The sequence below is a fragment of the Zhongshania antarctica genome (assembly GCF_014202945.1).
Classification (GTDB): domain Bacteria; phylum Pseudomonadota; class Gammaproteobacteria; order Pseudomonadales; family Spongiibacteraceae; genus Spongiibacter; species Spongiibacter antarcticus.
Genome location: NZ_JACHHW010000011.1, coordinates 1 through 56649 on the forward strand (window position 1 = coordinate 1; position 56649 = coordinate 56649).

Annotated in this window: 51 protein-coding genes, 1 tRNA gene and 1 other RNA gene; 33 read left to right on the top strand and 20 right to left on the bottom strand. The window is 51.9% G+C overall.

The features are described from left to right. Positions 1-71: 71 nt before the first annotated feature. The 8 genes from HNQ57_RS15820 to ppx form a co-directional block, all read right to left on the bottom strand. Positions 72-449 carry a hypothetical protein gene (locus HNQ57_RS15820; RefSeq protein WP_184464622.1) on the bottom strand — a complete coding sequence of 126 codons (378 nt, stop codon included), beginning with the start codon at positions 447-449 and terminating at the stop codon, positions 72-74. Then, complete coding sequence (locus HNQ57_RS15825) at positions 446-628, bottom strand: hypothetical protein (RefSeq protein WP_184464624.1); 183 nt, start codon at positions 626-628, stop codon at positions 446-448. The genes HNQ57_RS15820 and HNQ57_RS15825 overlap by 4 nt, the downstream gene beginning before the upstream one ends. Beyond that, positions 628-933: a helix-turn-helix domain-containing protein gene (locus HNQ57_RS15830; protein WP_184464626.1), complete on the bottom strand. Its 306-nt coding sequence runs from the start codon at positions 931-933 to the stop codon at positions 628-630. Before HNQ57_RS15830 ends, HNQ57_RS15825 begins: the two co-directional genes overlap by 1 nt. A gap of 11 nt (positions 934-944) precedes the next feature. Beyond that, positions 945-1145 (bottom strand): helix-turn-helix transcriptional regulator, encoded by a 201-nt coding sequence (locus HNQ57_RS15835; RefSeq protein WP_184464628.1) that lies wholly within the window; start codon positions 1143-1145, stop codon positions 945-947. 223 nt (positions 1146-1368) lie between these two features. Continuing rightward, positions 1369-2091 (bottom strand): hypothetical protein, encoded by a 723-nt coding sequence (locus tag HNQ57_RS15840; RefSeq protein WP_184464630.1) that lies wholly within the window; start codon positions 2089-2091, stop codon positions 1369-1371. Between the two features lie 125 nt (positions 2092-2216). Next, positions 2217-3437 (bottom strand): tyrosine-type recombinase/integrase, encoded by a 1221-nt coding sequence (locus tag HNQ57_RS15845; RefSeq protein ID WP_184464632.1) that lies wholly within the window; start codon positions 3435-3437, stop codon positions 2217-2219. Positions 3438-3601: 164 nt separating this feature from the next. Next, positions 3602-3963, bottom strand: a transfer-messenger RNA (tmRNA) gene (gene ssrA, locus HNQ57_RS15850). Between the two features lie 35 nt (positions 3964-3998). Then, a complete protein-coding gene (gene ppx, locus HNQ57_RS15855; RefSeq protein WP_184464634.1) occupies positions 3999-5510 on the bottom strand; it encodes an exopolyphosphatase in 1512 nt (503 codons plus the stop codon). Between the two features lie 158 nt (positions 5511-5668). Between ppx and ppk1 the strand changes: the two genes are divergently transcribed. Further along, positions 5669-7777 carry a polyphosphate kinase 1 gene (gene ppk1 / locus HNQ57_RS15860; RefSeq protein WP_184464636.1) on the top strand — a complete coding sequence of 703 codons (2109 nt, stop codon included), beginning with the start codon at positions 5669-5671 and terminating at the stop codon, positions 7775-7777. Positions 7778-7789: 12 nt separating this feature from the next. Here ppk1 and HNQ57_RS15865 read toward each other — a convergent pair whose 3' ends face one another. The 3 genes from HNQ57_RS15865 to smpB are packed head-to-tail and all read right to left on the bottom strand — an operon-like array spanning position 7790 to position 9447. Further along, a complete protein-coding gene (locus tag HNQ57_RS15865) occupies positions 7790-8413 on the bottom strand; it encodes a class I SAM-dependent methyltransferase (RefSeq protein ID WP_184464638.1) in 624 nt (207 codons plus the stop codon). Between the two features lie 33 nt (positions 8414-8446). After that, positions 8447-8944, bottom strand: a complete 498-nt coding sequence (locus HNQ57_RS15870; protein WP_184464640.1) for a SixA phosphatase family protein — start codon at positions 8942-8944, stop codon at positions 8447-8449. Between the two features lie 23 nt (positions 8945-8967). Continuing rightward, the gene (gene smpB / locus HNQ57_RS15875; RefSeq protein ID WP_008250462.1) at positions 8968-9447 is read right to left on the bottom strand and encodes an SsrA-binding protein SmpB; all 480 of its coding nucleotides are present in this window, start codon (positions 9445-9447) and stop codon (positions 8968-8970) included. A gap of 87 nt (positions 9448-9534) precedes the next feature. Between smpB and HNQ57_RS15880 the strand changes: the two genes are divergently transcribed. Genes HNQ57_RS15880 through HNQ57_RS15890 form a run of 3 tightly spaced genes read left to right on the top strand, consistent with a single transcriptional unit; the run spans position 9535 to position 11661 of the window. After that, complete coding sequence (locus tag HNQ57_RS15880) at positions 9535-10905, top strand: sodium-dependent transporter (protein WP_184464642.1); 1371 nt, start codon at positions 9535-9537, stop codon at positions 10903-10905. A gap of 17 nt (positions 10906-10922) precedes the next feature. Continuing rightward, complete coding sequence (locus HNQ57_RS15885; RefSeq protein ID WP_184464644.1) at positions 10923-11357, top strand: type II toxin-antitoxin system RatA family toxin; 435 nt, start codon at positions 10923-10925, stop codon at positions 11355-11357. Next, positions 11347-11661, top strand: a complete 315-nt coding sequence (locus tag HNQ57_RS15890) for an RnfH family protein (protein WP_184464646.1) — start codon at positions 11347-11349, stop codon at positions 11659-11661. Before HNQ57_RS15885 ends, HNQ57_RS15890 begins: the two co-directional genes overlap by 11 nt. Here the strand turns inward: HNQ57_RS15890 and HNQ57_RS15895 are convergent, their stop codons facing one another. Continuing rightward, a complete protein-coding gene (locus HNQ57_RS15895; protein ID WP_184464648.1) occupies positions 11662-12075 on the bottom strand; it encodes an outer membrane protein assembly factor BamE in 414 nt (137 codons plus the stop codon). A 76-nt stretch (positions 12076-12151) separates the two neighbouring features. Here HNQ57_RS15895 and fur point away from each other — a divergent pair, with 76 nt between their 5' ends. Next, the gene (fur, locus tag HNQ57_RS15900) at positions 12152-12568 is read left to right on the top strand and encodes a ferric iron uptake transcriptional regulator (protein ID WP_184464650.1); all 417 of its coding nucleotides are present in this window, start codon (positions 12152-12154) and stop codon (positions 12566-12568) included. A gap of 247 nt (positions 12569-12815) precedes the next feature. Here fur and recN read toward each other — a convergent pair whose 3' ends face one another. Next, positions 12816-14480 (bottom strand): DNA repair protein RecN, encoded by a 1665-nt coding sequence (recN, locus tag HNQ57_RS15905; protein WP_184464652.1) that lies wholly within the window; start codon positions 14478-14480, stop codon positions 12816-12818. A 192-nt stretch (positions 14481-14672) separates the two neighbouring features. Between recN and grpE the strand changes: the two genes are divergently transcribed. The 8 genes from grpE to greA all read left to right on the top strand — a co-directional run bounded on the left by grpE (position 14673) and on the right by greA (position 26207). Further along, positions 14673-15269, top strand: coding sequence for a nucleotide exchange factor GrpE (gene grpE, locus HNQ57_RS15910; RefSeq protein WP_184464654.1), 597 nt, complete (start codon positions 14673-14675; stop codon positions 15267-15269). Positions 15270-15389: 120 nt separating this feature from the next. Further along, complete coding sequence (gene dnaK, locus HNQ57_RS15915; protein WP_184464656.1) at positions 15390-17315, top strand: molecular chaperone DnaK; 1926 nt, start codon at positions 15390-15392, stop codon at positions 17313-17315. Positions 17316-17496: 181 nt separating this feature from the next. After that, positions 17497-18615 carry a molecular chaperone DnaJ gene (gene dnaJ, locus HNQ57_RS15920; protein WP_184464658.1) on the top strand — a complete coding sequence of 373 codons (1119 nt, stop codon included), beginning with the start codon at positions 17497-17499 and terminating at the stop codon, positions 18613-18615. A gap of 101 nt (positions 18616-18716) precedes the next feature. Beyond that, complete coding sequence (locus HNQ57_RS15925; RefSeq protein WP_184464660.1) at positions 18717-20093, top strand: YihY/virulence factor BrkB family protein; 1377 nt, start codon at positions 18717-18719, stop codon at positions 20091-20093. Between the two features lie 18 nt (positions 20094-20111). Next, positions 20112-20918, top strand: coding sequence for a 4-hydroxy-tetrahydrodipicolinate reductase (gene dapB, locus HNQ57_RS15930; RefSeq protein WP_184464662.1), 807 nt, complete (start codon positions 20112-20114; stop codon positions 20916-20918). 286 nt (positions 20919-21204) lie between these two features. Then, complete coding sequence (gene carA / locus HNQ57_RS15935; protein WP_184464664.1) at positions 21205-22344, top strand: glutamine-hydrolyzing carbamoyl-phosphate synthase small subunit; 1140 nt, start codon at positions 21205-21207, stop codon at positions 22342-22344. Between the two features lie 162 nt (positions 22345-22506). Further along, positions 22507-25728: a carbamoyl-phosphate synthase large subunit gene (gene carB, locus HNQ57_RS15940; RefSeq protein ID WP_184464665.1), complete on the top strand. Its 3222-nt coding sequence runs from the start codon at positions 22507-22509 to the stop codon at positions 25726-25728. Then, the gene (gene greA, locus HNQ57_RS15945; RefSeq protein ID WP_184464666.1) at positions 25725-26207 is read left to right on the top strand and encodes a transcription elongation factor GreA; all 483 of its coding nucleotides are present in this window, start codon (positions 25725-25727) and stop codon (positions 26205-26207) included. The genes carB and greA overlap by 4 nt, the downstream gene beginning before the upstream one ends. Before the next feature lie 8 nt (positions 26208-26215). On the opposite strand, the gene HNQ57_RS15950 is transcribed toward greA, so the two are convergent. Beyond that, on the bottom strand, positions 26216-26524 hold the full coding sequence (locus HNQ57_RS15950) for a YhbY family RNA-binding protein (protein WP_184464667.1): 309 nt from the start codon (positions 26522-26524) through the stop codon (positions 26216-26218). 91 nt (positions 26525-26615) lie between these two features. On the opposite strand from HNQ57_RS15950, the gene rlmE reads away from it, so the two are divergent. The 17 genes from rlmE to HNQ57_RS16035 all read left to right on the top strand — a co-directional run bounded on the left by rlmE (position 26616) and on the right by HNQ57_RS16035 (position 45547). Beyond that, positions 26616-27239, top strand: a complete 624-nt coding sequence (gene rlmE / locus HNQ57_RS15955) for a 23S rRNA (uridine(2552)-2'-O)-methyltransferase RlmE (RefSeq protein ID WP_184464668.1) — start codon at positions 26616-26618, stop codon at positions 27237-27239. A 112-nt stretch (positions 27240-27351) separates the two neighbouring features. Continuing rightward, a complete protein-coding gene (ftsH, locus tag HNQ57_RS15960; RefSeq protein WP_184464731.1) occupies positions 27352-29298 on the top strand; it encodes an ATP-dependent zinc metalloprotease FtsH in 1947 nt (648 codons plus the stop codon). 7 nt (positions 29299-29305) lie between these two features. Next, positions 29306-30181, top strand: a complete 876-nt coding sequence (folP, locus tag HNQ57_RS15965; protein WP_184464669.1) for a dihydropteroate synthase — start codon at positions 29306-29308, stop codon at positions 30179-30181. Continuing rightward, a complete protein-coding gene (gene glmM / locus HNQ57_RS15970) occupies positions 30174-31508 on the top strand; it encodes a phosphoglucosamine mutase (protein WP_184464670.1) in 1335 nt (444 codons plus the stop codon). Before folP ends, glmM begins: the two co-directional genes overlap by 8 nt. Before the next feature lie 71 nt (positions 31509-31579). Continuing rightward, positions 31580-32335 carry a triose-phosphate isomerase gene (tpiA, locus tag HNQ57_RS15975; RefSeq protein WP_184464671.1) on the top strand — a complete coding sequence of 252 codons (756 nt, stop codon included), beginning with the start codon at positions 31580-31582 and terminating at the stop codon, positions 32333-32335. Then, a complete protein-coding gene (gene secG, locus HNQ57_RS15980) occupies positions 32335-32718 on the top strand; it encodes a preprotein translocase subunit SecG (RefSeq protein WP_184464672.1) in 384 nt (127 codons plus the stop codon). Before tpiA ends, secG begins: the two co-directional genes overlap by 1 nt. Before the next feature lie 10 nt (positions 32719-32728). Then, a tRNA-Leu gene (locus tag HNQ57_RS15985) sits at positions 32729-32814 on the top strand. A 418-nt stretch (positions 32815-33232) separates the two neighbouring features. Beyond that, a complete protein-coding gene (rimP, locus tag HNQ57_RS15990; protein WP_184464733.1) occupies positions 33233-33688 on the top strand; it encodes a ribosome maturation factor RimP in 456 nt (151 codons plus the stop codon). A gap of 45 nt (positions 33689-33733) precedes the next feature. Further along, positions 33734-35236 (top strand): transcription termination factor NusA, encoded by a 1503-nt coding sequence (nusA, locus tag HNQ57_RS15995; RefSeq protein WP_184464673.1) that lies wholly within the window; start codon positions 33734-33736, stop codon positions 35234-35236. A 30-nt stretch (positions 35237-35266) separates the two neighbouring features. Then, positions 35267-38143, top strand: coding sequence for a translation initiation factor IF-2 (gene infB / locus HNQ57_RS16000; RefSeq protein ID WP_184464674.1), 2877 nt, complete (start codon positions 35267-35269; stop codon positions 38141-38143). A 28-nt stretch (positions 38144-38171) separates the two neighbouring features. Then, on the top strand, positions 38172-38558 hold the full coding sequence (gene rbfA, locus HNQ57_RS16005; RefSeq protein ID WP_008250518.1) for a 30S ribosome-binding factor RbfA: 387 nt from the start codon (positions 38172-38174) through the stop codon (positions 38556-38558). 2 nt (positions 38559-38560) lie between these two features. Beyond that, positions 38561-39490, top strand: a complete 930-nt coding sequence (gene truB, locus HNQ57_RS16010; RefSeq protein WP_184464675.1) for a tRNA pseudouridine(55) synthase TruB — start codon at positions 38561-38563, stop codon at positions 39488-39490. 152 nt (positions 39491-39642) lie between these two features. Continuing rightward, on the top strand, positions 39643-39912 hold the full coding sequence (gene rpsO, locus HNQ57_RS16015) for a 30S ribosomal protein S15 (protein ID WP_008250520.1): 270 nt from the start codon (positions 39643-39645) through the stop codon (positions 39910-39912). 72 nt (positions 39913-39984) lie between these two features. After that, on the top strand, positions 39985-42111 hold the full coding sequence (gene pnp / locus HNQ57_RS16020; protein ID WP_184464676.1) for a polyribonucleotide nucleotidyltransferase: 2127 nt from the start codon (positions 39985-39987) through the stop codon (positions 42109-42111). A gap of 166 nt (positions 42112-42277) precedes the next feature. Next, on the top strand, positions 42278-42760 hold the full coding sequence (locus tag HNQ57_RS16025) for a DUF3015 domain-containing protein (RefSeq protein ID WP_008250523.1): 483 nt from the start codon (positions 42278-42280) through the stop codon (positions 42758-42760). A gap of 61 nt (positions 42761-42821) precedes the next feature. Further along, the gene (locus HNQ57_RS16030) at positions 42822-44666 is read left to right on the top strand and encodes an Lnb N-terminal periplasmic domain-containing protein (RefSeq protein WP_184464677.1); all 1845 of its coding nucleotides are present in this window, start codon (positions 42822-42824) and stop codon (positions 44664-44666) included. Next, positions 44648-45547, top strand: a complete 900-nt coding sequence (locus tag HNQ57_RS16035) for an alpha/beta hydrolase (protein ID WP_184464678.1) — start codon at positions 44648-44650, stop codon at positions 45545-45547. The genes HNQ57_RS16030 and HNQ57_RS16035 overlap by 19 nt, the downstream gene beginning before the upstream one ends. Before the next feature lie 14 nt (positions 45548-45561). Here HNQ57_RS16035 and HNQ57_RS16040 read toward each other — a convergent pair whose 3' ends face one another. Continuing rightward, positions 45562-46044 carry an FKBP-type peptidyl-prolyl cis-trans isomerase gene (locus HNQ57_RS16040; RefSeq protein ID WP_008250531.1) on the bottom strand — a complete coding sequence of 161 codons (483 nt, stop codon included), beginning with the start codon at positions 46042-46044 and terminating at the stop codon, positions 45562-45564. Between the two features lie 111 nt (positions 46045-46155). Here HNQ57_RS16040 and HNQ57_RS16045 point away from each other — a divergent pair, with 111 nt between their 5' ends. Continuing rightward, positions 46156-46338 carry a hypothetical protein gene (locus HNQ57_RS16045; protein WP_184464679.1) on the top strand — a complete coding sequence of 61 codons (183 nt, stop codon included), beginning with the start codon at positions 46156-46158 and terminating at the stop codon, positions 46336-46338. 5 nt (positions 46339-46343) lie between these two features. Here the strand turns inward: HNQ57_RS16045 and HNQ57_RS16050 are convergent, their stop codons facing one another. Next, positions 46344-46607, bottom strand: coding sequence for a hypothetical protein (locus HNQ57_RS16050; RefSeq protein ID WP_008250535.1), 264 nt, complete (start codon positions 46605-46607; stop codon positions 46344-46346). A gap of 214 nt (positions 46608-46821) precedes the next feature. Here HNQ57_RS16050 and parC point away from each other — a divergent pair, with 214 nt between their 5' ends. Beyond that, complete coding sequence (gene parC, locus HNQ57_RS16055) at positions 46822-49080, top strand: DNA topoisomerase IV subunit A (protein WP_184464680.1); 2259 nt, start codon at positions 46822-46824, stop codon at positions 49078-49080. On the opposite strand, the gene HNQ57_RS16060 is transcribed toward parC, so the two are convergent. Further along, a complete protein-coding gene (locus tag HNQ57_RS16060) occupies positions 49077-50297 on the bottom strand; it encodes a hypothetical protein (RefSeq protein WP_184464681.1) in 1221 nt (406 codons plus the stop codon). The genes parC and HNQ57_RS16060 overlap by 4 nt on opposite strands. Before the next feature lie 119 nt (positions 50298-50416). Here HNQ57_RS16060 and serB point away from each other — a divergent pair, with 119 nt between their 5' ends. Beyond that, positions 50417-51628 (top strand): phosphoserine phosphatase SerB, encoded by a 1212-nt coding sequence (gene serB / locus HNQ57_RS16065; protein ID WP_184464682.1) that lies wholly within the window; start codon positions 50417-50419, stop codon positions 51626-51628. A gap of 36 nt (positions 51629-51664) precedes the next feature. On the opposite strand, the gene HNQ57_RS16070 is transcribed toward serB, so the two are convergent. The 3 genes from HNQ57_RS16070 to epmB all read right to left on the bottom strand — a co-directional run bounded on the left by HNQ57_RS16070 (position 51665) and on the right by epmB (position 56601). Then, positions 51665-53671 carry a sensor domain-containing phosphodiesterase gene (locus HNQ57_RS16070; protein ID WP_184464683.1) on the bottom strand — a complete coding sequence of 669 codons (2007 nt, stop codon included), beginning with the start codon at positions 53669-53671 and terminating at the stop codon, positions 51665-51667. Between the two features lie 39 nt (positions 53672-53710). Beyond that, positions 53711-55513: a hypothetical protein gene (locus tag HNQ57_RS16075; protein WP_184464684.1), complete on the bottom strand. Its 1803-nt coding sequence runs from the start codon at positions 55511-55513 to the stop codon at positions 53711-53713. 74 nt (positions 55514-55587) lie between these two features. Continuing rightward, a complete protein-coding gene (gene epmB / locus HNQ57_RS16080; RefSeq protein WP_184464686.1) occupies positions 55588-56601 on the bottom strand; it encodes an EF-P beta-lysylation protein EpmB in 1014 nt (337 codons plus the stop codon). Between the last annotated feature and the right edge of the window lie 48 nt (positions 56602-56649).

Here is a 56649-nt window from a genome sequence, read left to right on the forward strand (position 1 = left end):
GGAAGCCAGCACTCAATCGATTTATGATTGAATTTGAAGACCGCTTAGCGGATTATATTTAACCTTGGCAGTTACACAGAATTATTTACAGGCTCCTGCTTGGGGAAGTCGTGCACCGGTAGGTCAGTAAATCGATACAAATTGCATATCTTCGACATCCCGCCGATACCACCTTGCCGCGTTTGGGCGATTAAGCCCATACGTTCGAGATTGCGAAGTGACTTCCACAATGTTGCTGACGAGCTCCATCCGCGATGTTTCATTTCTGAAAGCGTGGCATTGATATTGCCGTTATTAGTCGACCGCAACTTAGCGCGTAAATCGGCATACAATGCTTTGTCAGAAAATGCCAAAACTCGCCAAGCTGGGCTATCGAGAACTGCAAGGGGGATGCGAATGTGCGCAACTCCCTTCCAGTGTTCGTCGTATTGGCTAAACTTCCTGCTCATTGCTTGGCTCCAAATTCCTCTAGGAGCCGTGTGGAGGTTATTTGCAGTTCACTTGCGTCTGGGTCGCCAAATTCGCCTAGCCCGTAAACTGCGCGCTTCTGTGCGTCGTCTGCGTTGTCGGCATATACAGTGATGGGGGTGGTGATTTCTTGGCGGACTTCCACAATGTAGCGTCCCATTATGCAGCCCTCCGTACTTTGTCCCATTGGCCAGAAAACAGCACGTAGCGTTTACAGGTATGGCGATTGCCTTGAGCGTTCCTGTCGTGGGCGGGAATGGCCTGAATGTTGTAACCATAATTCCAGCGCAATTCATGAACCCTTGCTGCGGGCATCATAATATCGAGCTGTTCTCTTATTTGGATTGTTGTTAGACCCTCGTTGCCCACTCTACGTAAGGCAATTAAAAGGCGTTGGCGTTGGTCGCTGCTAGCAGTAGAATTGGTGGTGTGTAACTGGCTGCTCTTCGGGGTGGCCTTTTTCATTGCTGCACCCTCTATACTGCGGACTTGCTAGCGGCAATGCGCTCAGCAATCCATTTATCAATACTGCTTGCGGGCCACGCAACTGTGCGACCGACGAGCCTGCATGGTTTCGGAAATTTGCCTTCGGCCATAAGTGCGTAAATTGTGCTGCGGGCTAGCCCAGTACGGGCTTCAATTTGTTTCCGGCGTAATAATGCTTCTTGTGTTTTCATATCTAAGTAAAACCTCTGTGTGCTTGTGACTTCCGAGGTTTCATTAGAATTTATTTCTGTCTGTCTAAATGGAATATTCCGAAATCGGCGTAGAATATTCTATCCTGAGCTCTCAGATAGATACTTTGCTAAAGTTTTGGCAGTAACAGGCTCCTTAATTCCTTTCAAACTGAGGTGCCTAAGAATAGCCTCTGCGTCTTTCATGTGTTTTCCAGTCGCGCCGTCAATAAGGGCTGCGGATAGGGCGTTTATAGTGGCGAGGTATGCGTTTACGGTTTTTTTGTGCGGTAGCTTTTGGCTTATCTAAAGGTTCGCTTAGTGACTGAATAAAGTCCATGAGATTTGGCGGCTTTACTCCCCATACGCAATCCTTCGGTAGGCCGCCGGCAGGGTAAAAGTTTTCGTAGTTTCGATAGTTTTCGTCTACTGGATAGTCAGAATTTTTGTTAAATGGATTGTCGGCGAGATGTTCCTTGAGATTTGCCCATATTTTATCCTCCGGGCGGTAAAGTATGACATCTCCGTCTACATCGAAGAGCGTTAGCTCGGGACCTTTAGTTAATCGTAAATATTCGTACTCGACGTCTAGTCTTTCACATCCGTGCATCGATAAATCCCAGATGCCGTTAATCGACTTAACATTTTTCTCAAATACTACTGCTTCATTTTCAGAGATAAACTTGCCATCAAATATCCTTAATGTGCTTTCTTTGTTGGACATTATTGCAGGGACGATAACGTCTTTGTAGGTAACTTCACTTGGAAGCACGCTATTCCCTAGTACCGCTGTGGCATGATTTACGAGGTTTACTGATAGGGTTAAATGTCCTTCCAGTGCAAATTGCAGTAGATCCGATGTTTTTACCTTCTCTGAAATTATACTCGAAGCATAACTTGCAGCTTCGGTAAGTGTTAGCCAAGGTTTAAGCTTAAGTAGTTTGCTCATGCACGCCTTCTCACATTGTGCTCCTTCGGTGTTGCCGCCCCAGGCTGGTGAAGGTGTCCAGCTTGTCCCCCGTCGGGTAAGGGGCGGCAATTTATACTGAGTCGTTATCTTTGTTTATTTTTCAGCTACCCGCCAAATTTAGCGAGAATTACATTCCCATTTTGGGCTTGAATCTTGAGGCTATCAAGGTAGTCCGCCCAGGCTTGCATCATTTTTTTCCGCTCCGGTAGGTGCGCTGTGCGGTTGTAGGCTCTCCCGTGAACGTCTTTCACCGCATGGGCTAGCTGGTGCTCGATCCAGTCAGGCCGAAAATGCAATTCTTCATCCAGTATTGTTCGCGCCATCGCTCTGAAACCATGCCCACACATTTCGTCTTTACCGATTCCCATGCGGCGCATTGCTGATAAAACGGCGTTGTCACTCATTGGCCGTCTAAGGGTTCTGGCGCTAGGGAATACATACTCGCTGTTACAAGTTAGCGGTTGCAGCTCTCGCAGTATGTCGATTGCTTGTTTACACAGCGGCACAATATGGTCTGACTTGGTTTTGGTGACATAGTAGCGCCACTCAGCCTTGTCTAAATCAATTTCAGCCCATTTAGCCTTCCGTAATTCGCCGGGGCGCACAAAAGTAAGCGGAGCAAGGCGAATGGCTGCGTTTACAACAGCGGTTCCCTGATAGCCATCTAGGGCGTTTAGCAGAGGGCCGACTAACTTAGGGTCAGTGATTGCGGATCGGTGTTTTTTGATTGGGTTGGCCAGCGCACCATTCAGGTCTTGGGCGGGATCGCGTTCACATCGACCTGTAGCCACGCCATAGCGGAATATTTGGCCGGCTATCTGCTTTGTGCGCTTGGCAGACTCAAGAGCGCCACGGCTTTCAATTTTTCGCAATACGGCGAGTAATTCGGGAGGTGTGATCTCATTGAGTGGGCGGGAGCCAAGGAAGGGGAATAAGTCCCGCTCCATCATTCGCTCAACTTTTGACCAATGATTTTCTGCCCAGATCGGTTTTTGTTTACTGAACCATTCTAAGGCGACAAGCTTGAAGCTGTTTGCCGCGGCGGTGGTGTTGGTGAGCTTAGTGATTTGTTTAAGCGCAGAGGGGTCTACGCCATTAGAGAGGTGTTGCCGAGCTTGTTCGCGAAGTTGGCGGGCCTTCTTTAGGGATGTGGCTGGGTAGACGCCAATAGAAAGCCGTTTTTCTTTTCCCCCAAAGCGATATTTCATGCGCCAGTATTTGCCGCCCTTGGGAGAGACTTCCAAGTACATGCCTTCGCCATCAGTTAGGCGATAGGGTTTGTCCTTGGGCTTGGCTAGTTTTACTGCGGGGTCTGTTAGGGGCATCTGGGGGCACCTGTTTGGTGAAATCTGTTTATGCCCCCGATTGTGCCCCCACTTTGTACTGGATTGCAATAGATGCCCCCAGACACCTATGGACGCTACAGACACAAAAAACCCCAGATTTACTGGGGTTTCAGGCCTTCCTTGGTCTCCCTTGGAAGTATTTTTGGTGGAGCCGGCGGGAATTGAACCCGCGTCCGCCAGTCCGCTGCTTATGGCTCTTCACATGCTTGGTTTCCGTCAATTAATTTAGCCGCATACAGCCCGACGGGCAGGACGTAATTAGCGATTCTGATTAAGTGTTTCGCGGCTCGGTCTCAGACATACCTTACTCGCTAGCTTGTTCTATATGACAGTCGCGTCCCATTTACAAGCATCTGGTAGCGACCGCTAACCGGGGTTTAAGCGGCTAGAGCGTAGTTGTCGTCGTTGGCAACTATTAGGTTTACAGCTTTGGATTAACGTGATTGGCTGTCATCACGGCATGCACCAGAAGTTTTGTAACCGGCGTCGAATCCAAATCGGCCCCAGATTGGTGATTGTACTCTTTTGGACTGTGTCCGGCTAGGATTGTTCACTGTGGTTTTGCTGGATGCTGAGTTTGATGTCTAAGCTTTTGTTGAGCAGTTCGGCTTCGTCTTCTAAGTCGGCGGCAATGAGGGGGTTGGCGAGCAGCCAGTCTTCGGGAATGTTTACGCAGAGTTTGTTGGCGTCTTTGCTGCTTAAGGTGATGTTGGCGGGGAGTTGTTTGGCCTGCCTGCGGCGATAAAAAATGCAGGCTAAGCGCAACACGCAAACCAGTGGCCAGTCGGCGGTTACGCCGTAGCTGGGGTTGCCTACTGGTTTGGGTTTGCGGCGGTGGTTGGCCACCAAAAAGCTGAGGCGGGCTTGTTCTTGCCGAGAAAATCCGGGCATGTCGGCGTTGCCGAGTATATAGGCACCGTGTTTGTGGTAGCTGCCGTGGGCAATGGCGAGGCCGAGTTCGTGGAGCTGGGCGGCCCAGCGCAGCAGGGGGCCTGCCTCGGTGTCGGGGGTGGTGATGTGGTCGGCCACGGCGGGTAGCCAGCGCGCGCAGAGTTCGGCAATGCGGTTGCCCTGGGCCTCGTCAATGCTGTATTGGCTAATGAGTTGCTTAATGGTGTCTTCGCGCTTGTCGCGGTGGTGGAGGCGGCCAGCAAGGTCGTGCACAATACCTTCGCGAATGGCATAGGCGGAGACGTGTAAGCCGTCCATGCCGAGTTCTTCGAATAGGGCGTAGAGTACGGCAAAGCCCCCCACAAAGACGTCGCGGCGATCTTCGCTGAGGCCTTTTATATTCAAGTCGCGACTATTAGCTGCGTTAAGTACTTGGTTTTTGAGTTTTTCTAGGCCGTCGGCAGAGATATAGCCCGCTTCGCTGAGTTCTTGCTCGGCGAGAATTTTGCCAATGCTGCGAATGGTGCCAGAGGAGCCGACGGCTTCTTGCCAATGGCCACGAAAGGGTTCTACGTAGGGGCTGATCATTTGTCTGGCGGCATTTACCGCCTTTTTAAAGGATTTCTCGTTGATGTCGCCATTTTTGAAATAGCGCATACTGAAACTGACACAGCCCATGGGTAGGCTTTCGAGTTGGCGGGGGGTGTTATTGCCCACCACCAGTTCGGTTGAGCCGCCGCCGATATCGATAACAAGGCGGTGCTTTTGTTCTGGGGCAAAATCGTTGGCCACGCCTAAATAGACGAGACGGGCCTCTTCGGTACCCGAGATAATATTAATGGGCAGGCCGAGCACGGCTTCGGCTTTGGCCATAAATTCAACAGCGTTGCTGGCGGCGCGCAGTGTGTTAGTACCCACTACGCGTATTTGGCGTCGAGGTACGCCGCGCAGGCGGTCGGCCATTTTGGCGAGGCTGTCGAGGGCGCGGTCTTGGGCTTCGTCGCTGAGGCGGCCGTCGTCGTCGAGACCAGCGGCTAATCTAACCATGTCTTTATGGCGGTCGATGACGCGAATTTTGTTGTCACTGAAGCTGGCAATAAGCAGATGAAAGCTATTAGAGCCGAGGTCGAGTGCCGCGTAAGAGTCGCTGTTTTGAGCCATGGTAGTATGAATTCCCTGTTGGCTGCACAGTGTATCGGCTGGGGGGCTTAAAATCGACTCTAGGCTTTTGTCATAAAAATGACATGAGCGGTGGCTACACTAGCGTGTATTTTTTTTGCTACATTAATTTAAGGGACTAACAGAGGGGTAGGCAGGACGTGGACAGTACGTGGGTTGCCAAAGAATTGAGCTGGTTGTCATTTAATGAGCGGGTATTGCAGGAGGCTGCCGACCCCTCGGTGCCAATTATTCAGCGTATTCGCTATTTGGGTATTTTCTCGAATAATTTAGATGAGTTTTTCCGAGTGCGGGTGGCAGATGTGCGGCGCTTGGCGGTGTTCTCTGCCGCGTCTAAGCAGGATGAGTACAAGGCGTTAATGGAGGAAATTCGTCAGAAGGTGCTGAAGCTGCAGCAGCGCTTTGATGTGGTGTATCGGGAAAATTTAAAAGAGCTGCGCCGTCGTAAAATTTACCTTATTAATGAAAAGCAGTTAGACGAGGCGCAAACAAACTATGTGCGCTCGTATTTTCACTCGCATATTCAGCAAGAACTCATTCCTATTATTCTTGACGATGCCAACCCGATCCCTGAATTGAATGAGTCGTCTATTTATCTTGCTATCCGTTTGGGTTATGAGTCGCAGACTCGCTTTGCACTGTTAGAAATTCCCACCTCGCGGCTAGATCGTTTTATTCGCATTCCTAGTCGCAAGGGTAAACGTGGCAAAGTACTGATTTCGTTAGAAAATATGATTCGGGTGTGTTTGCCGGAGGTGTTTAGGGGGATTTTTCCGCTGGAGACGGCCGATGCCTACACCATTAAGCTAACCCGTGACGCGGAGTTGGAACTGAGTGAAGAGGTTACTCACACCTTTGTAGAAAAAATGACCCAGAGCCTTAAACGCCGAAAAAAAGGCGACCCAGTGCGCTTTGTTTACGATGCGGCGATGCCTAATGATTTGTTAGATTATTTGGTCAAGCGCATGGGCTTGGGTAAATTAGACTCAATGATTCCCGGTGGTCGCTACCACAACTCCAAAGACTTTATGCGTTTTCCGAACTTAGGTCCGGCGTATTTAGATGCAAAGCCTTTGCCGACAATTCCGGTGCCGGTGATCGATCAGGCCGCCAATATTTTGAGTTGTCTGCGCGAGCAGGATATTTTGCTGTACTACCCTTACCACAGCTTTAATTACCTGACCGATTTACTGAAAACCGCCGCGATTGATCCGGCAGTTAAAAGTATTAAAGCAAGCTTATACCGGGTAGCGTCGAATTCTCATGTGGTTGATGCGCTGCTTAATGCGGTGGCAAATCACAAAGAAGTCACCGTGGTAGTTGAGTTGCAGGCGCGTTTCGACGAAGAGGCGAATATCGCCTTGTCGCAGCGTTTAACCGACGGCGGTGTGAACGTTATTCTGGGTGTGCCGGGCTTAAAGGTGCACAGTAAATTGATTTCGATTGTGCGCCAAGAGGGCAGTGTGCAACGGTTTTACACCCATGTCGGCACGGGTAATTTCAATGAAAAGACGGCCACGGTGTACACCGATTTTAGTTTGCTGACCTACGATCAGGCGATTGGCGATGAAGTGGCTAAGGTTTTCGACTTTATTGCTTACAATTATAAGCGCCATGAGTTTAATCACTTAGGGGTGTCGCCACTCAATAGTCGCGAGCGCTTATTGGGCTTGGTTAAAACAGAAATACAAAATGCTAAGAAGGGCGATGAGTGTGGTATCACGCTTAAATGTAATAATCTGGTCGACCGCGAGTTAATTGATTTACTGTACGAGGCCAGTGCGGCGGGTGTGCCGGTGCGTTTAATTGTGCGTGGTATGTGTTCGCTGGTACCGGGTTTGGCGGGTTTGAGTGAAAATATTGAAGCGATTAGCATTGTTGATGGTTTTTTAGAGCACCCCCGAGTGTATATTTTTCGGAATGCTGGCGAGCCGCGCTATTTTATTTCCTCGGCCGATTTAATGACGCGCAATATCGATTTTCGGGTAGAGGTAACCTGCCCTATTTACAGCAAGCCCCTGCAAAAAATGTTGCAGTCGATCATCGACTTGCAGTGGGCCGACAATGTGAAGGCGCGGATTATTGATGCGTCGCAGAGCAATGGTTTTCGGGCACGGAAAAAGAGCGGTGGTAAAGTTCGCTCTCAAGGTTTAACTCACAAATTTCTCAGCACGGGAAAACTGCCGCGCTTGGCGAAGTTGGACTACCGGCCTCGGGTAAGTAAGCCGAAGAAGAAACACAAAAAATAAAGTGGCTAATCGCTATTGCGAAATAATCAGTAGCTCGCCGCTGAGTTTTTTAGGGCTGCGTATTTCGCGGCTAATCAGCTCGGCGCCAAAAGCTTTTTGGCAACGCTTAGCCAGTTTGTGAAAGGGTGGACGACCGGGGTCGGCAATAATAATTTTGCCAACGCCGGCGTCGCGCGCCGCGCTAATGGCAGAAAATAAGGGCTTAACTAGGGCGTCCCAAAAGCAAATGTCGCCGCCTAGCATTAGACCGTGGCCGTGCAGGTCTTCGGTTTTTAGGTGTTCGTAGCGGGCGGTGCGGGTTTTGATTTTGACGTCGTTGAGTAAGGCGTGGGCCTCAAGATACGGAAACACGTGCTCGTCGGCGTCGATGGCGGTGACCTTGGCCTTGAAGTGCTGAGCGCAAGATATACCGAGAATACCCCAGCCACAGCCAATTTCGGTCATCTTGCTGCGCTTTTTAGGCGGGTTTTCGAGCAGGTAGTCCATGATGAGGAAGGAGGAGCCCCACACTTGATAGCCGTGTATCTCTGGCCCGGGCAGGTTGCGCTGCATTTTGCGGATTAGCTTGTGGCGCTTTTTGAGAATTAGAACGTCGTTAACAATACTAATGTCTTTTAAAACCGGGTTATCGGCCATTGCTGAGTCGCATCCTATGCTTGATTGGTCGAGTTAGCGGAATTGTTTTGGGCGAATAATCTCGATGAGTTTGGCGCTGTCGGCACGGAGTTGATCCCAGTACTCAATATTGATTTCCAGCTCCATAAAACTACAGGTGCCAACGTGACTGATTTTACCGTCGTATAAATAATTGGCGAGATCGGCGATCGCGGGGTTATGACCAATAATCACGGCGTGGTTTTGCGCTTGCGGCAGTTCTTTTATCCACGCGAGCAATTTGGGTGCTTCGAAGGTGTATAGCGCTTCGTCGTGGGTGATGGTGGCGTCGTCAAATACGCTGGCGTCAGCTTGAAAACGTTTGAGGGTTTCCTGGGCGCGCTTTGCAGTACTGCAGTAAACGTATTTGAAGAGGTGCTCGCGACGCTGGATTTCACTGGCAATCAGTTGGCAGTCGCGCTTGCCGCGTTTGGTAATGGGTCGCTCAGCATCACTGAGCTGGTCGTCATCCCAACCGGATTTGGCATGACGTAACAGATAAAGAGTTTTCATTGGCGTTGGCTAGCTAGCTCGGGTCAGGTGTTATGGTCGCGCACAATGCGCATTTTTTGACGTTCCCAATCGCGGTTCTTTTCAGTTTCGCGCTTGTCGTGGTCTTGCTTACCCTTGGCCAAAGCAATCTCGGCTTTGATCATGTGCTTTTTCCAATATAAGGCCGTGCATACGCAGGTATAGCCCTTTTGCTGGACAGCCTCTTCCAGTTTGCGCAGTTCTTTGCTGTGAAGCAAGAGCTTGCGGGTACGAATTGGGTCGGTGACGAAATGCGTAGACGCACTGGGCAGTGGCGTTATATTGCCGCCAAGCAGAAATGCCTCGCCATCTTTGAGGATTACGTAGGTATCGACGATCTGAATCTTACCTTGTCGCAGGCTTTTAACTTCCCAACCCTGTAATACCAGGCCAGCTTCAAACTTGTCGGTAAGGGTGTAGTCGTGCCGCGACTTTTTGTTTAAGGCGATCGTACCGCTAGGGCTTTTGCTTTTGTTTTTACTCATGGTGGCGATTATAGAGGGAGTTGCTGGCAAAACCTATTGGGGTCAGGTAAAAAGACCGCTGCTTTGCAAAATTGATGTTGACGGCATATGGCCTTAAAGAAACGAAAAATACAGGGTATCTGGTCTAGCCGCTGGACATTTCTGGCTGCTGCTACCGGTTTGGTGGTCAGTTTAGGCAATTTTTGGCGTACACCGCAAGAGTCAGGGCACAACGGTGGCGGGGCGTTTCTGATTATTTACTTGGCCTGCGTGCTGTTGGTGATGCTGCCGATAGCGGTGGCCGAGGTGCGTATTGCGGTGCGGGCGCGGGGTAACCCAATTCACGCTGTGGATCAGCTGGCGCATTATGCCAAGGCGAGCAAGCATTGGTCTTTGGTGACTCAAATTGCCAGCGTCACGGCGTTGTTGTTGGCGGCCAATGGCGCGGTGGTGTCGGCGTGGTTGTTGGTGTATATCGGCAAAATGGCCACCGGCGTGATGGATGGCGCTAGCTTAGATTTGGTGGCAGGGCAGTTTACCGATTTATTAGCTGCTCCTGACGTAATGCGTTTTTGGCAGCGATTGTTTGTGTTGCTGGCAATAGCGCTGTCGGCGATGAATGTGGTGCGGGGTATGGCTGGGCTCTTGCGGGTGTTGCTACCGGTATTGCTATTAGCGCTATTGAGTATTGTGTATTACAGCTATGCATTGGGTGATTTTGCGTCTGCGGTGAAATGGATGTTCACTCTGCGAATGGATGATTTAAGCTGGCGGGGCGGCTTTTTTGCTTTGCAGCATGCCTTTTATACCTTGAGTATTGGCACTGGGGCGCTGATGGCCTACGGCGCGTATTTTCCCTCTGGACGATCTATTACTCGGCAGCTGTTTGCCTTGGTCATTATCGATGCCGGTGTATTGATTTTGGCAGGTTTGGCAATATTGGCCTTGGTATTTGATCAGCATATTGTGCCGGGAAGCGGCCCTGCGCTGCTCTTTATTAGCTTGCCGTTTAGTTTTGGTAATTTGGTGTTTGGCGATATAGCGGGCACCGCGTTTTTTCTGCTGCTGGGTATTTTGTCGCTGACGACGGTGGTGGCACTAATGGAGCCGACCGTGGCGTATTTGGTTGAGCGCTGGGCCTTTTGGCGACCTCTGGCAGCGCTGACTGCGGGTAGCTTGATTTTAATCTGCGGTGATTTAGCCATATCCTCCTTGGCGCCATTCAGTGAGCTGCGCTGGTTATCGCGCAGTTTCATGGAGTGGGTAGACATCGTGTCGGCCAATGTTTTGCTGCCGCTGGCGGCTTGGTGTTTTGTGCTGTTTGCCGCGTGGCGGGTACCTAAGCTTGTTTACGGTGTGCGAGAAGGCTGGTTTGAAGGGCTGTTTTTTTGGATTTGGCAGGCCCTGTTGCGGTATATTGCGCCCCCTGCAATATTGCTGGTGCTCGTGGTAGGGCTCTATTTGCGAGTGACTGCGTAACATTATTGGAAAGTAGAATGACCGAAATTCGGCGCAGTGCGCTATTGCCTTATTCCTCAGGCATCATTTACCAGCTCATTAACGATGTTGAGGCCTACCCTCAGTATATGGATGGCTGTGTGGGTGCGGAAGTGCTCAGCCGTAGTGAAGACGTTATGGAAGCCCGTTTAGATTTGGCGAAAGCGGGTATAAAATTGAGCTTCATTACACGTAATGAGTTAAAGCATAATCGCAGTGTTAGCTTGAAGTTAGTCGATGGTCCCTTTGATGACTTGCGCGGCGAGTGGACGCTTCTCGCCTTGGGTGACGAGGCTTGCAAGGTAAGTTTGCACTTGCATTTTGCCTTGGCAAACAGTTTGGTGGGCGCGGCAACCAAGCAATTATTTAATTCGGTGGCCAATAATTTGGTGGACGCCCTAGTGAAGCGAGCAAATGCACAGTATGGAAAATAATAAAACGATTCATGTCGAGGTGGCTTATGCGCTACCGGATAAGCAGCGCATTGTTGCCCTCGAATTGCCTGCGGGCAGCACGGTTAGGGCGGCGGCGATGCAGTCGGGGCTGGATAAGCAGTTTGTTGAGCTGGATTTGAGCAGTGTCGATTTGGGGGTGTTTGGTAAAAGTGTCAGCAAGCCCGAAGAGCAGCCGCTGAAAAATGGTGATCGGGTAGAAATTTACCGACCTTTAATTGTTGATCCAAAAGAAGTGCGCAAGCAGCGGGCCGCCAAAGTGAAGGCCCGCAAGGCCGCTGAATAATTATTCAGCAACCGGTGCTGGCACAGTAGCGGGGTCTGTTGCGGTGCCGTCGCCGCTTGGCGCAGGCACTGTTTCTAAGGGCTTGACGTCGCTTGTTTTGACGTCAGTGGTGAATTTCACCAGGGTATCGCCGTCAAAGTAGGCCGTTAACTGGTGGCGTTCTTTGGGCTCGTCAGGCTTGTTTAGTGTGTAGATATAGTCCCAGCGGTTGGGGCTAAAGGTGTCGCGCACCATAGGTGTGCCCATAATGTATTCAACTTGGCTGCGACTCATGCCGACTTTAAGCTGATCGACCATTTCCGGCGTAATGATATTGCCCTGATCAATAGGCAGGCGGTAAACACCGGGGAATTCCAGAGTGCTACATGCCGCCAGTGATACAAGCAGGCATGCTGTGGCAAATCGTCTATACATGCTAAAGGGTTCCAATCGCTTACAGAGGCGTGGGATAATAACGCAATCCCCACCGCAACGCTAAGGTCCAAGGCACATGTCTATAGAAAATAAAGAGCTCCGCAAAGCAGGGCTCAAAGTTACCTTGCCTCGTGTCAAAATTTTGCAGTTACTGGAACAGGCTGAGAGCGACAATCAGCATTTCAGTGCAGAAGACGTCTATCGCGCGCTGATGGAGTCTGGCGAGGATGTAGGTTTAGCAACGGTTTACCGTGTGCTTACCCAGTTTGAAGCTGCAGGCCTGGTGGTTAGGCACAATTTTGAAGCAGGCCACTCGGTTTTTGAGCTAGAAAAAGGCGATCATCACGATCATATCGTGTGCCTAGAAACGGGCGAGGTCATCGAATTTTGCGACGACCTTATTGAAACGCGTCAGCGTCAACTGGTGGCCGAGCGTGGCTATGAGCTGGTTGATCATAGCTTGGTTTTGTATGTGAAGCCGAAGAAAGGCTAGTCGGACGTCGGGTGTCTGAGGTCTGACGCATAAAGCCAAAGGCTGCGCTTGACGAGGTTTTGGGTGCGGAATCCAATTTTCCGACATCCGACATCCGACATCCGACATCCGACATCCGACATCCGACATCCGACATTGGCTAGTCTGACGAAAAGTCTAAAACCCTTAACCTCAAGCAGCTTTCGTCACGTTTGCCGGTGCGAGTATTTAGCATCCGACGTCAGACGCCCGACATCCGACGAACCAACTAATGCCTTACCCCCAGCATTTCCCGCGCATGCGCTAGGGTATTCTCGGTAATCGCGATACCGCCTAGCATCCGCGCAATCTCGTCAATTTTCTGTTCGTCTTTGAGCGGCTCTAGCTCGGTGCGTAGGTGTTTTTTGTCGCCCACTTTTTGCACGCGAATATGATGGTCGCCTTGGCTGGCCACTTGGGGTTGATGGGTGACGCAGAGTACTTGGCTGCGCTGGCCGAGTTCTTTTAACAGTTTGCCGACGATTTCGGCAGTGGCGCCGCCAATGCCCACGTCGACTTCATCAAAGACAATGGTGGGTATTGCGGCAACTTGGGCGGTTACCACCTGTATGGCGAGGCTGATCCGTGATAGCTCGCCGCCGGAGGCGATTTTGTTCAGTGGTCCTTTGGCGGCGGCGGGGTTGGTGCTAATCAGTATTTCAACTTCTTCGCGGCCGCAGTTGTGTGGCTCGTCGCTTAGGGTGTGCAGGGCAAAGTCGACTTCGCAATGTTTCATGCTCAGGGCGCGCAGCTGTTCTTCGACGCGTTTTTTCATGGTGGCAGCGGCTTTGCGGCGCTTGTCGCTCAGCTTGGCGGCTTTGTCATTGTAGGACTTTAGTGATTCTTGTTGCTCAGCGCGGAGCTGCTCGAGCTTTTCGTCGCTGGCGTTAAGGCCTTCGAGTTGCTCTGCTAGTGATGCGTGCAGGGCTGGGAGCTCGCTGGCTTGTAGGTGGTGTTTGCGTGCCGTTTGGTAAATGGCATCGAGACGGCCCTCGGTTTCGGCCAGGCGGTCGGGGTCGAGTTCGGTGCCGTCGATGACATTTTGCAGTTCCCGTGCGGCCTCTTCAATTTGAATGCGGGCGCTCTCCATCAGTTGGGCGGCATTTTCTTGAGCGGCGCAGCGGTGTTGGCTGCTATTTAGCGAAGACAGGGCTTGATGGAGTATGCCCATGGCATTGACTTCGCCCTCGCGGCATAGCTGCAAGCTGTGGTGGTTGGCGGCGAGGATTTGCTCGGCATTGGCCAGCTGCTTTTGCTGGTTTTCGAGCTCTTCTAGCTCATTGGGCTGAAGGTTGAGGCGGTTCAGTTCTTCTAGTTGATAGCTAAGTAGCTGTTCCTGGGCATTTTGCTCGGCGGCGTTACTTTCTAGCGTGGCGAGGGCTTTGCTGCTGCGTTGGTATTGGCTGCAGTGTTCGCCGACTTGCTGGGCTAGTGCTGTGGTGCCGGCAAAGGCATCGAGTAGTTCGCGCTGATAGGGTTTTTGCAGCAATGATTGGTGTGCGTGCTGGCTGTGAATATCTATTAATAGGCTGCCAAATTCGCGCACATCTTGCAGGGTGACAGGTTGACCGTTGATGTAGGCGCGCGAGCGACCCTCGCTGGTAATCACGCGTCGCAGTAGGCATTCGTTGTCGCCATCGAAATCGCGGGCTTTTAGCCAGGCGCCGGCGGCGGGAATTTGGCTTATTTCAAATAGCGCGTGAATGTCGGTGCGGTCGGCGCCGGGGCGGACAATGCCCGCGTCGGCGCGGTCGCCAAGGGCGAGGCCCAGCGCGTCGAGCATAATGGATTTGCCTGCGCCAGTTTCGCCGGTGAGTACGGTCATGCCGGGGTGCAGTTCAATGTCTAGGCTTTCTGTTATGGCGTAATTGCTGATGTGAAGGTGGCTCAGCATAATGTTCTCTCACGGTAGGTGTGGGAAATTGTCTGTATATTTATACAGTAAAATACTGTGACTGGGCAAGCGCTGGTAAATAAGGTGCTGAAATTTTTTTACGCTTGCCTTGAAATAGTTTGCTACAGCCCCATATCCCAGTCAGCGCGGCCATGCTGCCGCAAGTGTATAGGCGTGTAGGAGATAGTTTACGTGGCAGAAGATCAGGATAAATCAGCATCGCAAGATGAGGATGCTCAAGTAGAAGCGATTGTTGGCGAGATTCAAGACGCGCTTGATGGTGCTGAGGCTGAGCAGGCGTCTGCGCCAGCGGAAGAAAAGAGCCTTGAGGTACAGCTAGATGAGGCTAAGCAGGCTGCCGCTGATGCTAAAGAGCAGGCGCTGCGCGCCGTCGCTGACGCTCAGAATATCCGCCGCCGCGCCGAGAAAGACGCAGAAAACGCCCGTAAGTTTGCTTTAGAGAAGTTTGCTGGGGATATGCTGGTGGTGGCCGATAACCTCGACCGCGCCTTAGCGTCAGCCGATAGGGATAATGAGTCCTTAAAGCCGATGATCGAAGGGGTGGAGTTGACGCATAAATCGATGCTCGATGCCTTGGCTCGCCACAATGTGGTGCAGCTCAATCCGGTGGGTGAGCCCTTTAACCCCGAGTTTCACCAGGCCATGGCGATGGTGCCAAATCCTGATGCCGAGCCAAATTCAGTGATGGATGTCATGCAGAAAGGCTTCACCTTGAATGGCCGCTTATTGCGTCCTGCCATGGTGGTGGTCGCTAAAGCGCCGGAATAATTTTTTAAATTGTGTAAAAAATGGTCTATGTCCCCTTGAAATATGTGGATAAGGGCCAATATCTGACAACAAGACATAGTGTTCGCCAAAAGTGGCGACTAGGTAAATCGGAGATTTAACATGGGTAAAATAATCGGTATAGATTTGGGTACTACCAACTCTTGTGTGGCTGTTATGGACGGCGACAAGGTTAAGGTTATCGAGAATGCAGAAGGTACACGCACAACTCCTTCGATTGTTGCTTACACTGAAGACAAAGAAATTTTGGTTGGTCAGAGCGCTAAGCGTCAGGCTGTTACCAATCCGCATAACACCCTTTATGCGGTGAAGCGTTTGATCGGTCGTCGTTTTGAAGACGACGTGGTTCAAAAAGACATTAAGATGGTGCCTTACAATATCTGCAAAGCCGATAACGGCGACGCGTGGGTAGAAGTGAAGGGCGAGAAAATGGCGCCACCGCAGATTTCTGCGGAAATTCTCAAGAAAATGAAGAAAACTGCTGAAGACTACTTGGGTGAGAAAGTCACCGAAGCGGTTATCACTGTACCTGCTTACTTTAACGACTCTCAGCGTCAGGCGACTAAAGACGCTGGTCGTATCGCCGGTTTGGATGTAAAGCGTATTATCAACGAGCCTACCGCAGCGGCCTTGGCCTACGGTATGGACAAGTCTAAGGGTGATCGCACCATTGCGGTATACGACTTGGGTGGTGGTACCTTTGATATCTCGATTATTGAAATTGCTGAAGTAGACGGCGAGCACCAGTTTGAAGTGCTGTCGACGAACGGCGACACCTTCTTAGGTGGTGAAGATTTTGATATGCGCCTGATCGATTATTTGGCGGAAGAGTTCAAGAAAGAAAACAGCATCGACCTGAAAGGCGATTCACTGGCTGTGCAGCGTCTGAAAGAAGCGGCAGAAAAAGCCAAAATCGAGCTGTCTTCTAGCCAGCAGACTGAAATCAATCTGCCTTACATCACTGCCGATGCAACAGGTCCTAAGCACTTGGTTGTAAAACTGAGCCGCGCTAAGCTGGAATCACTGGTTGGCGATTTGGTTGCGCGTTCACTTGAGCCAATGAAAGTGGCGCTGAAAGACGCTGGTTTGTCTGCCTCTGAAATTGACGAAATTATTTTGGTTGGTGGTCAGACGCGTATGCCTCTGGTGCAAACCAAGGTGACTGAGTTCTTTGGTAAAGAAGCGCGTCGCGATGTAAACCCTGACGAAGCGGTTGCCATGGGTGCTGCTCTGCAAGGCGCGGTATTGTCTGGCGAAGTGAAAGACGTACTGCTGCTTGACGTTACTCCTTTGAGCTTAGGTATTGAGACCATGGGTGGTGTTGCCACTCACCTGATTGAGAAAAACACCACGATTCCAACTAAGAAATCGCAGGTATTCTCAACCGCAGACGACAATCAGCAAGCGGTAACAATTCACGTTGTGCAGGGCGAGCGCAAGCAAGCCAGTGCCAACAAGTCACTGGGCCGTTTCGACTTGGCCGACATTCCGCCTGCACCGCGTGGTCTGCCGCAAATTGAAGTTACCTTCGATATCGATGCCAACGGTATTCTGCACGTGTCTGCTAAAGACAAGGCGACCGGCAAAGAGCAGTCTATTCGCATCACGGCCTCAAGCGGTTTGAGCGATGAAGAGATCGAGCAAATGGTGCGCGACGCAGAGGCAAATGCTGAAGCTGACAAGAAGTTCGAAGCACTGGTTGTAGCGCGCAACACGGCTGAAGGCATGGCTAATGCGACCCGCAAAACTTTAGAAGAAGCTGGCGATAAAGCGTCTGACGAAGAAAAAGCGGCGATCGAAGCAGCGCTGACCGAAGTTGACGAAGCACTTAAAGGCGATGATCTTGACGCGATTGAAGCGGCAACCAAGAAGCTGACTGAGGCGTCTGGTGGCTTGGCAGAGAAAATGTACGCCGAGCAAGCTGCTCAGGCGCAGGCTGAAGGCGGCGCAGAGTCGGCTCAAGCTGGCGGCGCAGATGACGTAGTCGATGCTGAGTTCGAAGAAGTGAAAGACGACGACAAGAAGTAAACTCGACGCGAGGCCGTGCCTCGCTTGAGTGTAACGCTGGACGGGAGACGGAAGACGCAAAGGCCAAGGTCAGCGTGTTTTGCGATCTCCCGTTTGGCATGAAGGGTAGAATCATTTATAGGGGTTGTGGGTGGCACTTCAAAAAGCGTCTCCCGTCTCCCGTCTAGCGTGAAGCGAAGCTATGTCAAAACGAGATTATTACGAAATTCTGGGCGTGTCGCGAGACACCGACAGCAAGGATATTAAAAAAGCCTACCGTCGTATCGCGATGAAAAATCACCCCGACCGTAACCCCGAAGACCCCAAGGCGGACGATATCTTCAAAGAGGCCACCGAGGCCTATGAAGTGCTGTCTAACGAGGAGAAGCGTGCGGCCTATGATCGTTTTGGTCATGAGGGCGTTAACGCTGGCGGCGGTGGTGGTGGCGCGGGCGGCTTTAGCGATATTTTCGGTGATGTGTTTGGCGATATCTTTGGCGGTGGTGGCGGTGGTCGTCAGCGCGGTCCGCAGCGCGGCTCTGACTTGCGCTACACTCTTGATATTGATCTGGAGCAGGCAGTACACGGCTCCACGGCCAAGATTCGTATCCCAACACTGGTTGCGTGTAAGCCCTGTGATGGCAGTGGCGCGAAAAAAGGCAGCAAGCCGGTAACCTGTAGCACCTGTAATGGTGTTGGTCAGGTGCGTATGCAGCAGGGCTTTTTTGCTGTGCAGCAGGCTTGCCCGCACTGTCGTGGTTCCGGCACCATCATTGCTGATCCTTGTACGAGCTGTCGCGGTCAGGGTCGCGTTGAAGAGACCAAGACCCTGTCAGTGAAAGTGCCTGCGGGCGTGGATACCGGCGATCGGATTCGCTTGACCGGTGAAGGTGAGGCCAGTCCCAATGGCGGCCCAGCTGGCGATTTGTATGTGCAAATGCAGGTGCGTCCTCACGCGATATTTAAGCGCGATGGCAAAAACCTACACTGCGATGTGCCAATCAGTTTTGCCGATGCGGCGCTGGGCGGTGAGCTGGATGTGCCAACCTTAGAGGGTCGGGTTAAGCTTAAAATACCGCCAGAGACGCAAACCGGAAAATCCTTCCGTTTGCGTGGCAAGGGTATAACCCCTGTGCGCGGTGGTAGTACTGGCGACTTGATTTGCAAGGTGACCGTTGAAACGCCGGTGTCATTAAACAAGCGCCAGAAAGAGCTGTTGCAAGAGTTGCAGGCCAGTCTTGCTGGTGACGACAAGCAGTCGCCCCGCGCAAAAAGCTGGTTTGACGGTGTAAAAACCTTTTTTGACGATATGAAAATCTAATTTCGTCAAAACAGCGCGAGGGCTGATTTGCTGAATCGGCCCTCGACTTCCCCTCTGTTTTTCTCCATTCTGAGCTGCATATAAAAGCCGCGGAAATAAGTATGGATAAGACCCTCAATCAATTCGTTGCCAATTATCTGTGGTCTGAAAAGGTGGCAGATTATTCGGCGCCGCGCCGCAAATTGATTCACTTGCTGCGCTATGTTTACGTGGTGCTAGACGATCTTGCCAAGGGTGAGCTAACCCTGCGGGCCATGAGCTTGGTGTACACCACCTTGCTGTCGCTGGTGCCAATGATGGCGGTGAGTTTTTCGGTGCTCAAAGCCTTTGGTATGCACAATAAGCAGTTGCAGCCGATTATGCTGCAGTTTCTGGCGCCGATGGGCGCGCAGGGCGTGGAGATTACCGACAAAATCATCGGCTTTATCGATAATGTTAAAATCGGCGTGCTTGGTACCTTTGGTGTGGCGCTATTGTTTTACACCGCGATTTCGCTCATTCAGAAAGTCGAGGCCACCTTCAATTATATTTGGCGTTTAGATCAACACCGCAGTATTGGTCGTCGCTTCGCCGACTACGGCAGTGTGATGCTGATCGGGCCGCTATTGGTGTTCTCTGCGATTGGCTTGTCGGCCAGTGTGCTGAGTGGCAGCTTTGTGCAGGCTATTAGTCATCAGCTGCCTTTCATGCAGTATTTGATTACCTTTGCCACGGAAGCTGCGCCCTATTTAATGATCATTGCGGCCTTCAGCTTCTTTTATATGTTTATTCCGAATACTCGGGTCACTGTGCGGGCGGGGTTGATTGCCGGGGTAGTGTCTGGCTTTTTGTTTCAGAGTTTGGGATGGGGTTTTGGTAGTGTAGTGGTGTCGGCTAGTGGCAGCGGGACTTATGCAATTTACTCGGGCTTTGCCATTCTCATTTTGTTTATGATGTGGATGTACATCAGTTGGTTGATTTTGCTGGTGGGCAGCAGCGTCGCATTTTACGTTCAGCATCCTGAGTATGTCGCGCCGACGCGGCGTAGCGGTGATTTAAGCATTAAGCAGCGGGAGGCTTTAGCCCTGCAAATTATGGGGGTGATTGCTGAGCGTCATTACAAGTCGCGTAAACCGTTTTCGGCGAGTGATTTTGTGTTGCGTTTACGCGTTCAGATTCAGGGCGTGACTAAGGTGTTGCGAGCGCTGAAGGAGGCTGGTCTAATCACCGAGAATAGTGAAGAGCCAGCCCGTTATTTACCGAATGCGCCACTTGAAAAAACCAGTTTAAAGCAAGTCATTGATGCCGTGCGCAGTGAAGGCAATGCATCAATGCTGGGCTTGGGTACGCCGCGCAGGCCAGTGCATGGTGTGGCGGCGGTGACTAAAGCAATTGATGACGCCCTGGATGCTGCTTTGGCGGCGACCAGTGTGCGGGATATGGCAATTGAAGATGACGGTTCGGCGCTTGATGGCGCTGAGGCTGGCAAGAACAATTAAATTGAGTGTGGTGAGAATATGACAGTACGGGTAGCAGTAACGGGCGCCGCCGGGCGGATGGGGAAAATTTTGATTGAGGCCATCGCCCTCAATGAGGCTTGCGTATTGGCGGCGGCAATTGAGCGGCCAGAGAGTTCCTTGATTGGCGCCGACGCAGGTGAATTGGCTGGCTTGGGCAAAAATGGCGTCACTCTTGTGGGTGACTTGAGCGCTGTGCTCGACGATTTTGATGTGCTGATCGATTTTACGGTGCCAGCGGCTACCCTGGCGAATGCTCGCCTTTGCGGTGGCGCCGGTAAGTCCATGGTAATTGGTACCACCGGCTTTAATGCTGAGCAAAAAGCCGAACTTGAGGCCGCTATTGCACCGATTGCGATTTGTCAGGCGTCTAATTTCAGTACCGGCGTGAATCTCTGCTTTAAATTGCTGGATATGGCGGCGCGAGTCTTGGGTGACGACGTTGATATTGAAATTGTAGAAGCGCACCACCGCCATAAGATCGACGCGCCCTCAGGCACCGCCCTGAGCATGGGGCATGTTGTCGCCGATGCGCTGGGGCGTGATTTGGAAAAAGTCGCCGTGTACGGCCGCGAAGGTCAAACCGGCGCCCGTGAGCGCGAAACCATTGGCTTTGCCACCGTGCGCGGCGGTGATGTAGTGGGCGATCACACGGTGTCCTTTTTTGCCGAGGGTGAGCGTGTTGAGATCACCCATAAAGCCAGTTCGCGGATGTCCTTTGGTCGTGGCGCAGTGCGTGCGGCCGCATGGGTGAGCGCGCAAGCGGCTGGTCGTTACGATATGCAGGATGTATTAGGCCTTAAATAAGGCGTGGTATTTGCGCGCTAAAAGTCAGGTTTTAGCCTGAAACGGCGCTAAGCTTGCTATTGCTGGTATTTATTGCGGTGGACGAGCGGGGGTGGTTTCGCGTAAAATCGCGCATCAGATTAGGGTGCCGAGCTTAATAAGCTCCGTATCCCCGCAAGGAGCGAGGTGAAGTACGTCTTCATCTCGCTTTTTTGCACGCGTATTTTCCTCTGTGGTTCTTTGGTTGTCGTTCCGGCGAGTATGTCGGTGGCAACTCTCGGCCGCAAGTTTGATCCAGGAGGTAGTCTTGACGGTTCCAGCCATACTTGCCCTCGAAGACGGCAGCATATTCCGGGGCATCGCTATTGGTGCCGAAGGGCATTCGGTTGGCGAGGTCGTGTTTAATACCGCGATGACAGGGTATCAGGAGATTTTGACCGATCCCTCTTATGCCCGCCAAATCGTAACCCTTACCTATCCCCATATCGGCAATACCGGTATGAACAGCGAAGACGAAGAGGCGACTGAGATATGGTCTGCCGGCTTGGTGATTCGCGATCTGGCTATGACGGCTAGCAGCTTTCGCAGCGAACAAAGCCTCTCCGATTATTTGAAAGCCCGCAATATTGTCGGCATTGCCGACATTGATACCCGTCGCCTTACCCGTATTTTGCGGGACAAGGGTGCTCAGGGTGGCTGCTTAATGGCTGGTGATATCGACGAAGCCAAAGCACTGCAACTCGCTAAAGAATTTGCTGGCCTAAAAGGCATGGATTTGGCGAAAGAAGTGACTACCGCCGCGTCCTATGAATGGCGCGAAAGCAGCTGGGAGTTGGGTGAGGGGCATCGCACGCTTACCGACGCTGAGTTGCCCTACCATGTTGTGGCCTACGACTTTGGCGTAAAGCGCAATATTCTGCGCATGCTCGCCGATCGCGGTTGCCGCCTGACGGTTGTGCCGGCCAAAACACCGGCTGCCGACGTATTGGCGATGAAGCCCGACGGTGTGTTTCTGTCGAATGGTCCTGGTGATCCAGAGCCCTGTGATTACGCGATTGCGGCAATTAAAGAGATTCTAGCCACTGGTTTGCCGGTGTTCGGTATCTGCCTTGGCCATCAGCTATTGGCTTTGGCCTCAGGTGCAAAAACCGTCAAAATGAAATTTGGTCATCATGGCGCCAACCATCCGGTGCAAGATTTGGCGACCAAGGTTGTGCACATTACCAGTCAAAACCACGGTTTTGCGGTAGATGAAGCCTCCTTGCCCGCGAATTTGGAAGTGACCCACAAATCATTGTTTGATGGATCATTGCAGGGAATTCGGCGCACTGATATCCCCGCATTCGGTTTTCAGGGCCACCCTGAAGCGAGTCCGGGTCCCCATGATATTGCGCCCTTGTTTAATCAGTTTATAGATTTGATTAAAGCCTCTAAGCAGGCTGAGTAGAAAGTCCGGCCTTGCGGTTTTGTATGCGGTTTTTCTGGTCTGGCGTCGGGAGTCTGACGTCGGATGAGAAAAAACAGGATCGCGCCCGACTTTAGCGTCCGACGTCCAGCTTCCGGCGTCCGACTTTTTGTAACGAAGCACAGAGCCAGATGATTAGAACTTATGCCAAAAAGAACTGATATTCAAAGCATCCTCATCCTCGGTGCTGGTCCGATTGTTATCGGTCAGGCCTGTGAGTTTGACTACTCCGGCGCCCAGGCGTGTAAAGCGCTTCGCGAAGAGGGCTTTCGCGTTATTTTGGTAAACTCGAACCCCGCGACAATCATGACCGATCCGTCGATGGCTGATGCCACGTATATCGAGCCGGTGGTGTGGGAGACGGTTGCCAAGATCATTGAAAAAGAGCGTCCCGACGCACTGCTGCCGACCATGGGCGGTCAGACCGCACTGAACTGTGCGCTGGATCTGGATCGCGAAGGCGTATTGGCGAAATACGGCGTAGAAATGATCGGTGCCACCAAAGACTCTATCGACATGGCGGAAGACCGTCAGTTATTCGATAAAGCCATGAAACGCATCGGCTTGGCTACACCGCGCTCGGCCATTGCTCACAGCATGGAAGAGGCTCTGCAGGTGCAGGACTCTATCGGTTTCCCCGCGATTATTCGTCCCAGTTTCACCATGGGCGGCTCCGGCGGCGGTATCGCGTATAACAAAGAAGAATTTATTGAGATCTGTACCCGCGGTTTAGATCTGTCGCCCACCAATGAGCTGTTGATTGACGAAAGCTTGATTGGCTGGAAAGAATTTGAAATGGAAGTGGTTCGCGACAAGAACGACAATTGTATTATTGTCTGCGCGATTGAAAACTTCGACCCTATGGGCGTGCACACCGGCGACTCCATCACCGTTGCGCCAGCACAGACCCTGACCGACAAAGAATATCAAATCATGCGTAACGCCTCGTGCGCGGTACTGCGTGAGATCGGCGTTGAAACGGGCGGTTCTAACGTGCAGTTTGGTATGGAGCCGCACACGGGTCGCTTGGTGGTTATTGAGATGAACCCGCGGGTTAGCCGCTCTTCGGCGCTAGCGTCGAAAGCGACGGGCTTCCCGATTGCCCGTGTGGCAGCGAAATTGGCGATTGGTTATACCCTCGACGAATTGCAGAACGAAATTACTGGTGGCGCGACCCCCGCGTCTTTTGAGCCAGCTATCGACTACGTGGTTACCAAAATTCCGCGTTTCACCTTTGAAAAATTCGGTGAAGCCCAGACCCGTCTGCACACTCAGATGAAATCTGTCGGCGAAGTAATGGCGATTGGTCGTACCTTCCAAGAATCCCTGCAAAAAGCCCTGCGCGGTTTGGAAGTGGGCTCTGCCGGTTTTGAACACCAGATTGACACTGACCGTGACGACGCCAAAGATATTCTGATTGCTGAATTGACCAACCCGGGCCCAGAGCGGATTTGGTTTGTTGCTGACGCCTTCCGCTCCGGTATGAGCGTTGAAGAAGTCTTTGAGCACTCGTGGATCGATCCTTGGTTCCTCGTACAGATTGAAGACATTGTTAAAACTGAAAATTCTTTGAAAACCGTGGCTTTGGCGGATATCACCAAAGACATGATGTGGCGTTTGAAGCGCAAAGGCTTTTCAGATCAGCGTTTGGCAGTACTACTGGCAGTGAGCGAAAAACAGCTGCGCGGCCTGCGTCATAGCCTTGATATTCACCCCGTGTACAAGCGCGTAGACACCTGTGCGGCAGAGTTCGCGACGTCTACTGCCTATATGTATTCGACCTACGAGGAGGAGTGCGAGTCTAACCCGTCGGATCGTGAGAAGATTCTTGTTATCGGTGGTGGCCCCAACCGCATTGGTCAGGGTATTGAGTTCGATTACTGCTGCGTTCACGCGGCGCTGGCGATGCGTGAAGATGGTTACGAGACCATTATGGTCAACTGTAACCCTGAGACCGTATCAACCGATTACGATATTTCAGATCGCCTGTATTTTGAGCCGGTGACGCTGGAAGACGTGCTCGAAATCGTTGCCAAAGAGAAGCCAAAGGGCGTTATCGTGCAGTTTGGCGGCCAAACTCCGCTGAAATTGGCCCGTGACCTTGAGGCCGCTGGCGTGCCGATTATTGGTACAACGCCAGACGCGATTGACCGCGCTGAAGATCGTGAGCGTTTTCAGCAGATGCTGCAGCGTTTAAATATCAAGCAGCCACCGAATACTACCGTGCGCTCAGAAGAAGCGGCACTGCGGGCGGCGGCTGAAATCGGCTATCCTTTGGTTGTGCGTCCATCCTATGTATTAGGTGGCCGGGCCATGGAAATTGTCTATAAAGAAGAAGAGCTTGAGCGCTATATGCGTGAAGCGGTGCGGGTGTCTAACGACTCGCCAGTATTGCTTGACCACTTTTTGAATGCGGCGGTTGAGGTTGACCTTGACGCTGTGTCCGATGGCAAGCATGTGGTGATCGGCGCGATCATGCAGCATATCGAGCAGGCGGGCGTTCACTCTGGTGACTCCGCGTGTTCATTGCCGCCTTACTCGCTGGATGCGGATGTCCAGGATCGCATGCGCGAAATCGTTAAAGCCATGGCGCTGGAATTGGGCGTGGTGGGTTTGATGAACGTGCAGCTGGCAGTGCAGGATGGTGAAATCTACGTGATTGAGGTTAACCCTCGCGCTTCACGTACGGTGCCCTTCGTGTCTAAGTGTATTGGTATTTCGCTCGCCAAAGTTGCGGCGCGCTGCATGGCTGGTACGAGCTTGGCCGACCAGGACTTTACCGAAGAGCGTATTCCTAAGTACTTTGCTGTTAAAGAAGCGGTTTTCCCCTTCAATAAATTCCCCGGCGTTGATCCTATTCTTGGGCCAGAAATGAAATCGACTGGTGAAGTGATGGGCTTGGGCGAAACCTTTGCCGAAGCTTTTGCTAAAGCGGCGGTCGGTGCCGGTGAAGTATTCCCAACGAGTGGCAAGGCATTTATTAGTGTTCGCGATCCCGATAAAGCCGGTGCGATCGCCGTGGCGAGTCAATTAGTTGAACTTGGCTTTAGCTTGTTGGCAACCCGTGGTACTCACAAGGTCTTGACGGAAGCGGGCCTTAAATGTCAGCGTGTTAATAAGGTATTAGAAGGCCGCCCCCATATTGTTGATATGGTGAAGAATGGCGATGTCGATCTGATTATTAATACTACAGAAGGTAAGCAGGCAATTGCGGATTCGTCACTGATTCGTCGTAGTGCACTGGCCAATAAGGTGAGCTATACAACGACCTTGGCGGGTGCCGAGGCTATTTGCCAGGCGCTGGTGTTTGGCGAAGAGAAAACCGTACGCCGCTTACAAGATGTTCATATGGGGTTGATGCAATGAGTTTATTGCCAATGACCGTTGCTGGCGAAAAAGCGCTGCGCGATGAGTTAAAAAAACTAAAATCGATTGATCGCCCGCGCATTACGCAGGCGATTGCCGAGGCTCGTGCCCACGGCGATTTGAAAGAAAATGCCGAGTATCACGCCGCCCGCGACCAGCAGGGCTTTTGTGAAGGTCGGATTCAAGAAATTGAAGGTAAGCTGGGTGGCGTGCGGGTGATTGATATCACTACCATTCCCTATACCGGTAAAGTGATTTTTGGCACGACAGTATCGCTAATTAACTGCGAAACCGACGAAGAAGTGACTTACCGTATTGTTGGCGAAGATGAAGCCAATGTGAAAATCGGTAAAATCTCGGTGACCTCACCTATAGCCCGCGCCTTAATTGGTAAAGAGGTGGGGGATGTCGCGGTAGTCGTCGCGCCAAGTGGCAACATTGAGTACGAAATCGACAAGGTCGAGCACCTTGCCGAGTGAGCGCTAACTCAAGCCCGAAGTAGATTAGATAATTTCGGGTTTGGGGTTTTCGCTGGACGATAAATCAGCGCTATCTTGCCGATAGCCTGAATCAGCAGCGCTTTATGCGCTTTACACAGTTGATCGATTAGCGCGCGGCGTTCAGTTGGCTCAGCTATATTGACCTTAACTTTAATCAATTCGTGGTCGTCGAGTGCGCGGTCTAGCTCCAGCGCTACGCTTTCACTAAGCCCCTTGTCGGCAATCATAACAACAGGGCTGAGTTTGTGACCGATGCTGCGTAAGTGTTTTTTATCGCTGGCGCTGAATTTGGGCATAATATATCGAACCGGGAAAGAGCGTGGGCGCTTATTTTACTAGAAAGTGCGCCCAGTCGGTATCTCAAATCTCGCTAATAATGGAGTTAGTGTGGCGAAACCTAAAGGATCCAGCGGTGCGTGGCTGAAGGAACATTTTGACGATCAGTACGTCAAAATGGCTCAGCGTGACGGCTATCGTTCCAGAGCCTGTTATAAATTGCTCGAAATTCAGGAAAAAGACCGCCTGATTAAGCCGGGTATGTGTGTCGTCGATCTCGGTAGTGCGCCAGGTGGTTGGTCGCAGGTCGCGGCCATGCTGGTTGGGCACCATGGCCGGGTGTTGGCCTCCGACATTTTGGAGATGGATTCCATCGCTGGGGTCGAGTTTGTGCGGGGTGATTTTACTGAGCAAGAAGTCATTGATGAATTGATGGCGCACTTGGGAAATAGCAAGGCAGACCTTGTAATCTCAGATATGGCCCCAAACATGAGTGGTATGAGAGATGTTGACCAGCCGCAATCTATGTATTTGTGTGAGCTGGCGCTGGATATGGCGGGAATAGTACTTCGGCCAGGTGGAAGCTTTGCCACTAAGATATTTCAGGGTGAAGGTTTCGATGAGTATATGCGTATGCTTCGCGGGCGATTTAGCAAAGTGGTGACCCGCAAACCGGCGGCATCACGGCCGAGATCGCGGGAAGTGTATTTGGTGGCCACTGGTCTGCGCGCTTGAATATTGCGTAGAGGGTGTCGGATTAATGGTGTAGAGTGGGCAGATATCCGGGCATTTTTCCCGTTTGCAGCCTCTGCAAACAGTGCAGCGTGAGGATCGGTTTTTGAACGATATGGCAAAGAATTTACTGTTGTGGCTGGTTATCGCCGCTGTTTTATTGACGGTGTTTAATAATTTCAGCGTTCAGCAGCCAACAGAGCAGCTTAATTACTCCCAATTCATTTCTGAAGTCCAGAATGAGCGGGTCAAAAAGGTGGTCATTGACGGCTTGATGATCAGCGGTGAGCGGGCGGATAAGAGCCGCTTTGAAACCGTGCGGCCGTTGCTTGATGATCCCAAGCTCATTGATGATTTACTCCAGCACGACGTCGTCGTCGAAGGCACTAAGCCTGAGCGTCAGAGCTTGTGGACGCAATTGCTGGTGGCTAGCTTCCCAATTTTAATCATCTTGGCGATTTTCATGTTCTTTATGCGCCAGATGCAAGGTGGTGCTGGTGGTGGCAAAGGTGGTCCGATGGCCTTTGGCAAGAGCAAGGCGCGTTTGCTCAGTGAGGATCAAATTAAAACGACCTTCGCCGATGTGGCGGGCGTAGATGAAGCCAAAGAAGATGTGCAAGAGCTGGTTGAGTTCTTGCGCGACCCAGGTAAGTTTCAGCGCTTGGGTGGTCGTATTCCCCGTGGTGTGTTGATGGTGGGTCCACCGGGTACCGGTAAAACTTTGCTTGCCAAGGCGATTGCTGGTGAAGCTAAGGTGCCGTTCTTCTCTATCTCTGGTTCTGACTTTGTTGAAATGTTTGTCGGTGTCGGTGCCTCTCGTGTTCGTGACATGTTCGAGCAGGCTAAAAAGCAGGCGCCGTGTATTATCTTTATTGATGAGATCGATGCCGTCGGTCGCCATCGTGGTGCCGGTATGGGTGGTGGTCACGACGAGCGTGAGCAAACCTTGAACCAGTTGCTGGTTGAAATGGACGGTTTTGAAGCCAATGACGGCGTTATTGTTATCGCTGCAACTAACCGCCCCGATGTGCTCGACCCCGCGCTGCTGCGTCCAGGTCGTTTTGACCGTCAGGTGACTGTTGGTCTGCCGGATATTCGCGGTCGCGAGCAAATCTTAAAAGTGCATATGCGCAAATTGCCTCTGGGTGATGATGTTGAGGCATCTGTTATTGCGCGCGGCACGCCTGGGTTCTCGGGCGCAGATTTGGCTAACTTGGCAAACGAAGCGGCGCTGTTCGCGGCCCGCAGTAATCTGCGCTTGGTCAGCATGTCGCAATTTGATTTAGCTAAAGACAAGATCATGATGGGCGCCGAGCGCAAATCCATGGTGATGTCAGACAAAGAAAAATTGAATACGGCCTACCACGAAGCCGGTCACGCGATTGTCGGTCGCACCGTGCCTGAGCACGACCCGGTTTATAAGGTCAGTATTATTCCTCGTGGCCGCGCTTTGGGCGTCACCATGTTCCTGCCTGAGGAAGATCGTTACAGTTTGAGTCGCCGTCATATTATCAGCCAAATTTGTTCTTTGTTTGGCGGTCGTATTGCCGAAGAAATGACCTTGGGGCCAGACGGTGTGACCACGGGTGCATCAAATGATATTCAGCGCGCCACCGATATTGCTCGCAAAATGGTGACTAAGTGGGGCCTGTCCGACAAGATGGGGCCGCTGATGTATGACGACGCTGAGGAAGAAGTCTTTCTTGGTCGCTCTGCAGGTCAAGCCGGTAAGGGGCATTCTGGTGAAACCGCGCGGCAGATCGATGAAGAAGTGCGTCGTATTATTGACGAGTGCTATGCCGCAGCCCGTAAAATTCTGGAAGAACATCGTGGTAAATTAGACGTTATGGCTGATGCCTTGATGCTTTATGAGACCATTGATGCCAAGCAAATCGACGATATTATGAATGGTCGCACTCCGCGTAAACCTGCGGGATGGGACGATGATGATCGTCGCGGTGGGCGCGCGGTGAAGGAAGAGGTCGATGAAGATCCGGCGCCTAAGGCGGACAAGAAAGATCGTCCTGAAGATCCTTTCGTTGACTCGGTGAGTGATCACTAGGTCGGCAATGCACAATTTTCAATCCTCATCGCAGCTACGCTGCGGTGATCGCCTTTTAGACCTGCGCGAGCCGCAGGTTATGGCGATCATTAATGTTACTCCTGACTCCTTCTCTGATGGCGGTAAATACCACGCCGGTTCCGCTTTGCTCGATAAAATCTTGGCGCAAGTTGATTTAGCCTGCGCGGAGGGCGCCAGCCTGATTGATGTCGGCGGCGAATCTACTCGCCCGGGTGCCACGCCGGTGTCGGAGGCTGAAGAATGTCGGCGGGTGTTGCCAGTGGTCGAGGCCATTGCGCAGCGCTTTGATGTGGTTATTTCTGTGGATTCCAGCAATGCGACTGTTATGCGCGAAAGCGCCGCTTTAGGCGCGGGGCTCATTAATGATGTGCGTGCCCTGCAGCGGCCAAATGCCATGCAAGCGGCGGCGACTAGCGGCTTGCCGGTGTGTCTTATGCATATGCAGGGCGAGCCTGTATCGATGCAGAATAACCCTGCGTATCGAGATATCGCGGCGGAGGTGGATGCCTTTTTGAGCCAGCGTATTGATGCGTGTGTCAGCGCCGGTATCGCTTCTGAGCGGATTGTGCTCGATCCGGGTTTTGGCTTTGCAAAGACGCTTGCCCATAATCTGGAGTTGTTTCGGCGCTTGCCGGACATGGTGGCGTGGGGTTACCCGATATTGGTCGGGGTGTCTCGCAAGTCGATGATTGGCGACCTTACGGGGCGGCCGGTGGGCGAGCGCTTGGCCGGAAGTGTGGCAATGGCGGCGATGGCCGTGGAGCGCGGCGCTCATATTATTCGGGTTCACGATGTTAAGGAAACTGTTGATGCCGTGCGGGTAGCGCAGGCTTTGAAATTTGAGAAAATAAAAAATGACTAGAAAATATTTTGGCACCGACGGTGTCCGTGGGCGAGTTGGGGAGGGTGCAATTACTCCAGAATTTGTTCTTAAGTTGGGTTGGGCTGTTGGGCAGGTGTTTGCCCGAGAGGGGCGCAGCAAAGTTTTAATTGGTAAAGACACGCGCATTTCCGGTTATATGTTTGAGTCGGCGCTGGAGGCGGGGCTGGTTGCTGCTGGCGTTGATGTGTTGTTGTTAGGGCCCATGCCAACGCCGGCTATTGCCTATTTGACCCGGACGTTTCAGGCGCGCGCCGGTATTGTTATTAGCGCGAGTCATAACCCCTATTACGATAATGGCATTAAGTTCTTTTCAGGTGATGGTAGCAAGCTGGCTGATGATGTTGAGCTTGCCATTGAGTCAGCTGTTGATCTCACTATGACCACGGTGGCGTCTGCAGACCTTGGCAAGGTGCGGCGTATTGATGACGCGGCAGGTCGCTATATTGAATATTGCAAGTCAACGGTAGCGTCTGGTCTGTCCTTAAAGGGGCTGATAATCGTGCTTGATTGCGCTCATGGTGCAACCTACCACGTCGCCCCTGCGGTGTTTACTGAGTTGGGCGCAGAGGTGGTTGTCATGGGAGCCTCCCCTAATGGATTAAATATTAACGCTGATGTGGGCTCCACCCATCCAGTAGCATTGCAGCAGCGCGTTGCTGATGAGGCAGCGGACTTTGGTATTGCCTTCGATGGTGATGGTGATCGCGTTTTATTTGTCGACGCCAATGGCGATTTGGTTGATGGTGACGAGTTGTTGTTTATTATCGCTGCTGAGCGTTTGCGTCGAGGTAAGGCTTGCCCTGGTGTAGTGGGGACACTGATGTCGAACCTGGGTTTTGAGTTGGCCTTAAAAGATTTAGGTGTTGGCTTTGAGCGCGCGAATGTTGGCGACCGTTATGTAAAAGAGCGAATGAACGCGCTGGACTGGGACTTGGGTGGCGAAAACTCGGGACACATTATTTGCGCTGATGTGAGTACCACCGGTGATGGCATTGTAGCGGCCTTGAAAGTGGTTGGCGCAATCGTCGGCAGCGGCAAGAGCTTGGCGGAATTGAGGGCGCCAGTGAGTAAGTTTCCGCAAATAATGGAGAATGTGCGCATTAATTCACCTGTTGATCTAAAAAATAGTGAATTAGTCGCTGCAGTTGAGGCGGTTGAGCTGGAATTAGCAGGGCGAGGCAGGGTATTATTGCGCGCTTCTGGAACTGAGCCGCTGTTGCGGGTCATGGTTGAGGGTGAAGATGCCACGCAGGTTGCGGCACTTTGTCAGCGTCTAGCCGATAAGGTGAGAAAGCTTTCATCTTAAGCGCTCGTCTCCTTGTATGTATTTATAAGTTTATGTAAGATTGGCGCCCATTTTGCGCTAAGGGAAATGGCATGCGGAGTAGTCTCGTAGCAGGTAATTGGAAGATGTATGGCGATAGCGCCAGCATTGGAAAATTAATGGCGAATTTAAGAGCCGCACTCCCGTCGGAACCCGGTGTTGATATCGCGGTGTTTCCGCCCTCAGTGTATATTGCGCGCGTTGTTGAGGGTATGTCTGGTTCGCCAGTCGCGGTCGGCGCGCAGAATGTGTGTGAGCAAGCCGGTGAGGGTGCTTTCACTGGCGAGGTGTCTGCGGGCATGTTGGCTGACGCAGGATGCCGGTATGTGATTGTTGGTCACTCCGAGCGTCGCGCCATGTATCAAGATAGTAATGAGCGTGTTGCCCAAAAGACGAAACAAGCTTTAGCGCAGGGCTTAACGCCGATAGTTTGCGTGGGTGAGACGGAAGGTCAGCGCGATAATGGTGCGACCTTAGAAGTAATCGCTGAGCAGCTTCAGTCAGTGTTTGCAGTATTAAGCATTGAGGATATGCGCAGTATCGTGGTTGCCTACGAACCGGTGTGGGCAATTGGTACTGGCAAGACGGCGACGCCATCGCAGGCTCAAGAGGTGCACGCATTTATCCGTGCCTTGTTTGCGAAAAAAGATGAGCCCTTGGCGAAGGGTTTAAGAATTCTGTACGGCGGCAGTGTTAAGGCGGCCAATGCAGGTGAATTATTCGCGCAGGCGGATATTGATGGCGGTTTAGTAGGCGGTGCATCACTTGATGCGCAGGAATTTTCCGCAATATGTCGGGCGGCGGAGTAATGGAACAAGCAATTTTAATCGTACATGTGTTGGCTGGTTTGTCGATCATTGGTCTGATTCTGGTTCAGCAGGGTAAGGGCGCGGACATGGGGGCCTCTTTTGGTTCTGGTGCCTCGCAAACTATTTTTGGCAGCAGTGGCAGCGGTAATGTTTTAACTCGCGCCACAGCCATATTGGCAACGGTTTTCTTCATAACCAGTTTGTCATTGGCGTATGTTGCCAAGCAGCGCAGCGGTGGCTCAGAAGACATTATTGTCGATATTCCTGAGTTGCAAGAAAGTCGCGACGTGGCGCCAGTGGGTGATGGGACTATGCCTGCTCAGTCTGAAGAGTTGCCGATGGATATGCCGGCCAGTGAAGAAATGCCGGAAGCAGGTTTGTAGTAAAAGTTTAGCCGAAGTGGTGAAATTGGTAGACACGCCATCTTGAGGGGGTGGTGAGCATTGCTCGTGCGGGTTCAAGTCCCGCCTTCGGCACCAAATAAAAAGGGTTATCGCCACAAGCGATAGCCCTTTTTTTCGTTTGTGCGGCGGGGGTTGCTTCGCGGATTCGCGTTGGGCCCCCTTTGAGTTGGTGGCTATTTCGGTGGTAGTTGGCGCTTGTTATGGGTGTTTATTTGACGGGTAGAGGTTGTTGTGGATTAAGCTGACCTCTCGCAGTGCGCCGTGTTACTAGCTTGACCTGTATAGGCGCAGCGACTATAATGCGGCCTCCTGATAGTGGGTCGGTAGCGCGATAGTGGCGAGCGGGCTTTAGACCTAGGATGTACGGTTTCCTAGGGGTGATCAGAAGTTTTCAAAAGCCCCTTGTACAGGGGCTTTTTCGTATTGCCACGGGGCATGCGTTAAGGAATTTCGAGTGGGCCTTGGGCCCATTTTTTATTGGTGGGTAGTGATCTTGTCCGGTAAGACCGTCAAAATTGAAGAGTTAATTAGGCCTGGCGTGGAAGCGCTGGGTTATGAGCTGTGGGGCTTGGATCATCAGTCTCAGGGGCGTCATACTTTGCTGCGAGTGTATATCGACAGCGAGAAAGGCATTGGCGTGGACGACTGCGCCAAGGTGAGTCATCAGATTAGTGGTGTGTTGGATGTCGAAGATCCAATAGCCGGAGAATATAATCTTGAGGTTTCGTCGCCGGGCATGGATCGGCCGTTGTATACGCCCGAACAGTATGCCCAGTACATTGGTAGCGATATCAATGTTCGATTGCGGGTCCCTTTTGATGGGCGCCGTAAATTCCTTGGTCGCCTAACGGGGATCGAAGATGGCGATGTGGTACTGACGGTGGAGGAGCATGAGTATTTGCTGCCCTTTGATCAGATTGATAAAGCGAATGTTGTGCCCCGATTTTAATCGGACGCGCTAATTTCAATAGCCGGCTGCGGAAAGAGGCGGATAATGAGTAAAGAAATATTATTGGTAGTTGAGGCCGTCTCTAACGAGAAGGGTGTGTCTAAGACCATTATTTTCGAGGCCATTGAGCAGGCCTTGGCGACAGCAGCGAAAAAACGCTACGACGAAGACTCTGAGATCCGTGTGGTTATTGACCGTGTTACCGGTGATTACCAGACTTTTCGGAGCTGGTTGGTTATGCCTGATGACGAAATGGCATTACTCGGGACACAGTTAACAACCGAAGAAGCTCGCGAATATAGTGCGGACCTTAAAGCTGGTGATACTCACGAAGAAATCGTTGAGAACGTTGGCTTTGGTCGTATTGCTGCACAAACTGCCAAGCAGGTTATTGTGCAGAAGGTTCGTGAGGCCGAACGCGCACAGATCGTCGACGAATACAAAGATCGCGTTGGTGAGTTAATCAACGGCACGGTTAAGAAAGTCACCCGCGACAGTATTATTGTTGATTTAGGTGGCAACGCTGAAGCCTTATTGCCACGTGAAGAATTAGTTGGGCGGGAAGTGTTCCGCATCAATGATCGTGTGCGCGCTATATTGGCCGATGTTCGCCCCGAGGCCCGCGGCCCGCAATTATTCTTGAGTCGCGCTTGCCCTGAGATGTTAATTGAACTCTTCAAAATTGAAGTGCCTGAAGTTAACGAAGAAGTTATTGAGATTCGTGCTGCAGCGCGCGATCCAGGCTCGCGCGCTAAGATCGCCGTGAAAACTAACGATGGTCGTATTGACCCCGTTGGCGCCTGCGTAGGTATGCGTGGTTCACGAGTGCAGGCGGTTTCTGGTGAGCTTGGCAACGAGCGTGTCGATATCATTTTGTGGGACGACAACCCAGCTCAGCTCGTTATCAATGCGATGGCCCCTGCTGAAGTGGAGTCGATTGTAGTTGACGAAGATACCCACACCATGGACGTTGGTGTAGCAGATGATAATTTAGCACAGGCGATTGGTCGGGCTGGACAGAACGTCCGTCTTGCGGGTCAGTTGACGGGCTGGACAATCAATGTGATGAGCATTGAGGAAATGTCTGCCAAGCACGAACAAGAATCGAGTCATATCATTAGTTATTTTGTTGAAGCCCTAGATGTTGGCGAAGACATTGCAGAGGTTTTGGTAGAGGAAGGTTTCACCACGCTGGAAGAGGTGGCCTATGTTCCTTTAGAAGAAATGATGTCAATTGATGGCTTTGACGAAGATTTGGCCCAAGAACTGCGGGCTAGAGCGAAAGATGCACTGCTGACGCAAGCAATTGCTAGCGAAGAAGTTTTGGAAAGTGCCGAGCCGGCTGAAGACTTGTTGACAATGGACGGGATGGAAAAACATCTAGCGTTCATTCTTGCCAGCCGTGGCGTAGTAACGATGGAAGATCTGGCCGAACAGGCTGTTGAAGATCTTCTCGACATTGAAGATATGACTAAAGAACGGGCCGGAGAGTTGATTATGACTGCTCGTGCTCCGTGGTTTGCAGACGAAGAAGAATCTGCAAAATAAGCGAGTCGTACCGTTTTGGGAGAATGATGAATGGCTGAAGTTACCGTGAGCCAGCTAGCAGAAGTCGTTGGCGCACCTGTCGAGCGTCTGCTGCGACAAATGAAAGAAGCGGGCCTGTCACACAGTGCTGCTCAACAAGCTGTGTCCGATGAAGACAAGCAAACCCTGCTGACTTTCTTAAAGCGGAGCCACGGAGAATCAGCCGAGGCCCCCCAGCAAATTACGCTGAAGCGCAAAACCCTGAGCACCTTAAAAACGGGTTCGGGCGCGGGCAAAAAGACTGTAAATATTGAAGTGCGTAAAAAGCGCACTTACGTGAAACGCGATCCTGCAGAGATGGCCGCGGAAGCGGCGGCTGAAGAAGCGCTGCTGCGCGGCGATGCGCCAGCAGACGAACCGAAAGCGGCTGCGGAAGTTGTCGCAGAACCCGTTGTGGCTGAGGCACCAGCGAAGGTTGAACCCGCAGAAAAAGCGGCAGAGCCGGTTGCGGTCGAAGCTGAAAAAGTGCCAGAGCCGACTCCTGAGCCGGAAGTGGCGAAGGCTGAGCCGGTTAAAGCTGAGCCAGTGAAAGCTAAACCAGTTAAGGCTGAGCCTCCTGTTGCAGAAGAAAAGCCTGCGCCAGAGCAGGTTGTTGCTGACGAGCCGGTAGCGGAAGTTGCCAAGCCAGCGCCAGCCAATAAAACTGACGAATATCGCGAAGTGGTCGAGAACGTTTTAGATGTCGACCCAGAAGTGCTTCGCCAGCGCGCTATATTGCGTCGCAAGGCAGAAGAAGAGCGGGTTAAAGAGCGTCGCGCCGCGGTAGTTGCTGAGAAGAAGCGCGATGAAGACGAACGCATAGCACGCAAAAAAGCCGCTGCAGCGCCAAGTCCTGCTAGCGCGGATAAAGGCGCGGGTCCAGCACCAGCTGTAGCCGATGCCAAGCCCGGTGACGATAAACCCGCGCCACGCCATCATCGTCGTGCCGCCGCAGCGCCAGCTGCTGCCGGAGATGATGATCGTCCGCGTCGTAAAGGCGGTAAGTCTCGCGGTAACAAGCGTGATGATTTCGACGGCAGTTTTGCCGGTGGCGGTCGCCGTAAGAAGAAAACCCTTAAACTGCCAGATGATGCACAGCGTCACGCTTTTAACGCGCCGACAGATAAAATTGTCTACGCCGTTAATGTTGGCGAAACCACCACCGCTGCTGAGCTAGCTCAGCAAATGAAGGTGAAGGCCGCTGAAGTTATTAAGGAAATGATTAAAATGGGCTTGATGGTTACCATCAATCAGCCTATTGATCAGGACACTGCTCAGCTGGTTGTTGAGGAAATGGGCCACACAGTTAAGTTGGTTTCTGAAGACGCGGTAGAAGAAGCGTTGGAAGAGACGCTTGGCGCTCGCGGCGCCGGAACCATGGTTGCCCGTGCACCGGTAGTTACCGTTATGGGTCACGTTGACCACGGCAAAACCTCGCTACTCGATTATATTCGTAAAGCCAAGGTTGCCAGCGGTGAGGCGGGTGGTATTACCCAGCACATCGGTGCCTACCACGTTGAAACTGGTCACGGCATGATCACCTTCCTCGACACCCCTGGTCACGCGGCATTTACCCAAATGCGTGCTCGTGGTGCCAAGAGTACAGATATTGTTATTCTCGTCGTGGCAGCGGACGACGGCGTAATGCCGCAGACCGAAGAAGCGATTACTCACGCTAGAGCCGCGGGTGTACCCTTGGTTGTTGCAGTGAATAAGATGGATAAAGAGGGAGCTGACCCTGAGCGCGTTAAAAACGAGCTTTCTCAGCGCAATGTAATTTCTGAAGAGTGGGGCGGCGACACACAGTTTGTGTATGTTTCTGCGCACTCTGGTGAAGGCATTGACAAACTGCTTGACTCGGTGCTGTTACAGGCTGAATTGCTTGAGTTGAAGGCGGCGCCTGATCTGCCAGCACAGGGCTTGGTCATTGAATCTCGTTTGGATAAAGGCCGCGGTGCGGTTGCATCCTTGCTGATCCAAAGCGGTACTTTAAAGCAGGGCGATATCGTCTTGGCTGGTCAGTGCAGCGGGCGTGTTCGCGCCATGATGGACGAAAATGGCAAGCCAGTGAAAGAAGCCGGCCCGTCGATTCCAGTAGAGATACTCGGTCTTGATGGCACCCCAGATGCGGGTGACAGCTTTGTGGTCGTCGAAAACGATAAGCGTGCCCGCGAAGTTGCTGACTTCCGTCAGGTTCGCGAACGCGAGCAGCGAATTAAGCGCCAGCAAGCCGCTAAGCTAGATCGCATGTTTGAAAGCATGGAAACCGCCGAGCGCCGGATTTTGAATATCGTCTTAAAAACCGATGTTCGCGGGTCACTAGAAGCCTTGCAAGCGTCTTTGATGGATATCGGTAACGAAGAAGTTAACGTTAATATTGTTTCTGCCGGTGTCGGTGGTATTACTGAAACTGACGTTAACTTGGCACTGACTTCTGGTGCGGTGATGTTCGGCTTTAACGTCCGCGCTGACTCTAGCGCGCGTAAATTAGCTGAGAACGAAGGTGTCGATCTGCGTTACTACAGCGTCATCTACGACGTTATCGATGATGTAACAGCCGCTCTGACCGGTATGCTTAGCCCAGAAATGCGCGAAGAGATTGTTGGTGTTGCTGAAGTGCGTGACGTGTTCCGTTCGCCTAAGTTTGGTGATATTGCTGGCTGTATGGTTATTGAAGGTACGGTTTACCGCAATAAGCGCATCCGTGTGTTACGTGCCGATGTGGTTATTTACGAAGGTGAACTCGAGTCGCTACGTCGCTTTAAGGACGATGCTGCTGAAGTTAAAAACGGTACTGAGTGTGGTATCGGCGTTAAGAACTACAAAGATGTACGCCCCGGTGACAAGATCGAGGTTTATGAAGTGAAGGAAATCGCGCGTAGCCTTTAAGGGCGCGCGTCGTGGGGTATAAGGTCAATTGAAAGAATTTAGTCGCACAGCACGTATTGCGGATTTCCTGAAGCGCGAACTGGGTAGTTTTATCCAGAAAGAGCTTCGGGACCCGCGTCTTGGCATGGTTAGCGTGATTGATGCAGAAGTCAGTCGCGACATGAGTCACGCCAAAATTTACGTCACGGTCATGGGTAAAGATTCGGCCGAAGAGGCCAAGGAATCTTTAGACGTGCTCAATAAAGCTTCGGGTTTTTTACGCAGCCAAGTGGCTAAAATCAATAATGCGCGGACTACCCCGCAGCTGCGTTTTTACTACGATAGCAGTATTAATCGTGGTCAACACATCAGTAAATTGATTCAGGATGCGGTCGCGTCTGACCGCAGCCGCTACCCGGAAGATGACGGGGAATAGTTTTGGCAAAAGCTCGTAAAGGGCGACCGATTAACGGCATCTTGGTGCTGGATAAACCCCCAGGTCGTTCTTCTAATGGTGCGATGGTTGTCGCCCGCGCTATCTACCACGCTACTAAAGCCGGTCACACCGGTGCGCTTGATCCCTTGGCTACCGGTGTATTGCCGGTGTGCTTTGGCGAGGCGACCAAATTTTCTCAATACTTACTGGAAGCGGATAAAGAATACCGCAGCACCTTTGTATTTGGTCAGCAGACTGATACCGGTGATTCCCAAGGTGAGATATTGGCTGAGCAAGACGCTTCAAATATAACCGCGGCACAGCTTGAGGCTCAGATCGATACCTTGCGCGGTGATATTCTACAGATACCGCCGATGTATTCTGCGCTTAAGCGCGATGGTAAGCCCTTGTACACTCTGGCGCGCAAGGGTATTACCGTTGAGCGCGAGGCGCGGCCCGTGACAATTCGGGAATTTGAGCTAGAGTCATTTACTGCTGGGCCGTTGGCGGAAGCGGTGGTGCGTGTGGTGTGCACTAAAGGCACTTATATACGCTCGCTTGCCGAAGATTTGGGCGCCGCTTTGGGTGTGGGTGCTCACGTGGCGACCTTGCGTCGCCTGCAGGCCGGGCCGTTTTGCGAGGCTCAGGTGGTGACGACTGAAACCATTCAAGCACTGCGTGATGCGGGGGATTTTGAGGGTTTAGACGCATTATTGCTGCCCATTAGTGATGCGCTTGGGCATATGAATACCCTCACTCTTGGCGATACCGCTGCCTATTATTTACGGCAGGGTCAGGCGGTTCAGGTCTCGGGTGCGCCTACCGAGGGCATGGTCGTCCTAAGCAGTAATGAGGGCGAATTCATGGGAATTGGTGAAATTTTAGACGATGGGCGAGTTACGCCTCGTCGTTTACTTTCAACTATGGGATAATGCGCGGCTGATTTTGCGAAGCTGCCACAAAAATAGCTCGCGCAATATGAAAAATGGAGCTTTGAGTTGATTCTGGGCTTCCGAACCTGACTGTAAATATGCGCGGTCAGGCTCGATTGATAAACGCATATTCGTACTTAAGGAATGTAAAAATGGCATTATCTGCTGTCGAGAAAGCTGAAGTTGTTAAAGACTACCAAACCGCCGAAGGCGATACTGGTTCACCAGAAGTGCAAGTTGCACTGCTGACCGTCAATATTAACAAGCTACAAGGTCACTTCGAAGGCCACAAAAAAGATCACCACTCACGTCGTGGTTTGATCCGTATGGTAAACCAGCGTCGTAAATTGCTGGATTACCTCAAGCGTAAAAACCAAGAGCGTTACAGCAAGCTGATCAAGCGTTTAGGTCTGCGTCGCTAAGAAGAATAAGTGAGGGGGCCTTAGAGGCCCCCTTATTACTTTTATCATCCTTATTTTGGGAGGAATTACTCCGTGAATCCCGTTACTAAAACATTCCAGTGGGGCGGTCAAACTGTCACTCTGGAAACCGGTCGTATAGCCAGACAGGCTAGCGGCGCGGTACTCGTTACCATCGATCAAACCCAAGTTCTGTGTACTGTGGTTGCAGCAAAATCTGCCAAGCCTGGTCAGGATTTCTTCCCGCTGTCTGTGCACTACCAAGAGCGCACTTACGCTGTGGGTAAAATTCCCGGTGGTTTCTTCAAGCGCGAAGCGCGGCCCTCTGAAAAAGAGACGCTGACGTCACGTTTGATCGACCGTCCAATTCGCCCGCTGTTTCCTAAAGGTTTCCAGAACGAAGTTCAGGTTATCTGTACGGTTATGTCTGCAGACAAAGTAAACGATCCAGATATCGCTGCTCTGATCGGTACTTCAGCAGCCTTGGCAATTTCTGGCGTTCCTTTTGCTGGTCCCGTCGGCGCAGCCCGCGTTGGTTTCACCGCCGAAGACGGCTATATCCTCAACCCGACGTTTGAGCAGCTGAAAACCAGCATGCTGGACATGGTTGTTGCCGGTACTCAAGACGCCGTATTAATGGTTGAGTCAGAAGCGAAGCAGCTGACCGAAGACCAAATGTTGGGCGGCGTTCTTTACGCTCACCAGGAAATGCAAGCTGTTGTCCAAGCGATTAAAGAGCTTGCGGCAGACGCGGGCAAGCCATCTTGGGATTGGCAGCCAGAAGCGGAAAACACTGCTTTACTGGGCGCCGTTGCTGAAGGCTTTAAAGCCGGTTTGGGCGATGCTTACCGCATTACTGACAAAATGTTGCGTTACGCCAAAGTTGGCGAATTGCGCAACGAGGCGATTGCTGCCTTGGCCAGTGGTGAAGATGCATTGTACAAAGCAGATGACGTGAAAGGCGTTTTTGCCAAGCTGGAAAAACAAATTGTTCGTCAGCGTATTCTTAATGGCGAGCCGCGTATTGATGGCCGTGATGGTCGCACTGTACGCCCAATTAATGTTGAAGTTGGCGTATTGGGCAAAGCTCACGGTTCAGCGCTGTTTACTCGCGGTGAAACTCAGGCTATTGGTGTGGCAACACTGGGTACGTCTCGCGACGGTCAGTTTGTTGACGCATTGCAGGGCGAGTTTAAAGATCACTTCCTATTGCACTATAACTTCCCTCCCTATTCTGTAGGTGAGTGCGGTCGTATGGGCAGCACGGGTCGTCGCGAAATCGGTCATGGCCGTTTAGCACGTCGCAGCTTAGAAGCGGTATTGCCTACTGTTGAAGAGTTCCCGTACACCATCCGCGTTGTTTCAGAAATCACTGAATCTAACGGTTCAAGCTCCATGGCTTCGGTCTGTGTTGGCAGCTTGTCCTTGATGGATGCTGGTGTGCCCCTGAAAGCACCTGTTGCTGGTATCGCGATGGGTCTGGTTAAGGAAGGCGAGCGTTTTGCCGTTCTGACTGACATCCTCGGCGACGAAGATCACCTTGGCGATATGGACTTTAAAGTTGCTGGTACCGCCGACGGCGTAACGGCACTGCAGATGGACATCAAGATCGAGGGTATTACCCAGAAGATCATGGAAGTCGCTCTGGAGCAGGCTCAGCAGGCTCGTTTGTTGATTCTTGGTCAGATGAACCAAATCCTGGCCAGCTCGCGCAGCGATGTGTCGGACAACGCGCCAAGCATGCACGTGATGAAAGTCGATTCTGACAAGATTCGCGACATCATCGGTAAAGGCGGCGCCACTATTCGCGCAATGTGCGAAGAGACCGGTGCGCAGATCGATATCGAAGACGACGGCACTGTCCGCGTTTACGGTTCTGATGCTGCCTCACGTGACGATGCGGTTAACCGTATTTTGGCGATTACTGCTGAAGCTGAAGTCGGTGCAATTTACACTGGTAAAGTGGCGCGTATCGTTGATTTTGGTGCCTTTGTTACGATTCTGCCGGGTAAAGACGGTCTGGTACACATCTCACAGATTTCTGATGAGCGTGTCGAGAACGTTAGCGATTACCTGACCGAAGGCCAAGACGTACAGGTTAAAGTCCTAGACGTTGACGCCCGTGGCCGCATCAAGCTGTCGATTAAAGAAGTTGCAGCGGAAGCAGCAACTGAAGAGCAAGGTGAGCCTGCCGCTGAATAAGCGCTGCTTTCTTGCTTGACCCAAACCCCGCACTGCGGGGTTTTTTTTGTCTCGATATTTACGTTACTTGTTGTTTGGCGCACTAAATTTGCCGTAGACAGTGTGCCCCGCTGTGGTAATCTTCGGGTGCGGTTAAAAATGTATAAAACAACAAAGGGGATTTTGAATGAAAAAATTACTACTTGCCTCCGCTGTGATGGCTTTTTCTAGCGCTTCGTTCGCGGTTGCACCGGGTGGACCGAATTGTGGTTGGGGCAATATGCTGTTTGCCGGTCAATCTGGCTTGCCTTCGCACCTGGTTGCGTCAATCACCAATGGCACGTCTGGCAATAACACCTTTGGCATGACTTTGGGCACCAACGGTTGTTCAGCAGACGGCACCTTGACCTACGGCGGCAAGAAAATGATTAATGTCGGCGCCATCATGGACGAGTTCTCTGAAGACGTTGCCCGTGGCGATGGCGAAGCATTAACGGCTGTTGCTGTGTCACTGGGTATTAGCGCAGAAGATCGCCCGGTATTTAAAGCGGCAATGCACCAGCACTTTGACAGCCTGTTCCCACAGGGTGATGTCAACGCCGATGCCGTGGTGGCGTCCATGTTTCAAATTATGAAAAGTGATCAGCGCTTAGCGAAATACGCTGCCTAAATTTTCTTTTTATCAGTGCGATAACGGTCCCTCGGGGCCGTTTTTTTATACAAGGAATTTTATGACGCGTTTACTCGCTGCAATGATGGGGTTTGTATTCTGCGTTCCCGCCTTCGCCTTAGATGCTAATCGCCAGGGCGTAGACGTAAGCGCGCTGGCACAGAGTAATTCATGGCGAGCTTTGTTGCATATTCCCTGGGGCGAAAATAAACACAGCTATATTGATGACCCCCGGTATTTTCTTGCTAAAGACGGTCCAAGTAATCGGACTGCCGAACTTGTTGCAACATTGGCTGCTTTTGCGCAGGACCCTGAGTCAACGGCCTGCCGTTTTCCTGCTCGTTACCAATGGCTGCAGCAGGAGGGTGTATTGCCACCAACGTTGTTGGCGCACTGTGACGAGTACCAACAGTGGCGAACGCAAACTGATATAAATCGAGTGGTCTTGGTGCTGGCTGCGAGTTATTTAAACAGTCCCTCGTCAATGTATGGCCATACATTTCTACGACTCGACCCGGCGGGTGAGCGCAGCGAGAGCGCCTTTTTATCTTACGCGCTGAATTTTGCCGCGAATATTCCCGCTGGTGAAAACGGTTTGTTATATGCGTATCGGGGCATCTTGGGGGGGTATCCTGGGTTGTTCAGTATGCAGCCTTATTATGAAAAAATTCAGGAGTATAGCCGCCTAGAAAACCGCGATATGTGGGCCTACCCCCTGCGCCTAAGCGCCGAACAGATCGATACTCTGCTTGCGCATACTTGGGAATTGCGGGAGATTAATTTTGATTATTATTACTTTGACGAAAATTGTTCCTTCCGCCTGCTAGAGTTATTGGAAGTGGCGTTGCCGGACGTGGATTTGACCTCCCGCTTTACCCGCGCGGCAATGCCCGTCGATACCGTGCGGGCAGTTATCGATGCTGGTTTAACGGAAGAACCGGAGTACCGGGCTTCAAAGCGGGTTGAGCTCGAATTATTGCTGGCGGACTTTAACGGTGAGCAGCGACGGTTGATAAACGCCTTGGCGACACGGGATGATGCGCTTGCAAGCGCAGATTTTGTTCGTTACGTCGATCTGGAGCGTCAAGCCATGGCGATGGCGGCTTACCGCTATTTGCGTTACAGCGATAATCGCGCGCAGCGCAGCAGCGCGGGGGCTGCGCGTAGTTTGGCGCTGCTGCGTGAAGTGCAAGGTCACGGCAGGATCGAGTGGCCACAAGCGCTATCGCCGGCCCAGCCAGATCAGGGGCACCCGACATCGTTGTTTGCTTTGAATGTGGGTTCCCGTGATGACCGTCAGTACAGTACTGCCGAGTGGCGGATTAGTTATCACGATGCTTTAGATTCCGCTGTAGGCTATCCCGCTGGTGCAAGCTTGAGCATGGGGCGTCTAGAAGTGCGCTGGCAGGAGGGGCGTAACGCGGACGATGATAATATTCAATTGCAGCGCTTTGACCCGGTGGCCATCCGCTCATTGGCGCCGCGCAATGGCTTTTTTTCGCCGCTGAGTTGGCAGGTCGACGCGGGGCTAGAGCGTTTAGACGACGCGCCTGAACAGAGTTTGGTGAGCCGTGTCAGCGGCGGGGCGGGCTTTAGTGCTGGCGTATTGGGTGGCGTGGCGTATGCGCTGCCGGGGCTGCGCCTGGAGTATAACGGTGATGCGAAACAGCATTTGCGCCTTGCGCCACACGTCGCGTTGGGCCAGTTGTGGCAGGGCGCTGTGCTGGCCACCGAATTGAGCTTTAGTTACAGTGATTTTGGCGGCGACGGCGAGCGTCGCAGCGTTAGCGTCAGCAGTAATTGGGCCTTCTCGAGCGCGTATGCCTTGCGCGGTTCGGTGGTCTACCGTCATCAACCCTGGGGCGAGTCGACTGGAATAGAATTGCAATGGCGCTATTATTTTTGAGCTTTAGTCGAATGTTGGCGGTTGCCGTATGCTGGCGCAAACCCGGTGTTTTGCTGCTGTTATGCTTTCAGCTTAGTGCTTGTGAAGGCCTGCTGTTTTTCCCTCAGCAGCAATTGTTACGGACCCCAGCGGATGTTGGCTTGAGCTATAGCGACGTGCAGATCGCGCTCGATGACAGCGCTAAGTTGCGCGCGTGGTGGCTGCCAGCAGTCGGCGAAGCCACAGCAACCGTGCTATTTGCCCACGGCAATGCTGAAAATATTAGCACCCATTTGGCCAGTGTGTATTGGCTGCCCGCGCAGGGGGTCAATGTACTGCTCATTGATTACCGCGGTTATGGTGGCTCACTAGGCCGACCAAGTGTCGCGTCGGCGCAAGAGGATATCCTCGCGAGTTTGGTATGGTTACAAGATCAGCCTCCGCTACAAGAAACGCCGATTCTGGTCTTAGGTCAAAGCCTGGGCGCGAGTTTGGCGGGCGTCGTTGTGGCACGTCATCGCAGGGATATTGCTAATTTAGCTGGGGTGATTTTAGACGCGGGATTTACCGGGTATAGTGCCATTGCCAAGACCGTGGCAGCCGCGAATTACGTGACGTGGCCTTTGCAATATCCCGTCGCGTGGGCGATGCCCAAGGGTCAGGATTTGATTGCGGAAATTGCTGAGATTGCGCCGCTGCCGCTATTGTTGATTCATGGCCGCAGCGATCCCGTTGTGCCATATGCTAATGCGATGGCGCTATACGCTGCGGCGGCACCGCCGCGCCAGCTGCTCAGTTACGATGGCGGTCATATTGAAACCTTTAACCATCCGCACGCGGGCATGCAAAACCGGGCCACCGTCATGGATTTTATTCGCAAGGCGGTGGCCGAGTGGCGCTAAGCCGAATTTGGCCTTTAGTGCTGATGTCCGCCTTCGCCGTGGGCGTGACGGTGACGAATTTCTTCGTCAGTGGCGTCGCGAATGTCCTTGATTAGCACTTTAAAGCTCAAGGTTTGGCCCGCAAGTGGGTGATTGAGGTCGATATCTACCGCAAATTTGCCAACTTTAACCACGGTCGCTTGGCGCATGCCCTTGTCGGTGTTAAAACTAATCGCTTGGCCGGGCTTCATTTTGCCTTCGTGCTTGAGGTATTTGGCAGGAATACGCTCTTGTTTATTGGGCTCTACGTGGCCGTAAGCGTCTTCAGGCGCGAGGGTAACCTCAAACTCCTCACCGACTTTGTGACCCGCCATGGCCGCTTCTAAGCCGCTGATGATATTGTCGGCGCCGTGCATATACAGCGACGGGGTATCGTTAAAATTGTTTTCTAATACCGTGCCCTGGCTATCGCGAAGTTCGTAGTGAAATGACACCACCTTATTTTTGCTGATTTCCATCTTGTCTCCTCGTCGCGATTGGATATCGCACCGCAATCTTAAGCCGCGTATAGTAATCGTGAAATTCGCCCAGTGGTAGCTTTGCCTGGCTGAATATAATGGAGAAACGGTATGGGCGAGGTCATCCCCTTTAAACGTCGCCCATCGGGGCGCAAGGCAGCGAGCAGTTTATGTCGCGAGGGGCATCATAAATGGCGGGTCGATAAGGCTAAGCAGTTTGATGTAAAGCAGGGCAAGTTAGTGACGGTATACCGGTGTGAACGCTGCGGTGAACAGAAAATCACCGCACATTGAGGTACTTACTGGATTTCGATTGAGCCACCGTGATTGATTTCATCACTGATTAAGGCGAGCCAGTTTTGCGCTTCATCTAGGCCTTCAACGGCTTTGACGACGCAGGCGAGGCCGAGTAAATGCTCGCGGAGTAACACGCGCATTGGTAAGTCGTGCTCCTGAGCTTGCTCTTGTAGGAACAGAAATGCCTGGGCGCTAATGTCGTCGATATGCATCTGCTGCGTATTTTGACGATATTCTGCTAGTCTAACAACTTTTGGGGCGGCCATTTCAGATCTCCTTTGGTCAACTTGTAATCAAGTATAGGGGGCTGAGCGGATTTAACCCTTCGTAATTACCCGTACTGCAGCGAGTGTTCACTAGTCCCCATTGCTGCCGTATTGAGGAGTTGTATTAAATTAGGGGCTGTCCACACGAATGGGCTTACGTCTGTTTGCTGTGGTTAGACTCTAGAATCATTGTTTAAGGATTAAATAACACTGTATGTCGGAAACTATTGTGATTGGCGCTGACGGCGTCGAACAAATGCCATTAAAGAGCTACACCGAGAAAGCCTACTTGGACTACTCGATGTACGTTATTTTAGATCGCGCCCTGCCAAATATTGCCGATGGCTTAAAGCCAGTGCAGCGGCGGATTGTCTACGCAATGAGTGAGCTGGGGCTCAAGGCCAACGCCAAGTATAAGAAGTCGGCGCGTACCGTTGGTGACGTCATCGGTAAATTCCACCCCCACGGTGACAGTGCGGTCTACGAGGCGATGGTGTTGATGTCTCAGGACTTCTCCTACCGTTACCCACTTATTGACGGTCAGGGTAACTGGGGTTCTCCCGACGATCCAAAGTCATTCGCGGCAATGCGTTATACCGAGTCTAAGCTCACCAAATACGCTGAAGTGCTATTGAGCGAGCTGGGTCAGGGTACCGTTGATTGGGTGCCAAATTTTGACGGCGCCATGGATGAGCCGTCGACCATGCCTGCGCGGGTGCCGAATATACTGCTCAATGGCACCACCGGTATTGCGGTGGGCATGGCCACGGATATTCCCCCCCATAATTTGCGTGAAGTAGTCAGCGCCTGCATACATTTGTTAGATGCGCCCAATGCCTCGGTAGCCGAACTGTGTGAGCATGTTAAAGGCCCAGATTTTCCGACCGATGCTGAAATTATTACGCCGCCGGAAGACCTGCGTAAAATGTATGAAACCGGTCGTGGCTCGCTGCGAATGCGTGCGCTTTGGCAGGAGGAGGGTGACGATATCGTTATTACCTCGCTGCCCCATCAGACCTCAGGCTCCAAAGTGCTAGAGCAAATTGCCGCGCAGATGCAGGCCAAAAAGCTGCCGATGGTGGTGGACTTGCGCGACGAGTCTGACCATGAGAATCCGACGCGATTAGTGGTTATACCCCGTTCCAATAGGGTTGATGCGCAAGCGGTAATGAATCACTTGTTTGCCACCACCGACTTGGAGCGCAGCTACCGGGTCAATATGAATATGATCGGCCTTGACGGTCGCCCTCAAGTGAAAAGCCTCGACAAAATTCTTAGCGAATGGCTAGAGATTCGAACCAACACTACGCGTCGTCGCCTTGAATTCCGCTTGGACAAAGTGCTTAAGCGCTTACATATTCTCGACGCCTTATTAATTGCCTTTTTGAATATTGACGAGGTTATCGCCATTATTCGCGAAGAAGAGCAGCCCAAGCCAGTCTTGATGGCACGCTTTGACTTGACGGATACCCAAGCTGAAGCGGTTTTAGAATTAAAATTGCGGCAGTTGGCTAAGCTTGAAGAGATGAAAATTCGCGGTGAACAAGAAGAGTTAGCGAAGGAGCGCGATTCGCTAGAGCAAACCTTAGGCTCGTCTCGGCGCATGAAAACTCTAGTTCGCAAAGAATTGCTGGCGGTTGCCGAGGAATTTGGCGACGAGCGGCGCTCACCATTGGTGGTGCGCGCAGAGGCTAAAGCCTTCTTGGAGGAAGATATTGTCTCTGCCGAACCCGTTACCGTGGTTCTGTCAGAAATGGGTTGGATTCGCGCCGGCAAAGGCCATGATATTGACCCAGTGAGTTTGAGTTATAAATCTGGCGACCGCTACAACTTGGTTGCGCGGGGCCGCAGTAATCAGCCGGTGATTATTCTCGACAGTACGGGGCGCAGTTACACCGTAGCCGCGCATACCCTACCGTCGGCGCGGGGCCAAGGCGAGCCGTTAACCGGCCGAATTAATCCGCCTTCCGGCGTGAGCTTTACTGGCATGATGATGGGGGGTGACGAGGGTTATTACTTGCTCGCGTCGGATGCGGGCTACGGCTTTATTGCCAAATTGGCAGAGCTACAGAGTAAAAATAAGGCGGGCAAAGCGGCGTTGACCTTACCCAATGGCGCAAAAGTGCTGCCACCGATTGCCATTGCCGAATTGACCAATAGCTATGTGGTGGCGGTGACGACGGAAGGTCGGATGTTGATTTTTCCTGCCGCAGAACTACCCGTCATGCCGCGTGGCAAAGGCAATAAGATGATTGGTATTCCGTCGGCGCGCCTAGCGAGCCGCGAAGAGTATGTGACGGCAGTGGCGATTTTTGGTGAACGGGACGTGTTGAAGGTGATCTCTGGTAAGCGCCATTTATCCCTTAAGTTTGCTGAACTCGAACACTATGTGGGTGAGCGCGGCCGTCGTGGTCACAAATTGCCCCGCGGTTTCCAAAAAGTAGATGCCTTGGAGACCATCAGCCCTAATTAATTAGGGCTGTCTGCATGATCTTCGTGTTGGCGTAAACTGTCTTGCTTGAAGGATTCAAGGCTCAGCTTTTTTAGCTGGGTCTGCTGACGCTCAAGCAAGTCGTTATACGGCGATTTCATACCGATTACCTGATTGCCCCGGAAATCGCCCCACGCCTCTATGCGCTCGTGTTGCCGGCTGCTTTTATCCAGCCAGGTGCCCTTGCCCTCGGCGGTGGCGTCGTGCAGTAGATCGATGGCGGCGCACTCCAGTGATGCACACTCCCAGTGATCGCCCTCGCCAAGGATATGGGCGATACCGGCGCGGCTGCGCAAAATTTTATCGAGCTTTTGAAATAGCTCGGCGCAGCACAGTGCACGGAACAGCGGATGATCGGTGTCGGGCACCTCAAAAAAGCGCAGGCTGATGGCATTGTGGCGGTGTACCACTATATCGGCGTGGTAGAGTCGAGCGATGGCTTCGCCCCGGGCGTAGCTGGTGCGCAGATGGTCGCGAAAACTGTCGGGGGCCATCTGGGCTTGCAAGGCATCGTAGGCCTGCCAGTGGCAGTGCAGGACATAATAATCTTTAAAGCGGTTTTTGCCGAGTTTACTTAGGCGTATTTGGGGTTTGTGGATTTCTTCGAGAAGCTTACCGAGGCTGTCGCTGCCGCGATACAAGCAATCATCATTGCGCAGTGGTTGCGCTAGCCTAGCTCTAGCCAGCTCCAGAAGTTCTTCAATACGTCGCAGCGGAACGGCAACAATGGCGTAGCTAAAGCAGGCAAGCAGTCCGGTTAAAATCAGTAGGGTTTTACCGAGATCGCGAATTTCATCGCCAATTAATTCTCGGCTCAGCGAAAGTTTAACTAAGCCTAGGCGGCCGTCGGCAGCGACCTGTGCTTCGTAATTGAGGTTTTCTGCGCGCCAGTGGCCCGCTTCTGCGACCGCTTCTTCGCGGGCATTCGAAATACTGCCATAGACGATCAGTGGGCTATTAATATAATCCTGCAATATGGCCTGCAAGCTGACCTTATCGTTGCGCAGCAGTGCTTGCTGGCTTTGTGACGCGAGTTGATTTGTCCACTGCTGACCAATCATGCGGGTGGTTTCCAGCAGTATTTGCTTGCTGGCGGTCATGCTGGTGAGTAATAAGGTTAGGCCAGCGAGTGCGCAAATGAGCGCGGTAATCAATCCGCATTTGGCGGATAAGGGGAGCTTTAGGAGCTGCTTTAGCATTTACTATCATTCCATCCGGAATTAGAAGTTTTATTGGTAATGCGAGTATATCAAGGCTCGCAGCACTTGGGTGGAATCCCGTCAACCGCTACAATACCCCGATTACCGTAGGGGGTGGTGTGAACGAAATCATATTGATCAATATTGCCGGAGATGATCGTCCGGGGGTGACCAGTAGCATTACCGGTATTCTAGCTGACCACGGGGTGAATATCCTCGATATTGGTCAAGCCGTCATACACGATAATTTAGCACTGGGTTTATTGGTAGAGGTGCCCGCGAGTGCTGAAGCGGCGAGTATCCTTAAAGATATCCTGTTTCGTACCCACGAAATGCAAATGCAGGTGCGATTCTTACCCGTTAGCCCCGAGAGCTATAACCAATGGGTAACTGGACAGGGTAAGCAGCGCCATATAGTGACGCTGTTGGCGCGCAAAATCACTGGGCGTCACATCGCCAGTGTTACCGATATTGTGTCGCGTTATGAGCTTAATATTGACCGTATTGACCGTTTATCTGGTCGGGTGCCGCTAGAAGGTGTGGCGCAGCAGTCTAAAGCCTGTGTTGAGTTGTCGGTGCGGGGCAATTTAGTGGATGCCTCTGATTTCCGTCGGGAGCTATTGCACCTAGCGAGTGAGTTGGACATTGATATTGCCTACCAAGAAGACAATATGTTCCGGCGAACGCGGCGCTTAGTGGCCTTTGATATGGATTCAACCCTGATTGAAGCCGAGGTCATTGATGAGTTAGCAAAAGCGGCGGGTGTGGGCGAGCAGGTTGCCGAGATCACTGAGCGGGCTATGCGCGGCGAGATTGATTTTACCGAGAGTTTTAAGGCCCGGGTCGCGCTGCTCAAGGGCTTGGATGAGTCTGTGCTTGAGGGTATTGCCGCCAGCTTGAAAATTACTGAAGGCGCTGAAAAACTTGTGTCTACCTTAAAGCAGCTAGGCTATAAGACCGCGATATTGTCTGGCGGTTTTAGCTACTTTGGTCAGTACCTCCAGCAAAAACTCGGTATCGACTATGTGTATGCCAATGAGTTGGTTATTCGCGATGGCCGCGTGACCGGCGAGGTTGAGGGCATTGTGGTTGACGGGCAGCGCAAGGCGGAGTTATTGCGTGAAATTGCCCAGCGTGAAGGCTTAAATCTAGAGCAGGTTATTGCGGTGGGTGATGGGGCTAACGATTTGCCTATGCTTAGTATTGCCGGGCTAGGTATAGCGTTTCGGGCTAAGCCCATCGTTAGAGAAAATGCCAAGCAGTCGATTTCGACCCTGGGGCTGGACGGTATTTTGTACCTACTTGGCATCAGCGACCGCCATACCAACTAAATAGTGTCGCGGCAGGAGTACCTCCTGCCGTGAGTGTTAGTTGAACGAGGCAAATTCGTAGTTCATGCTCGGCATGGGTTCGTTGACGTAGCTGCCCTGGATGAAGTCAGGTCCCAATTGCCAGAGCATGGCGAGGGTGGCGGCGCTGCCCACATTGGGGATTAATACCCTGCTTTTAAGCATTTTGGCTTGGGCAACAATATCTTTGATTTGTTCGTCGCTCGGGGTGTCAGTCTTTCTAAAGCCGGGTTTTACCAAATGTGGCTGAATGTGCGATAGAAACTTATTGCCTTTTTGGGCGCGACCGAAGTTGCGAACACTGAGCGCAGACCCCATTTTTTGTAGTTGTTGCGCGAAGTTCAACGCCGGCTTTAAGGCGTTGGCAATACTTTCTTCATTAAACTGCAATATGACCGACGACGGCGGTAGGCCCGCAGCTTTAAACGCGACACTCAACCACGAGCAAAATTCTGGGTCGTGAAAAACATTGCCGCTGAGGTTGATGATGAGTTTTAGGTCTTGGCCGGTCTGGCGTTCTTTGGCCAATTGTTTGGTCGCCTCAACCACAATCCAGTGGTCGAGTTTGTTGTTGTCGGGCTCTTGTTCTATGACGCGCAATAATTCGCCTGCGGTGACTTCGCCTTCTACCCAGTCTTTTATATCCAAGGAGGCTTCGTAGTGGTCGCCGTCGGCGTTGCCGAGATTAATCATCGGTTGGAATAGTAGGGTGAGTCGGCCTTGGTTTAAGGCTTCGCTGGCTAGTGAGGTCGCGGCGTCCAGGGTGCTGAGCTGTTGACGTTCACGGTGACAAATCTCGGCGTTATTGCCACCCGCGAGAAAGATTTTTTCGGCGCCGTGGAATAGGGTGTCAAGCAACACGCTCGCCCGCGGTGGGGTCAGATGGTTGATGGGCATAATCGCAATGCTGGCGGTGCACTGCAGTGACTTCTTTTTGATTTCAAAGATGTCATTTTCAATGGTTTTGCACAGTTCCAAGCCCATTTCTAAGGCTGCATCACTGCTCACGTGGTGGCAGATAGCCGCGATCATGTCGTCGGCCACTCGGCCATAGAATTGGGCGGGCATAACCTCGCGAACATGCTTGCTGATCGCCTCGAGTATTTTCTCAACATCAAGCAGACTCGAACTCTGTCGCAGCTTGCTAAAGCGGTCGAGGGATAACAGGATCAAGGACGAGTCACTATTGCGCTCATTCTCAATAAATTCCTGCAATACCTCTTGAAACCGGTATTTATTGCTCATTTGAGTGCTGAGATCCACGCCGTTGAACTGATTATTGCTGTCGTTAATATTTAGGCTAAGCTGAATGCACGCTTCCCCATCGTAGTTAGCGCTATTGCAGGTAATCAGTGTTTTAATTTCGCGGCCGTCGCTGTGGGCGAAACTAATCTCAAGTTGTTGTTGGTCCTTATTTAACTGCTGCTTTTTAAGGGCATTCTTAAAGCGGTCCTGATCTTTGTTGGTGATCAAGTCAACAATGGGGAAACCTTCCAAATCTTCATTGCCCATATGTTCACAAAAGGGCGGGTTAGCATAAATAATCATCCCGTCGGTGATATAAGCGAGCGGGTCGAGATGGTCGGCAAGCAGTAGTTCGTTGCGTCCTTCCGCTTCTTTAAGGTCAATTTCACGCTGTTTTAATTGGCGGCGAAGCGTTTGGCTACGTTGTTCGCGGAGCGCGGCGCCCACGATCTGAGGAACGTCGTATTTGCTGATAATGTCCGTGACCGCCGGATCTGGGGGATTTAATGGATCTCCTTCGCCCATAAATATCAGGGAAATATCGACTTGGTGTTTGCGCAGAATGTGCCCGCAGCGCTGCACGTCAAGTTGCGAGCGCTCGGCGTCAAAGATAAGTACATCCCATTGTTTTTCAAGAATGACTTCAGCGAGCTTTTCGCCGGTTTCAATACCTTGAGTGTGGGCTACTCGCCCAGCGCGCCGGCAGCAGGCAATGATTTGTTCGGCGTCATTGTCCGCTAGACAAAACAGCAGGATATTGATAGCGGTGTCGTTACTCATAATGACTCATTACGTGGTGATACTTGGGTCGCTGCAGGCTTACAATATATCCCAGAGCTGATTGAAATCGCCTTTATTCCCTTGTTCGGCGTTCGGTGCATCCACCTTAACGGTGGCGCGAGAAATGTCTTGGAAAGTGAATAGCTTGAAGGCATTGGAGTTGTCGATTTTTTTATCTAGTTTTACCCGCATTGCGTGGCCGGGGCGCAGTAATTCGACGGTTTGGCCCTCGGCAAAGCCCGTGACGCTAGACAATAGCAGTAATGGGCCTTTGGCGAGCTGCCCGCCGGGGAGTAGCATTGCACGTTGAAAATCTTGGACTGGCAGGCCTGTATGAATCAGTCTGACACTGTAGGGGGTGGCAGCTGAGGCAATGGTTTCAATGCCAATTTGATGAATATCATCGCTGCGCAGCCAGCGCACCACGGCAATCTGCCAGCCCTCATGATCGTTGACTTTTATACCCAGTAACTCGCCTGTACGAATGCGGGCTTGAGCCGATTCTGGCCACTCAAGCCGGTAACCCGCGCTACTGGTGTCGAGAATGCGAGTTCGTAAATACTGGTGTTGGGTGTCGGGTGTCGGCCCGTTGTGGTTGTTTGACGGCAGGCTATAGCTGATATTCTCGACGTGACTCGGCATTTGATCATATTCAATGTCGAGGTGTTCAGTGGTATTGGTGTCGACATCGCGGGTGTCTAAGCCAGCGCTGCCCCAGGGATCTTTAGCTTTGCCGTCGTCTTTAAAGTACGGGTCGGGACGCGACTCCGCTTGATTCCGATCTATTTTAAATTGCTCGAAATCAACTTGATTAGCTACAAAAAAGTGAGTGGCGTTCATACCTAGCGTGATGAGTACAGGCTCATTGCAGGGGACGCGCTCGGCGGCACGTGACGTTGCGGAGCTCCATGCGAGAGCCAAGTGATCGATGATTGTTTTGGGCAGGATGGACGGGGCACTAGGTTTGCGTGCCGACGCGCTATCTGACAAGGCGCCGCCCTGGCTTAAAATGGCTTTGGTGTCTATGCCGAGCCAGCCAGGTGCTGGCGCCCGTTGAATTAACTCGCGATATACAGGCTGGCCATCTTCTTTGGGGTTTAAAAGGAGTACGCAGCTCTCAAGGCGATCCGCGCGCAATTCGATAAACCCAGTCCAGTAGTTCAGTTCTTTGAAGATTTCTTCTATATGACGCTGGGGTAGCTGGTGAGTGCGGCTGCAGGCGAGCATTAATGAGCGCAGATACGCTTGCACTACTGCGCCATCGCCGTGAGTGGCATCGCTGACCTTAACCTTGCTCAGTTTCATGGTGAGCGCGCATTGGTAGATGGTGTGCAATGTCTGCCAAAAGCCATTCTGGCTGGCGCGATAGAGCTGGTGGCTGCGCAGTAAAATACAGCTGTGCTCAGTCAGCGCGCGATGCAGGCAGATGGCCATCGCTTCTTTGGGCTTTAATAATCGACTCTCTGCTTCAAAGCCTTGAAATGCCTGGCAGTAGGCGGTGGCCAGCTGGGTGTTCAGGGTGTCGGCCAGAAGTACAATTTTTTCGGTCTTTTCGGGAAGAATAATGGGTTTGTTTAAATAGTGCTGCGAGAGGCCCTTGGTGACGTAATGCACTTGCGGACGAATTTTTTCGAGAATTTCAAAGCGGTCTTTGGCTTTACAGATGACGTGGCTGAGCTCCGATAGCGCCTGAAAAAGTTGACGAGTAGACTCGCCAAGATTGGCCAGCGGTAAGCTACTTAACCAAGAGTTAACCGCGTTGGCATTCAGCGCGAATTGGCTGTGGCTATCGCGATTAAACTTGGGTAAGGCTATGTCTAAGCTTGAGCTACTTTTCATCATGTCCCATTATTTTCCGCAGTCTCAAAGCACAAATATTAAGTATGTGCATTAAGTCTATGTTTTTACGCGTTAATTCATAATAGCGCAAGTGGTCGTTTACTGCTCGCGTGAGGATCTTCTCTCACTAAGCGCGGTACTAAGTAACCCGGTAAGCTGGCCAGTACTTCTCGCATTAGCGCCTGAGCGGTGGCTTCAGATACATCAAAGTGACTCGCGCCGCGGACTTTATCCAATACATGTAAATAATAGGGCATAACCCCGGTCTCAAACAGTCGACGACTTAACTTAATTAATATTTCGGCACGATCATTGATATCTTTAAGTAGTACGGTTTGATTTAACAAATGAATATTGGCGTCACGCAGGGATTTCAGGGCGTCTGCGCTGGCGTTATCCAGCTCATTGGCGTGGTTGCAATGGATGACCATTACCGTATGCAGGCGGTGTTTGGTAAGTACATTGAGTAAATCTGGAGTAATTCGGGCAGGTAACACCAGCGGCAGACGGGTATGGATACGCAGTGTGGCAACATGGGGAATATTGGCAATGCGGCCAATGAGTTTGTCTAAGTAGTCGTCGCTGGTGGCTAGCGGATCGCCACCGCTGAGGATAACTTCATGAATTTCGGGATGCTCGGCAATATAATCCAGCGCCTGTTGCCAGTCTTTTTGGCTGGGGTTGTTGTCGCTGTAGGGGAAGTTGCGCCGAAAGCAGTAGCGGCAGTGCACCGCGCAGGCCGAGCTGGTGATGAGTAACACCCTACCGTGGTATTTATGTATTAAGCCCGGCGCTGGGTTGGCGTCGAGTTCCGCTAGCGGGTCGTCAATAAAGTCGGGCTGCGGCTCAGTTTCCTGTGTTTGTGGCAAAACTTGTAACAGTAAGGGGTCGTTCCAGTTGCCGGTTTGCATCTTGGCGACAAAGGCTTCGGTTACCCGCAACGGGAATTGCTTGAGCGCGCCAGTTAGTTCTGGGCGAGCGGCAATGTCTAAACCTAGGCGCTTAAAAAGCTGTTCTGGGTCGCGGATCATCTGCTGCATTTGCTGTTGCCAGCTTTGAGTCTGCCAAATTGTGGTGATAAGAGGTATCATTGTTGCCTTTTTAATCTACGGTTTACGACCTAGCCGCTGAGGAGAACC

Excerpts from the sequence above, each read along its gene's own strand:
- dnaK (WP_184464656.1), top strand. The coding sequence starts at position 15,390 with ATGGGTAAAATAATCGGTATAGATTTGGGTACTACCAACTCTTGTGTG.
- HNQ57_RS16025 (WP_008250523.1), top strand. The coding sequence starts at position 42,278 with ATGAAAAAATTACTACTTGCCTCCGCTGTGATGGCTTTTTCTAGCGCT.
- HNQ57_RS16060 (WP_184464681.1), bottom strand. The coding sequence starts at position 50,297 with ATGCTAAAGCAGCTCCTAAAGCTCCCCTTATCCGCCAAATGCGGATTG.
- HNQ57_RS15865 (WP_184464638.1), bottom strand. The coding sequence starts at position 8,413 with ATGGCCGATAACCCGGTTTTAAAAGACATTAGTATTGTTAACGACGTT.
- nusA (WP_184464673.1), top strand. The coding sequence starts at position 33,734 with ATGAGTAAAGAAATATTATTGGTAGTTGAGGCCGTCTCTAACGAGAAG.
- HNQ57_RS15950 (WP_184464667.1), bottom strand. The coding sequence starts at position 26,524 with ATGCCCAAATTCAGCGCCAGCGATAAAAAACACTTACGCAGCATCGGT.
- HNQ57_RS16045 (WP_184464679.1), top strand. The coding sequence starts at position 46,156 with ATGGGCGAGGTCATCCCCTTTAAACGTCGCCCATCGGGGCGCAAGGCA.
- ppx (WP_184464634.1), bottom strand. The coding sequence starts at position 5,510 with ATGGCTCAAAACAGCGACTCTTACGCGGCACTCGACCTCGGCTCTAAT.
- HNQ57_RS16075 (WP_184464684.1), bottom strand. The coding sequence starts at position 55,513 with ATGATGAAAAGTAGCTCAAGCTTAGACATAGCCTTACCCAAGTTTAAT.
- HNQ57_RS15870 (WP_184464640.1), bottom strand. The coding sequence starts at position 8,944 with ATGAAAACTCTTTATCTGTTACGTCATGCCAAATCCGGTTGGGATGAC.
- HNQ57_RS15820 (WP_184464622.1), bottom strand. The coding sequence starts at position 449 with ATGAGCAGGAAGTTTAGCCAATACGACGAACACTGGAAGGGAGTTGCG.
- HNQ57_RS15925 (WP_184464660.1), top strand. The coding sequence starts at position 18,717 with ATGGATAAGACCCTCAATCAATTCGTTGCCAATTATCTGTGGTCTGAA.
- HNQ57_RS15830 (WP_184464626.1), bottom strand. The coding sequence starts at position 933 with ATGAAAAAGGCCACCCCGAAGAGCAGCCAGTTACACACCACCAATTCT.
- fur (WP_184464650.1), top strand. The coding sequence starts at position 12,152 with ATGTCTATAGAAAATAAAGAGCTCCGCAAAGCAGGGCTCAAAGTTACC.
- rpsO (WP_008250520.1), top strand. The coding sequence starts at position 39,643 with ATGGCATTATCTGCTGTCGAGAAAGCTGAAGTTGTTAAAGACTACCAA.
- HNQ57_RS15880 (WP_184464642.1), top strand. The coding sequence starts at position 9,535 with ATGGCCTTAAAGAAACGAAAAATACAGGGTATCTGGTCTAGCCGCTGG.
- dapB (WP_184464662.1), top strand. The coding sequence starts at position 20,112 with ATGACAGTACGGGTAGCAGTAACGGGCGCCGCCGGGCGGATGGGGAAA.
- HNQ57_RS15845 (WP_184464632.1), bottom strand. The coding sequence starts at position 3,437 with ATGCCCCTAACAGACCCCGCAGTAAAACTAGCCAAGCCCAAGGACAAA.
- greA (WP_184464666.1), top strand. The coding sequence starts at position 25,725 with ATGAGTTTATTGCCAATGACCGTTGCTGGCGAAAAAGCGCTGCGCGAT.
- HNQ57_RS16035 (WP_184464678.1), top strand. The coding sequence starts at position 44,648 with ATGGCGCTATTATTTTTGAGCTTTAGTCGAATGTTGGCGGTTGCCGTA.
- tpiA (WP_184464671.1), top strand. The coding sequence starts at position 31,580 with ATGCGGAGTAGTCTCGTAGCAGGTAATTGGAAGATGTATGGCGATAGC.
- glmM (WP_184464670.1), top strand. The coding sequence starts at position 30,174 with ATGACTAGAAAATATTTTGGCACCGACGGTGTCCGTGGGCGAGTTGGG.
- HNQ57_RS16040 (WP_008250531.1), bottom strand. The coding sequence starts at position 46,044 with ATGGAAATCAGCAAAAATAAGGTGGTGTCATTTCACTACGAACTTCGC.
- HNQ57_RS15890 (WP_184464646.1), top strand. The coding sequence starts at position 11,347 with ATGGAAAATAATAAAACGATTCATGTCGAGGTGGCTTATGCGCTACCG.
- epmB (WP_184464686.1), bottom strand. The coding sequence starts at position 56,601 with ATGATACCTCTTATCACCACAATTTGGCAGACTCAAAGCTGGCAACAG.
- HNQ57_RS16050 (WP_008250535.1), bottom strand. The coding sequence starts at position 46,607 with ATGGCCGCCCCAAAAGTTGTTAGACTAGCAGAATATCGTCAAAATACG.
- HNQ57_RS15825 (WP_184464624.1), bottom strand. The coding sequence starts at position 628 with ATGGGACGCTACATTGTGGAAGTCCGCCAAGAAATCACCACCCCCATC.
- folP (WP_184464669.1), top strand. The coding sequence starts at position 29,306 with ATGCACAATTTTCAATCCTCATCGCAGCTACGCTGCGGTGATCGCCTT.
- HNQ57_RS15895 (WP_184464648.1), bottom strand. The coding sequence starts at position 12,075 with ATGTATAGACGATTTGCCACAGCATGCCTGCTTGTATCACTGGCGGCA.
- infB (WP_184464674.1), top strand. The coding sequence starts at position 35,267 with ATGGCTGAAGTTACCGTGAGCCAGCTAGCAGAAGTCGTTGGCGCACCT.
- ftsH (WP_184464731.1), top strand. The coding sequence starts at position 27,352 with ATGGCAAAGAATTTACTGTTGTGGCTGGTTATCGCCGCTGTTTTATTG.
- HNQ57_RS16030 (WP_184464677.1), top strand. The coding sequence starts at position 42,822 with ATGACGCGTTTACTCGCTGCAATGATGGGGTTTGTATTCTGCGTTCCC.
- secG (WP_184464672.1), top strand. The coding sequence starts at position 32,335 with ATGGAACAAGCAATTTTAATCGTACATGTGTTGGCTGGTTTGTCGATC.
- carB (WP_184464665.1), top strand. The coding sequence starts at position 22,507 with ATGCCAAAAAGAACTGATATTCAAAGCATCCTCATCCTCGGTGCTGGT.
- HNQ57_RS15885 (WP_184464644.1), top strand. The coding sequence starts at position 10,923 with ATGACCGAAATTCGGCGCAGTGCGCTATTGCCTTATTCCTCAGGCATC.
- HNQ57_RS15835 (WP_184464628.1), bottom strand. The coding sequence starts at position 1,145 with ATGAAAACACAAGAAGCATTATTACGCCGGAAACAAATTGAAGCCCGT.
- HNQ57_RS15840 (WP_184464630.1), bottom strand. The coding sequence starts at position 2,091 with ATGAGCAAACTACTTAAGCTTAAACCTTGGCTAACACTTACCGAAGCT.
- smpB (WP_008250462.1), bottom strand. The coding sequence starts at position 9,447 with ATGAGTAAAAACAAAAGCAAAAGCCCTAGCGGTACGATCGCCTTAAAC.
- HNQ57_RS16070 (WP_184464683.1), bottom strand. The coding sequence starts at position 53,671 with ATGAGTAACGACACCGCTATCAATATCCTGCTGTTTTGTCTAGCGGAC.
- dnaJ (WP_184464658.1), top strand. The coding sequence starts at position 17,497 with ATGTCAAAACGAGATTATTACGAAATTCTGGGCGTGTCGCGAGACACC.
- parC (WP_184464680.1), top strand. The coding sequence starts at position 46,822 with ATGTCGGAAACTATTGTGATTGGCGCTGACGGCGTCGAACAAATGCCA.
- recN (WP_184464652.1), bottom strand. The coding sequence starts at position 14,480 with ATGCTGAGCCACCTTCACATCAGCAATTACGCCATAACAGAAAGCCTA.